This window comes from Variovorax sp. Soil_C_19 (assembly GCF_057657255.1).
In genome coordinates this window covers 1-54,920 of sequence record NZ_JBDGIV010000002.1, presented here as the reverse complement: position 1 = coordinate 54,920, position 54,920 = coordinate 1, and the positions used below count along the sequence as shown (strand labels likewise).

General features: G+C 68.7%; 54 protein-coding genes and 1 pseudogene (1 of these 55 running past the window's edge). 40 read left to right on the top strand and 15 right to left on the bottom strand.

From position 1 onward, the window contains the following. A protein-coding gene (locus tag AC3A6R_RS04745) for a 3-hydroxybutyrate dehydrogenase (RefSeq protein ID WP_487857890.1) crosses the window boundary here: on the bottom strand, positions 1-746 show its 5' portion. Its footprint begins 43 nt before the window's first position; 746 of the gene's 789 nt are visible here — the first part of the coding sequence; it begins with the start codon at positions 744-746; the stop codon falls past the left edge of the window. 121 nt (positions 747-867) lie between these two features. On the opposite strand from AC3A6R_RS04745, the gene AC3A6R_RS04740 reads away from it, so the two are divergent. Further along, positions 868-1,740, top strand: a complete 873-nt coding sequence (locus tag AC3A6R_RS04740; RefSeq protein ID WP_487857889.1) for a LysR substrate-binding domain-containing protein — start codon at positions 868-870, stop codon at positions 1,738-1,740. Positions 1,741-1,773: 33 nt separating this feature from the next. Here the strand turns inward: AC3A6R_RS04740 and AC3A6R_RS04735 are convergent, their stop codons facing one another. Continuing rightward, entirely contained in the window at positions 1,774-2,238 is a 465-nt protein-coding gene (locus tag AC3A6R_RS04735; protein ID WP_487857888.1) for a hypothetical protein, read from the bottom strand. Between the two features lie 198 nt (positions 2,239-2,436). Between AC3A6R_RS04735 and AC3A6R_RS04730 the strand changes: the two genes are divergently transcribed. Further along, positions 2,437-2,892 carry an SH3 domain-containing protein gene (locus tag AC3A6R_RS04730; RefSeq protein WP_487857887.1) on the top strand — a complete coding sequence of 152 codons (456 nt, stop codon included), beginning with the start codon at positions 2,437-2,439 and terminating at the stop codon, positions 2,890-2,892. 24 nt (positions 2,893-2,916) lie between these two features. Here the strand turns inward: AC3A6R_RS04730 and glpK are convergent, their stop codons facing one another. Beyond that, positions 2,917-4,413: a glycerol kinase GlpK gene (gene glpK / locus AC3A6R_RS04725; RefSeq protein WP_487857886.1), complete on the bottom strand. Its 1,497-nt coding sequence runs from the start codon at positions 4,411-4,413 to the stop codon at positions 2,917-2,919. A 150-nt stretch (positions 4,414-4,563) separates the two neighbouring features. Further along, positions 4,564-5,331 (bottom strand): DeoR/GlpR family DNA-binding transcription regulator, encoded by a 768-nt coding sequence (locus tag AC3A6R_RS04720; RefSeq protein ID WP_487857885.1) that lies wholly within the window; start codon positions 5,329-5,331, stop codon positions 4,564-4,566. A 121-nt stretch (positions 5,332-5,452) separates the two neighbouring features. On the opposite strand from AC3A6R_RS04720, the gene glpD reads away from it, so the two are divergent. The 16 genes from glpD (at position 5,453) to AC3A6R_RS04640 (ending at position 21,061) form a co-directional block, all read left to right on the top strand. Next, positions 5,453-7,132 (top strand): glycerol-3-phosphate dehydrogenase, encoded by a 1,680-nt coding sequence (glpD, locus tag AC3A6R_RS04715; protein WP_487857884.1) that lies wholly within the window; start codon positions 5,453-5,455, stop codon positions 7,130-7,132. Then, the gene (locus AC3A6R_RS04710) at positions 7,132-8,205 is read left to right on the top strand and encodes an ABC transporter ATP-binding protein (RefSeq protein ID WP_487857883.1); all 1,074 of its coding nucleotides are present in this window, start codon (positions 7,132-7,134) and stop codon (positions 8,203-8,205) included. The genes glpD and AC3A6R_RS04710 overlap by 1 nt, the downstream gene beginning before the upstream one ends. A 2-nt stretch (positions 8,206-8,207) precedes the next feature. Then, entirely contained in the window at positions 8,208-9,299 is a 1,092-nt protein-coding gene (locus AC3A6R_RS04705; RefSeq protein ID WP_487857882.1) for an ABC transporter ATP-binding protein, read from the top strand. Next, a complete protein-coding gene (locus tag AC3A6R_RS04700; protein ID WP_487857881.1) occupies positions 9,296-10,186 on the top strand; it encodes a carbohydrate ABC transporter permease in 891 nt (296 codons plus the stop codon). Before AC3A6R_RS04705 ends, AC3A6R_RS04700 begins: the two co-directional genes overlap by 4 nt. After that, the gene (locus AC3A6R_RS04695) at positions 10,183-10,995 is read left to right on the top strand and encodes a carbohydrate ABC transporter permease (RefSeq protein WP_487857880.1); all 813 of its coding nucleotides are present in this window, start codon (positions 10,183-10,185) and stop codon (positions 10,993-10,995) included. The genes AC3A6R_RS04700 and AC3A6R_RS04695 overlap by 4 nt, the downstream gene beginning before the upstream one ends. Before the next feature lie 15 nt (positions 10,996-11,010). Next, positions 11,011-11,319 (top strand): DUF2160 domain-containing protein, encoded by a 309-nt coding sequence (locus tag AC3A6R_RS04690; protein ID WP_487857879.1) that lies wholly within the window; start codon positions 11,011-11,013, stop codon positions 11,317-11,319. Between the two features lie 90 nt (positions 11,320-11,409). Continuing rightward, positions 11,410-13,140 (top strand): ABC transporter substrate-binding protein, encoded by a 1,731-nt coding sequence (locus AC3A6R_RS04685; RefSeq protein ID WP_487857878.1) that lies wholly within the window; start codon positions 11,410-11,412, stop codon positions 13,138-13,140. A 234-nt stretch (positions 13,141-13,374) separates the two neighbouring features. After that, entirely contained in the window at positions 13,375-14,355 is a 981-nt protein-coding gene (locus AC3A6R_RS04680; protein ID WP_487857877.1) for a dialkylresorcinol condensing enzyme, read from the top strand. Continuing rightward, positions 14,345-15,481 (top strand): beta-ketoacyl-ACP synthase III, encoded by a 1,137-nt coding sequence (locus AC3A6R_RS04675; protein WP_487857876.1) that lies wholly within the window; start codon positions 14,345-14,347, stop codon positions 15,479-15,481. Before AC3A6R_RS04680 ends, AC3A6R_RS04675 begins: the two co-directional genes overlap by 11 nt. Before the next feature lie 11 nt (positions 15,482-15,492). After that, positions 15,493-15,888, top strand: coding sequence for a DarG family dialkylresorcinol biosynthesis protein (locus tag AC3A6R_RS04670; RefSeq protein ID WP_487857875.1), 396 nt, complete (start codon positions 15,493-15,495; stop codon positions 15,886-15,888). Next, entirely contained in the window at positions 15,885-16,874 is a 990-nt protein-coding gene (gene darH / locus AC3A6R_RS04665; protein WP_487857874.1) for a BtrH-related acyltransferase DarH, read from the top strand. The genes AC3A6R_RS04670 and darH overlap by 4 nt, the downstream gene beginning before the upstream one ends. A gap of 252 nt (positions 16,875-17,126) precedes the next feature. Then, positions 17,127-18,035 carry an ABC transporter ATP-binding protein gene (locus tag AC3A6R_RS04660; RefSeq protein WP_487857873.1) on the top strand — a complete coding sequence of 303 codons (909 nt, stop codon included), beginning with the start codon at positions 17,127-17,129 and terminating at the stop codon, positions 18,033-18,035. Positions 18,036-18,043: 8 nt separating this feature from the next. Further along, complete coding sequence (locus AC3A6R_RS04655; protein ID WP_487857872.1) at positions 18,044-19,201, top strand: ABC transporter permease; 1,158 nt, start codon at positions 18,044-18,046, stop codon at positions 19,199-19,201. Then, positions 19,198-19,473: an acyl carrier protein gene (locus tag AC3A6R_RS04650; RefSeq protein ID WP_487857871.1), complete on the top strand. Its 276-nt coding sequence runs from the start codon at positions 19,198-19,200 to the stop codon at positions 19,471-19,473. Before AC3A6R_RS04655 ends, AC3A6R_RS04650 begins: the two co-directional genes overlap by 4 nt. Beyond that, entirely contained in the window at positions 19,470-20,570 is a 1,101-nt protein-coding gene (locus AC3A6R_RS04645; RefSeq protein ID WP_487857870.1) for a beta-ketoacyl synthase N-terminal-like domain-containing protein, read from the top strand. Before AC3A6R_RS04650 ends, AC3A6R_RS04645 begins: the two co-directional genes overlap by 4 nt. Continuing rightward, complete coding sequence (locus AC3A6R_RS04640; protein WP_487857869.1) at positions 20,567-21,061, top strand: hypothetical protein; 495 nt, start codon at positions 20,567-20,569, stop codon at positions 21,059-21,061. The genes AC3A6R_RS04645 and AC3A6R_RS04640 overlap by 4 nt, the downstream gene beginning before the upstream one ends. Here AC3A6R_RS04640 and AC3A6R_RS04635 read toward each other — a convergent pair. The 5 genes from AC3A6R_RS04635 to AC3A6R_RS04615 are packed head-to-tail and all read right to left on the bottom strand — an operon-like array spanning position 21,054 to position 26,768. After that, positions 21,054-21,698, bottom strand: a complete 645-nt coding sequence (locus AC3A6R_RS04635; protein WP_487857868.1) for an HD domain-containing protein — start codon at positions 21,696-21,698, stop codon at positions 21,054-21,056. The genes AC3A6R_RS04640 and AC3A6R_RS04635 overlap by 8 nt on opposite strands. A 4-nt stretch (positions 21,699-21,702) precedes the next feature. After that, a complete protein-coding gene (mltB, locus tag AC3A6R_RS04630; protein ID WP_487857867.1) occupies positions 21,703-22,794 on the bottom strand; it encodes a lytic murein transglycosylase B in 1,092 nt (363 codons plus the stop codon). Between the two features lie 45 nt (positions 22,795-22,839). Further along, positions 22,840-24,870, bottom strand: a complete 2,031-nt coding sequence (locus tag AC3A6R_RS04625; protein ID WP_487857866.1) for a transglutaminase TgpA family protein — start codon at positions 24,868-24,870, stop codon at positions 22,840-22,842. Continuing rightward, positions 24,864-25,835: a DUF58 domain-containing protein gene (locus AC3A6R_RS04620; protein ID WP_487857865.1), complete on the bottom strand. Its 972-nt coding sequence runs from the start codon at positions 25,833-25,835 to the stop codon at positions 24,864-24,866. The genes AC3A6R_RS04625 and AC3A6R_RS04620 overlap by 7 nt, the downstream gene beginning before the upstream one ends. Positions 25,836-25,847: 12 nt before the next feature. Next, a complete protein-coding gene (locus AC3A6R_RS04615) occupies positions 25,848-26,768 on the bottom strand; it encodes an AAA family ATPase (protein WP_487857864.1) in 921 nt (306 codons plus the stop codon). 87 nt (positions 26,769-26,855) lie between these two features. Between AC3A6R_RS04615 and AC3A6R_RS04610 the strand changes: the two genes are divergently transcribed. The 14 genes and pseudogenes from AC3A6R_RS04610 to AC3A6R_RS04545 all read left to right on the top strand — a co-directional run bounded on the left by AC3A6R_RS04610 (position 26,856) and on the right by AC3A6R_RS04545 (position 41,353). Then, positions 26,856-27,809: a histone deacetylase family protein gene (locus AC3A6R_RS04610; RefSeq protein ID WP_487857863.1), complete on the top strand. Its 954-nt coding sequence runs from the start codon at positions 26,856-26,858 to the stop codon at positions 27,807-27,809. Positions 27,810-27,851: 42 nt separating this feature from the next. Then, complete coding sequence (locus AC3A6R_RS04605; protein WP_487857862.1) at positions 27,852-29,132, top strand: mechanosensitive ion channel family protein; 1,281 nt, start codon at positions 27,852-27,854, stop codon at positions 29,130-29,132. 138 nt (positions 29,133-29,270) lie between these two features. Further along, positions 29,271-30,020 (top strand): electron transfer flavoprotein subunit beta/FixA family protein, encoded by a 750-nt coding sequence (locus tag AC3A6R_RS04600; RefSeq protein ID WP_487857861.1) that lies wholly within the window; start codon positions 29,271-29,273, stop codon positions 30,018-30,020. A gap of 13 nt (positions 30,021-30,033) precedes the next feature. After that, positions 30,034-30,966 (top strand): electron transfer flavoprotein subunit alpha/FixB family protein, encoded by a 933-nt coding sequence (locus tag AC3A6R_RS04595; protein ID WP_487857860.1) that lies wholly within the window; start codon positions 30,034-30,036, stop codon positions 30,964-30,966. Between the two features lie 84 nt (positions 30,967-31,050). Continuing rightward, the gene (locus AC3A6R_RS04590) at positions 31,051-32,841 is read left to right on the top strand and encodes an acyl-CoA dehydrogenase (RefSeq protein WP_487857859.1); all 1,791 of its coding nucleotides are present in this window, start codon (positions 31,051-31,053) and stop codon (positions 32,839-32,841) included. Positions 32,842-32,921: 80 nt separating this feature from the next. Then, the gene (locus AC3A6R_RS04585) at positions 32,922-33,884 is read left to right on the top strand and encodes an NAD(P)H-dependent flavin oxidoreductase (protein ID WP_487857858.1); all 963 of its coding nucleotides are present in this window, start codon (positions 32,922-32,924) and stop codon (positions 33,882-33,884) included. Positions 33,885-33,922: 38 nt separating this feature from the next. Further along, positions 33,923-35,041, top strand: a complete 1,119-nt coding sequence (locus AC3A6R_RS04580; RefSeq protein ID WP_487858613.1) for an acyltransferase family protein — start codon at positions 33,923-33,925, stop codon at positions 35,039-35,041. A gap of 55 nt (positions 35,042-35,096) precedes the next feature. After that, a pseudogene (locus AC3A6R_RS04575) lies at positions 35,097-35,336 on the top strand (ArsR/SmtB family transcription factor); the annotation flags it as partial. A gap of 98 nt (positions 35,337-35,434) precedes the next feature. After that, positions 35,435-35,905 (top strand): SRPBCC family protein, encoded by a 471-nt coding sequence (locus AC3A6R_RS04570; protein ID WP_487857857.1) that lies wholly within the window; start codon positions 35,435-35,437, stop codon positions 35,903-35,905. Beyond that, complete coding sequence (locus AC3A6R_RS04565; RefSeq protein WP_487857856.1) at positions 35,902-37,476, top strand: MFS transporter; 1,575 nt, start codon at positions 35,902-35,904, stop codon at positions 37,474-37,476. The genes AC3A6R_RS04570 and AC3A6R_RS04565 overlap by 4 nt, the downstream gene beginning before the upstream one ends. A gap of 48 nt (positions 37,477-37,524) precedes the next feature. Continuing rightward, complete coding sequence (locus AC3A6R_RS04560) at positions 37,525-37,710, top strand: hypothetical protein (protein ID WP_487857855.1); 186 nt, start codon at positions 37,525-37,527, stop codon at positions 37,708-37,710. A 46-nt stretch (positions 37,711-37,756) separates the two neighbouring features. After that, positions 37,757-38,881, top strand: a complete 1,125-nt coding sequence (aroC, locus tag AC3A6R_RS04555) for a chorismate synthase (protein ID WP_487857854.1) — start codon at positions 37,757-37,759, stop codon at positions 38,879-38,881. Further along, positions 38,881-40,071 (top strand): MFS transporter, encoded by a 1,191-nt coding sequence (locus tag AC3A6R_RS04550; RefSeq protein WP_487857853.1) that lies wholly within the window; start codon positions 38,881-38,883, stop codon positions 40,069-40,071. Before aroC ends, AC3A6R_RS04550 begins: the two co-directional genes overlap by 1 nt. Positions 40,072-40,297: 226 nt before the next feature. Then, the gene (locus AC3A6R_RS04545) at positions 40,298-41,353 is read left to right on the top strand and encodes a hypothetical protein (RefSeq protein WP_487863912.1); all 1,056 of its coding nucleotides are present in this window, start codon (positions 40,298-40,300) and stop codon (positions 41,351-41,353) included. Positions 41,354-41,377: 24 nt separating this feature from the next. On the opposite strand, the gene AC3A6R_RS04540 is transcribed toward AC3A6R_RS04545, so the two are convergent. Continuing rightward, complete coding sequence (locus tag AC3A6R_RS04540; RefSeq protein WP_487857851.1) at positions 41,378-42,187, bottom strand: IclR family transcriptional regulator domain-containing protein; 810 nt, start codon at positions 42,185-42,187, stop codon at positions 41,378-41,380. Between the two features lie 197 nt (positions 42,188-42,384). Between AC3A6R_RS04540 and AC3A6R_RS04535 the strand changes: the two genes are divergently transcribed. From AC3A6R_RS04535 to AC3A6R_RS04500, 8 genes are all read left to right on the top strand, one after another. After that, the gene (locus AC3A6R_RS04535) at positions 42,385-43,308 is read left to right on the top strand and encodes a shikimate dehydrogenase family protein (protein WP_487857850.1); all 924 of its coding nucleotides are present in this window, start codon (positions 42,385-42,387) and stop codon (positions 43,306-43,308) included. A 34-nt stretch (positions 43,309-43,342) separates the two neighbouring features. Then, positions 43,343-44,176, top strand: a complete 834-nt coding sequence (locus AC3A6R_RS04530) for a shikimate dehydrogenase family protein (protein WP_487857849.1) — start codon at positions 43,343-43,345, stop codon at positions 44,174-44,176. 9 nt (positions 44,177-44,185) lie between these two features. Then, positions 44,186-45,397, top strand: a complete 1,212-nt coding sequence (pcaB, locus tag AC3A6R_RS04525) for a 3-carboxy-cis,cis-muconate cycloisomerase (protein ID WP_487857848.1) — start codon at positions 44,186-44,188, stop codon at positions 45,395-45,397. Then, positions 45,394-45,828 (top strand): carboxymuconolactone decarboxylase family protein, encoded by a 435-nt coding sequence (locus tag AC3A6R_RS04520; RefSeq protein WP_487857847.1) that lies wholly within the window; start codon positions 45,394-45,396, stop codon positions 45,826-45,828. The genes pcaB and AC3A6R_RS04520 overlap by 4 nt, the downstream gene beginning before the upstream one ends. A 46-nt stretch (positions 45,829-45,874) precedes the next feature. Further along, entirely contained in the window at positions 45,875-46,639 is a 765-nt protein-coding gene (locus AC3A6R_RS04515; RefSeq protein ID WP_487863911.1) for an alpha/beta fold hydrolase, read from the top strand. A gap of 140 nt (positions 46,640-46,779) precedes the next feature. Next, positions 46,780-48,678: a bifunctional sugar phosphate isomerase/epimerase/4-hydroxyphenylpyruvate dioxygenase family protein gene (locus tag AC3A6R_RS04510; protein WP_487857845.1), complete on the top strand. Its 1,899-nt coding sequence runs from the start codon at positions 46,780-46,782 to the stop codon at positions 48,676-48,678. Positions 48,679-48,716: 38 nt separating this feature from the next. Further along, entirely contained in the window at positions 48,717-50,126 is a 1,410-nt protein-coding gene (locus tag AC3A6R_RS04505) for an MFS transporter (RefSeq protein WP_487857844.1), read from the top strand. A gap of 46 nt (positions 50,127-50,172) precedes the next feature. After that, complete coding sequence (locus AC3A6R_RS04500; protein WP_487857843.1) at positions 50,173-50,859, top strand: DsbA family oxidoreductase; 687 nt, start codon at positions 50,173-50,175, stop codon at positions 50,857-50,859. Between the two features lie 7 nt (positions 50,860-50,866). Here AC3A6R_RS04500 and AC3A6R_RS04495 read toward each other — a convergent pair whose 3' ends face one another. The 5 genes from AC3A6R_RS04495 to AC3A6R_RS04475 form a co-directional block, all read right to left on the bottom strand. Next, complete coding sequence (locus AC3A6R_RS04495) at positions 50,867-51,073, bottom strand: hypothetical protein (protein WP_487857842.1); 207 nt, start codon at positions 51,071-51,073, stop codon at positions 50,867-50,869. Continuing rightward, a complete protein-coding gene (locus AC3A6R_RS04490; protein WP_487857841.1) occupies positions 51,070-52,254 on the bottom strand; it encodes a hypothetical protein in 1,185 nt (394 codons plus the stop codon). The genes AC3A6R_RS04495 and AC3A6R_RS04490 overlap by 4 nt, the downstream gene beginning before the upstream one ends. A 76-nt stretch (positions 52,255-52,330) precedes the next feature. Next, positions 52,331-52,678, bottom strand: coding sequence for a PAAR-like domain-containing protein (locus AC3A6R_RS04485; protein WP_487857840.1), 348 nt, complete (start codon positions 52,676-52,678; stop codon positions 52,331-52,333). Then, complete coding sequence (locus tag AC3A6R_RS04480; RefSeq protein ID WP_487857839.1) at positions 52,675-53,814, bottom strand: DUF2169 family type VI secretion system accessory protein; 1,140 nt, start codon at positions 53,812-53,814, stop codon at positions 52,675-52,677. Before AC3A6R_RS04480 ends, AC3A6R_RS04485 begins: the two co-directional genes overlap by 4 nt. Continuing rightward, a partial coding sequence (locus AC3A6R_RS04475) for a type VI secretion system Vgr family protein (RefSeq protein ID WP_487857838.1) occupies positions 53,811-54,920 on the bottom strand: 1,110 nt, incomplete at its 5' end. The genes AC3A6R_RS04480 and AC3A6R_RS04475, both read right to left, overlap by 4 nt.

Here is a 54,920-nt window from a genome sequence, read left to right as displayed (position 1 = left end):
CGCACTTCCTGTGCATCGTCCGAGCACAAGTAGGCGGCGAGCGAGGCGATCTGGTCGATGGTCACGAAACGACCCGAGGGCTGGCGCAGCCCGAGCAGCTTGCGTGCGGCGGTCTCGTCGTCGAGGTGCTCGCGCTCGGCCAGTGCATCGACCTGGCGCTGCACCAGCGCGGTGAGCGCCCAGCCCGGGCAGATCGCGTTGCAGGTGATCGGCGTGTCGGCGGCCTCCAATGCCACTGCCTTGCTCAGCCCGATGAGGCCGTGCTTGGTGGCGTTGTAGGCCGACTTGCCGGCCCGGCCGCGCAGACCGCTGATCGACGCGATGTTCACGATGCGGCCCCAGCCGCGCTCGCGCATGCCGGGCAGCGCCAGTCGGATGGTGTGGAAACTGGCCGACAGGTTGATGGCCAGCATGTCGTTCCAGGCCGAGACCGGAAACTGCTCGATCGGCGACACATGCTGCATGCCGGCGTTGTTGACCAGGATGTCGATCGCGCCGCCGCCGAGTTCGCTGGCGGCCGCCATCAGCCGTTCGATCTGCGCCGCGTCGCGCAGGTCGGCATGCAGGTAGTCGGCGCGCACGCCGAATTCCGCCGCGAGTGCCTTGCAGATGTCCTGCCCTTCGGCCTCGGGCGCGATGCCGTTCACGACCAGGTGCGCACCGCCGCGCGCCAGGCGCCGTGCGATGCCGAGGCCGATGCCGCTGTTGCCGCCGGTCACCAGTGCGGTGCGTTGTTCGAGTTCCACGTGCTGATCCTTTTGCTCGTCTGTAGTACTTTCATGCTAGGAATTCGCCATTCAGATGTCCAATACCGAATACACCGGCTATTGATATCGTGTCAGTCTGAATACGGAGAAGGGCTTCTCGATGGAACTTCGGCATCTGCGCGGCTTCATGGCCGTGGCACAGGAACAGAGCTTCACGCGCGCGGCCGAGCGACTGCACATGGCGCAGCCGCCACTGAGCCAGCGCATCCTCGAACTCGAGCGCGAACTGGGCGTGCGGCTGTTCGACCGCCACACGCGGCAGGTGTCGCTGAGCGCCGCCGGCCGCGCATTCCTCGAGGGCATCGAGCCCGTGTTCGCGCAGCTCGAGCAGGCCGCCGAGGCCAGCCGCCGGGCGCACCGCGGCGAAACCGGGCGCCTGCGCCTGGGCTTCACCGGCCGCGCCAGCCACCATCTGCTGCCCCGGCTGGTGCAGGCCTTCCATGCACGCCATCCCGGCGTGGCGCTGGATATCGAGGGCCCGCTCGCCACCGGCCCACTCAAGGCGGCGCTGCTGAACGGATCACTGGATGCGGCGCTGTGCTTTCTGCCGCTCGGCGGCGACGGGATCGCGACGCGCGCCTTCGCGCGCAGCGAACTCGCCCTGTTCCTGCCCGCAGCGCATCCGCTGGCCGGGCGCCGCAGTGTCTCGCTCGCGGCATTGGCCGGCGAGCCCTTCGTGGGCTATCCGGCCAACCGCGGCTTCCACCTGCGCGAAGCCATGGACGCGGAATGCCTGCGTGCCGGCTTCACGCCGCGCGTGGTGCGCGAATCCGAGGCGTCGCAGGTACTGCTGTGCCTGATCGCGGCGGGCGCGGGCGTGTCGGTGCTTCCGCGCGAACTGGAAGCGCTGGAGGAGTTCGGCGGCGTGGTGCTCAGGCCGCTGCGGCCGAAGGTGCGTGCCTTGCAGCACGGGCTGGCGTGGATGGCGGGCAACCGGAATCCGGCGTTGGCGAACCTGCTGGCGATCGCTTGAGGTCCGCGGTCCGATGCGGCGCGGCGGCCGATGTCAGTGGGACTCCGCATTCCCCAGCACGTCCCGGCAATGCAACTGCAACTGCTGGAAATGCGAACGCCAAGCGACTGCATCGACCCAGTGCTCCAGGTCCAGCCGCAACCACACCTGGCGCTGGCCTTCGGCCTGCTGCGTGAGCTTGACGCGCAGCCCCTGGCCGCTCGGGCGGGTGGCGAGCTCGACGCTGGTCTCGAGCAGCGGGATGACGATGCGCTGCATTGCCGCGGCGCTGTCGAGCGTCTTCTTGAGTACGAGGTGGCATTCGTCGCGGCTCGCGAGCCGGCGTGGCCTGCCGCCGTGTGCGAGATAGCCGTTGAGCACGTTCAGGTGCTCGGCCATTGTCATCTGGCGCACGCTGGGCGCGTCCTGGTTCGGATAACGACTGCAGCCGGCCGCGAAGGCCACGGCCAGCACCAGCGCGGAGGCGGCCGGCAGCGATGGCGTGCGGATGCGGTTCATGGGCGAGACAATCGTCGAATGCGGGGTAGCTGCCGAAGGCCGCGCCATGATAGCGGCACCCCGCGCGTCCCTGATGAAGTCCGGCGGCGTGGCCACTCAGGGATATCCCCGCGGAACTTATTCGGCTTGGCGCGCCCAGACGGGCTCGCCCGGCATCCGCCGGACATTTCAACCCCATAGAAAAGGAACCCGTTCTCCATGAGATTCACCCGACTTCCCGCCTTGCTGCTGGCCTTCGCACTGTCGTGCATGTTGCTGCCGGCCGCGTTCGCCGCCCCGCAGATGGTCAGCGTCGCGGTCAAGACGCTGAACATGCGCACCGGCCCCGGCCAGCGCCACGAGGCCCACTGGACCGTCGGCAAAGGCTATCCGTTCCGGGTGATCGGCAGGAAGGGGTCGTGGCTCCATGTGCGCGACTTCGAGGGCGACAAAGCCTGGGTATTCCGCTCGATGACCAACAAGACGCCGCACCACGTGGTTAAGGTCGCGATCGCGAACCTGCGCCGCTCGCCCAGCACCACGAGCGCGATCAAGATGAAGGCCGCCTACGGCGACGTGCTGCGCACGCTGGCGCGGCGCGGCAACTGGATCAAGGTGAAGCACGAAAGCGGCGCCACCGGGTGGATCTCGCGCAAGCTGCTCTGGGGCTGGTAGCCGCCGCGCCGCGACGCGCAGCGGCTACGCCTGCGTGGCCTGCCGTACGGCGCGCTCCCAGCGCGCCATCGACTCCTCGGCCTGGGCACGGCCCATGGTCGGCATGAAGCGCCGTTCGATCTTCCAGAGCTTCGACAGCGCGCGCACGTCGCTGTAGAAGCCGGTCGACAGGCCGGCCAGGTACGCCGCGCCGAGCGCGGTGGTTTCGATCACTTCGGGCCGCACCACCGGAATGCCCAGCAGGTCGGCCTGGAACTGCATCAGCAGGTCGTTCACGCTGGCGCCGCCGTCGACGCGCAGTTCGGCCACCGGCGTGCCGCCGGCTGCCACCGCATCGCGGCTCATGGCCTGCAACAGTGCGGCGCTCTGGTAGGCGATGCTCTCGAGCGCGGCGCGTGCGATGTGCGCCACGGTGGTGCCGCGCGTGAGGCCGGTGATGGTGCCGCGCGCCTCGGCATTCCAGTAGGGCGCGCCGAGCCCGGTGAAGGCCGGCACCATCATCACGCCGCCCGCATCGGGCACGCTCTCCGCGAGCGACTGCACCTCGGCGCTGCCCTTGATGGCCTTCAGCCCGTCGCGCAGCCACTGCACCACGGCGCCGCCGACAAAGACGCTGCCTTCCATGGCGTATTGGGGCATGGCATTTGTTTGCGCGGCGCTGGTCACGAGCAGGCCGTTGTGCGAGGGCTGGAATTCGCCGCCCGTGTGCATCAGCAGGAAGCAGCCGGTGCCGTAGGTGTTCTTGGCCATGCCGGGCCCGAAGCAGGCCTGGCCGAAGAGGGCGCTCTGCTGGTCGCCCGCAACGCCGCCGATCGGCAGCGCGCGGCCGAGCAGCGCGGCATCGGTGTCGGCGAAGTGCGAGCTCGAGGGCTGCACCGCGGGCATCAGCGCGGCCGGGATGCGCAGCGCATCGAGCAGCTCCGCGTCCCATTCGTTGCGATGCACGTCGAACAGCATGGTGCGCGAGGCGTTGGTCACGTCGGTCACGTGCACCTTGCCGCCGGTGAGCTGCCAGATGAGCCAGCTGTCGACGGTGCCGAAGGCGAGCTCGCCGCGCTCGGCCTGCGCGCGCGCGCCGGGCACGTTGTCGAGCAGCCAGCGCAGCTTGGTGCCCGAGAAGTAGGCGTCGATCACGAGGCCAGTCTTCTGCTGGATGGTGTCGGCCATGCCTTCGTCGCGCAGCTGCGCGCACAGCGGCTCGGCGCGGCGGTCCTGCCAGACGATCGCATGGTGCACCGGCTGGCCGGTCTTGCGGTTCCACAGCAGGGTGGTCTCGCGCTGGTTGGTGATGCCTATCGCATGGATGTCGGCGGGCTGCAGCTTCGCCTTGGCGAGCACCTCGCGCGCGGTGGCGAGCTGGCTGCGCCAGATCTCCATGGGATCGTGCTCGACCCAGCCCGGCTGCGGATAGATCTGCGTGAGCTCCTTCTGCGCGATCGCGACGATGCGGCCTTCGCGGTCGAACACGATGCTGCGGGAGCTGGAGGTGCCCTGGTCGAGGGCGAGCAGGTAGGTGGTCATGGATTCATCTTCCTCTGTCTTGCTCCTTCCCCTCCCGGGGGAAGGTTGGGATGGGGGCCGGCGTTCGTTCGGGCGCCGCGCTTGTCCGGGTGCTGTCGTGCCCCCACCCCGGCCCTCCCCCGAAAGGGGAGGGAGGCAGACGGGGAGGCCTCATGATTTTGCGATCTCCAGGCGCACCTGCGCGGCCTGCAGCAGGTCGGCGAAGGGCGGCGGCGGCTCGGCGTCGGTGATCAGGCGGTCGATCTGCGACAGGGTGCCGAGCTGGATCATTGCGGGCCGGTTGAACTTGCTCGCGTCGGCCGCGAGCCAGACCTCGCGCGCCTGCGCGATGATGGTCTGCGCCACCTTCACCTCGCGCAGGTCGAAGTCGCGCAGCGAACCGTCCGACTCGATGCTCGACACGCCGATCAGCGCGATGTCGACCTTGAACTGGCGGATGAAATCGATGGTGGCCTCGCCCACGACCGCGCGGTCGCGCGGGCGCACCGAGCCGCCTGCCACGATCACCTCGCACGACGCATTGCCGCTCAGGATCGTCGCGACGTTGAGGTTGTTGGTGATCACGCGCAGCCCCGTGTGGCGCAGCAGCGCCTTGGCAATGGCCTCGGTGGTGGTGCCGATGTTGAGGATCAGCGAGCAGTCATTGGGCACCAGCTCGGCCACGCGGCGCGCGATGCGCGCCTTGCCTTCGGCATTCAGCGTTTCGCGCTGCTGGTAGCCGATGTTCTCGGTGGTGGAGCTCGGCACCCGAACGCCGCCGTGAAAGCGTGTGAGCAGCCCCTGGTCGGCGAGGCGCTGCACGTCGCGGCGCACCGTCTGCAACGTGACGCCGAGCATGTCGGCGAGCTGCTCGACGGTGACGGACCCGCGCGTGCGCACGGTGTCGAGGAGGTTGATCTGGCGTGGGTTGGAATTCACGGAACGGTCGCGGAAAGCAGTGAGACTGCCGCCGAGGGTACAGGCGGGCTACTTTAAAACGAAAGAAAACGAATACCTGTAAGGGAAAACTCGGAGGAAAATCGCGTCGAAAGGAATCCAAATGAAAAGATGCGAAAATACAATGGCGCCCTTCCGTGAACAAAGTCACGATTCGAACGGGCCATTTTCAGTGAGCGATTTGTCCTCCGACCCGAAGGCGCCGGCCACCACCGAATGCGACGTGCTGATCGTCGGCGGTGGCATCAACGGCTGCGGCATCGCGCGCGACCTCGCGGGCCGCGGCTGGCGCGTGGTGCTGTGCGAGAAGGACGATCTCGCGGCGCACACCTCGTCCTCGTCGACCAAGCTGATCCACGGCGGCCTGCGCTACCTCGAGTACTACGAGTTCTCGCTGGTGCGCAAGGCGCTGCAGGAGCGCGAGGTGCTGCTCAAGAGCGCGCCTCACATCATGTGGCCGCTGCGCTTCGTGATGCCGCACGATCCCTCGATGCGGCCCGGCTGGATGATCCGCATCGGCCTGTTCATGTACGACCACCTCGCCAAGCGCGAGGTGCTGCCGGCCTCGCGCGGCATCGACCTGCGCCGCCACGTGGCGGGCGAGCCGCTCAAGCGGCAGTTCGAGCGCGGCTACGTCTACTCGGACGGCTGGGTCGACGACGCGCGGCTGGTGGTGCTCAATGCGGTGGACGCGCGGGCGCACGGCGCCGAGGTGCTCACGCGCACGCGCTGCACGCACGCGCAGCGCGACGCCGAAGGCTGGACCGCGACGCTTGAGGTGGCGGGCGGCGCCACCCGCGTGGTCCGCGCGCGCGCCGTGGTCAACGCGGCGGGGCCGTGGGCCGAATCGTTCCTGCGCGGCGTGGCGCAGTCGGCCAAGGGCGAGGCCCTGGCCACGCGCCACCTGCGGCTCGTCAAGGGCAGCCACATCGTGGTGAAGCGCCTGTTCGCGCACGACCATGCCTACATCTTCCAGAACCCCGACAAGCGGATCATCTTCGCGATCCCCTACCAGGACGACTTCACGCTGATCGGCACCACCGACATCGAGCTGAACGCCGACGATCCCGGCGCGGCGCGCATCTCGCAGGACGAGATCGACTACCTCTGCACGCAGGCGAGCCGGTATTTCGAGCGGCCGGTGGTGCCGGCCGACGTGGTCTGGACCTATTCGGGCGTGCGGCCGCTGCTCGACGATGCCTCGGGCGACCCGTCGGCCGTCACGCGCGACTACATGCTCGAATCGAACACCGCCGCGGCGCCGCTGCTATCTGTGTGGGGCGGCAAGATCACCACCTTCCGCAAGCTGGCCGAGGACGCGGCCGACGAGGTCGGCCGGATGCTCGGCGAGCCGGGCCCGAAGCGCGCGGCCTGGACCGAAGGCGCTTTCCTCGCCGGCGGCGACCTCTCGGCATGGATCGGCGCCGCGACCCGGCCCGACGACGACTTCGAGCGCTTCGTGGCCGCGGTGCAGGCCCGCCATGCCTGGCTCGACAAAGCGCTCGCGCGGCGCCTGGCGCGTGCCTACGGCGCGCGCGTGGCCGACCTGCTGGGCGATGCGCAGTCGATGGCCGACATGGGCGAGGCCGTGGCCCCGGGGCTCCATGCGCGCGAACTGCATTTTCTTCAGCAGAACGAGTGGGCCACCAGCGCGGACGACGTGCTCTGGCGCCGCTCCAAGCTCGGCTTGCGCTACACCGCCGCCGAGCGCGCGCAAGTGGCCGCGTGGATGCAGGCGCACGCCGCCCACCCCAGCGACAACATCATCAACCAGGAGCGCTGATGCAATTGACTCTGGAGCGCGTCACCCAGAAGGTCGGCGCGCAGACCTGGCTCTACGAGCAGAGCATCGCGCCGAAGAGCGGCGCGGTCACCGTGCTGCTGGGCGCGACGCAAGCCGGCAAGACCAGCCTGATGCGGCTGATGGCCGGGCTCGATGCGCCGAGCACCGGCCGGGTGCTGGTGGACGGCAAGGACGTGACCGGCATGCCGGTGCGCGAGCGCAACGTGGCCATGGTCTACCAGCAGTTCATCAACTATCCCTCGCTCACGGTCGCCGACAACATCGCTTCGCCGCTGAAGCTGCGCGGCGAGCCGGACATCGATGCGCGCGTGAAGGCGCTGGCCGACAGGCTGTCGATCGGCATGTTCCTCGACCGCTATCCGTCCGAGCTCTCGGGCGGGCAACAGCAGCGCGTGGCGCTGGCGCGCGCGCTGGCCAAGAACGCGCCGCTGATGCTGCTCGACGAGCCGCTGGTGAACCTCGACTACAAGCTGCGCGAAGGCCTGCGCGAAGAGCTCACGCAGCTCTTTGCGAGCGGTGATTCGACGGTGGTCTACGCCACCACCGAGCCCGGCGAGGCACTGCTGCTGGGCGGCTACACCGCGGTGATGGATGCCGGCGAGCTGCTGCAGTACGGCCCCACGGCCGAGGTATTCCATGCGCCGCAGTCGCTGCGCGTGGCGCGGGCCTTCAGCGATCCGCCGATGAACCTGCTGCGCGCCACGGCATCGGCCGGGCGGGTGCAGCTCGAAGGCGGACCGGCGCTCGCGCTGGCGCTGCCCGGTGACACGGGTGGCGCGGTCACGGTGGGCCTGCGTGCGAGCGCGCTGAACGTCGATGCGGGGGAGGGCGACATCGCCTTGCCCGGCAAGGTGGAACTGGCCGAGATCTCGGGCTCGGACACCTTCGTGCACGTCGAGACGCCTGTGGGCGAACTGGTGGCGCAGCTCACGGGCGTGCACCGCTTCGAGCTCGGCACGTCGATCACGCTGTACTTCAGCGCATCGCAAGCCTATGTGTTCGATGCCAGCGAGATGCTGGCGCTGGCGCCGGCCTGGCGCAGGGGAAACTAGTCATGGCACGCATCGACCTCGACCTGGCGCACGCCTACCGTCCGAGCCCCACGCAGGACAGCGACTATGCGCTGCTGCCGCTCAAGATGAGCTTTCGCGACGGCGGCGCCTACGCCTTGCTCGGCCCCTCGGGTTGCGGCAAGACCACCATGCTCAACATCATCTCGGGCCTGCTGGCGCCGTCGCAGGGCACGGTGCAGTTCGACGGGCGCGACATGACCCGTGCCACGCCGCAGGAGCGCAACATCGCGCAGGTGTTCCAGTTCCCGGTGATCTACGACACGATGACCGTGGCCGAGAACCTGGCGTTTCCGCTGCGCAACCGCAAGGTGCCCGAAGACCAGATCCGGAAGCGCGTCGGCGAGATCGCCGAGATGCTCGACATGAGCGGCCAGCTCAACCAGCGCGCGGCGGGTCTCGCGGCCGATGCCAAGCAGAAGATCTCGCTCGGGCGCGGCCTGGTGCGCAGCGACGTATCGGCGGTGCTGTTCGACGAGCCGCTCACGGTGATCGACCCGCACCTCAAGTGGCAGCTGCGGCGCAAGCTCAAGCAGATCCATCGCGAGCTCAAGCTCACGCTGATCTACGTGACGCACGACCAGGTCGAGGCGCTCACCTTCGCCGAGGAGGTGGTGGTCATGACGCGCGGCAAGGCCGTGCAGGTGGGCAGCGCCGAGGCACTGTTCGAACGGCCGGCGCACACCTTCGTGGGCCACTTCATCGGATCGCCGGGCATGAACTTCCTGGCGGCGCGCTGCGAGGACGGCACGCTCGAAGTGGGCCGCACCCGGCTTACGCCGGCGCGCGCGCTGCCGCAGGGCATGCTCAAGATCGGCATCCGGCCCGAATACCTTCGCCTCGCGAGTGCGGGCGCGCCGGGTGCGGTGCCGGCGGTGGTGACGCAGGCGCAGGACGTCGGCACGCACACCATGCTGAGCGCGGAGGTCGACGGCAGCCTGGTCAGGGTGCGGCTGCATGCCGACGAGGTGCCGCCCGCGGTCGGCGAGACAGTGTGGCTGCGGGTGCTCGATGCGCACACCTGTTTCTACAAGGACGAGGAGCTGGTGGTGGCCGGCGCAGGGGGCACGGCATGAACGCCACCAACAAGCCCGTGAACCAGAAGGCCTGGTGGCTCGTGCTCCCGGTGCTGCTGTGCGTGGCCTTCTCCGCCATCGTGCCGCTGATGACGGTGGTCAACTACTCGGTGCAGGACATCATCTCGCCCGACCGGCGCGTGTTCGTCGGCACCGAGTGGTTCGCCTCGGTGATGCGCGACGACGAGCTGCACCAGGCGCTCTGGCGCCAGCTGGGCTTCTCGCTGTCGGTGCTGCTGGTCGAGATTCCGCTGGGCATCTGCCTGGCGCTGTCGATGCCGGCCAAGGGCTGGAAGTCGTCGGCGGTGCTGGTGGTGGTGGCGCTGTCGCTATTGATCCCTTGGAACGTGGTCGGCACGATCTGGCAGATCTACGGCCGCGCCGACATCGGCCTGCTGGGCCACGCGTTGCAGAAGCTGGGCGTGGACTACAACTACACCGGCAGTGCGACCGACGCCTGGCTCACGGTGCTGGTGATGGACGTGTGGCACTGGACGCCGCTGGTGGCGCTGCTGTGCTTTGCGGGCCTGCGCTCGATCCCCGATGCCTACTACCAGGCGGCGCGCATCGACGGCGCGAGCAAGTTCGCGGTGTTCCGCTACATCCAGCTGCCGAAGATGCGCGGGGTGCTGATGATCGCGGTGCTGCTTCGCTTCATGGACAGCTTCATGATCTACACGGAGCCCTTCGTGCTGACGGGCGGCGGACCGGGCAATGCGACGACCTTCCTGAGCCAGTACCTCACGCAGAAGGCGGTGGGGCAGTTCGACCTCGGGCCGGCGGCGGCGTTCTCGCTGATCTACTTTCTGATCATCCTGCTGTTCTGCTTCGTGCTCTACAACTGGATGCAGCGCGTGGGTACGCAGACGGTGGAGGTGGAGAAATGAACGAGCGTCGGTTCCGCAAGCGCAGCATCTTCCTGGTGCTGTACATCCTGTTCGCGCTGCTGCCCATCTACTGGATGGTCAACATGAGCTTCAAGACGAACGAGGAGATCGTCTCGAGCTTCTCGTTCTTTCCGCAGGAGCTCACCTGGGCCAACTACGCGCGCATCTTCACCGACGAGTCGTGGTACTCGGGCTACATCAACAGCCTGATCTACGTCGCGATCAACACCGTCATCTCGCTCACGGTGGCGCTGCCCGCGGCCTATGCGTTCTCGCGCTATTCGTTCCTCGGCGACAAGCACGTTTTCTTCTGGCTGCTGACCAACCGCATGACGCCGCCCGCGGTGTTCCTGCTGCCGTTCTTCCAGCTCTATAGCACCGTCGGCCTCATGGACACGCACCTCGGCGTGGCGCTCGCGCACCTGCTGTTCAACGTGCCGCTCGCCGTGTGGATCCTCGAAGGCTTCATGAGCGGCATTCCGCGCGAAATCGACGAGACCGCCTACATCGACGGCTACTCGTTCCCGCGCTTCTTCATCAAGATCTTCTTGCCGCTCATCAAGGCCGGCGTCGGCGTGGCGGCGTTCTTCTGCTTCATGTTCAGCTGGGTCGAGCTGCTGCTCGCGCGCACGCTCACGAGCGTGGATGCCAAGCCGATCGTCGCGACGATGACGCGCACGGTGAGCGCCTCGGGCATGGACTGGGCCACGCTGGCGGCGGCTGGCGTTCTGACGATCGTGCCGGGCGCCATCGTGATCTGGTTCGTGCGCCACTACATCGCAAAAGGCTTTGCGATGGGCAGGGTCTGAGAGGAGGGCGGCAACATGTTTGACTGGATGGTCTGGACCACCCCGGTGGCCGTTTTCTTCACCTGCATCGTGCTGATGCTGATCGGCATGACCGTGTGGGAGCTCAAGTCGCCCACCACCATGCGCCGTGGCTGGCTGCCGATTGCCACCACGCGCGGCGACCGCTTCTTCATCGGCCTGCTTTCGGCCGCCTACCTCAACCTGATCTTCATCGGCCTCGCGGGCAAGTTCCAGGAATGGCTGAGCCTCGAGGCCGAGCCGTCGATCTGGATCAGCTTCGTGCTGTCGATGTTTCTCCTCGCGCTGGTGATGCGCAAGGGCTAGTTTCTTCAAGGAAAGACGCGACCGGCTCTCCGCCTCCCCGGAGCCGCGATCGAAACACCCGGGGAAGCCTTCAACCGAGGAGACACATTCATGAAGATGCGCTATACGGCATTGGCAATGGCAGCGGCGCTATGCGCCGCGCACGGTGCAGGGGCCGCAGAGCCCGAGGCGAAGAAGTGGATCGACAGCGAGTTCCAGCCTTCCACGCTCAGCAAGGAGCAGCAGACCGCCGAGATGAAGTGGTTCATCGATGCGGCCAAGAAGCTGCAGGCGAAGGGCGTGAAGGAGATCTCGGTCGTGTCGGAGACCATCACCACGCACGAATACGAATCGAAGACGCTCGCCAAGGCCTTCGAGGAGATCACTGGCATCAAGGTGAAGCACGACTTGATCCAGGAAGGCGACGTGGTCGAGAAGCTGCAGACCTCGATGCAGTCTGGCAGGTCGATCTACGACGGCTGGATCTCCGACTCCGACCTGATCGGCACGCACTACCGCTACGGCAAGATGATGAACCTGACCGACTACATGGCCGGCGCGGGCAAGGAGTTCACCAATCCGGGCCTGGACATCAAGGACTTCATCGGCACCAAGTTCACCACCGCGCCCGACGGCAAGCTCTACCAGCTGCCCGACCAGCAGTTCGCCAACCTCTACTGGTTCCGCGCCGACCTGTTCGACCGCAAGGACCTTAAGACCAAGTTCAAGGCCAAGTATGGCTACGACCTGGGCGTGCCGCTCAACTGGAGCGCCTACGAGGACATCGCCGAGTTCTTCAGCGTCGACGTGAAGACCATCGACGGCAAGCCGATCTACGGCCACATGGACTACGGCAAGAAGGACCCGTCGCTCGGCTGGCGCTTCACCGACGCCTGGCTCTCGATGGCCGGCACCGCCGACGTCGGCAACCCCAACGGCATGCCGATCGACGAGTGGGGCATCCGCGTGGCCGACGACAAGTGCACGCCGGTGGGTGCGGCCGTGTCGCGCGGCGGCGCCACCAATTCGCCGGCCGCCGTGTACGCGCTCACCAAGTACATCGACTGGATGAAGAAGTACGCGCCCAAGGAAGCCATGGGCATGACCTTCGGCGAGTCGGGCCCGGTGCCGGCGCAGGGCCAGATCGCGCAGCAGATCTTCTGGTACACGGCCTTCACCGCCGACATGACCAAGAAGGGCCTGCCCGTGGTCAACGAGGACGGCACGCCCAAGTGGCGCATGGCGCCCGGCCCGAACGGCCCGTACTGGAAGCAGGGCATGCAGAACGGCTACCAGGACGTGGGTTCGTGGTCGTTCTTCAACGGCCATGACGCCAACAAGACCGCCGCGGCCTGGCTCTATGCGCAGTTCGTCACGTCCAAGAGCGTCTCGCTCAAGAAGACCATCGTGGGCCTGACCCCGATCCGCGAATCGGACATCCAGTCGAAGGCCATGACCGACATGGCGCCCAAGCTTGGCGGCCTGGTCGAGTTCTACCGCAGCCCGGCGCGCGTGGCCTGGACGCCCACCGGCACCAACGTGCCCGACTATCCGAAGCTGGCGCAGCTCTGGTGGAAGAACGTGGCCGAGGCCGTCACGGGCGAGAAGACCCCGCAGAAGGCGATGGACAACCTGGCCGACGAGATGGACAACGTAATGGCCCGTCTGCAGCGTGCCGGCATGGCGCATTGCGCACCCAAGCTCAACGCCAAGGGCGATCCGAACAAGTGGCTCAGCGACAAGAATGCGCCCTGGAAGAAGCTGGCCAACGAGAAGCCCAAGGGCGAAACGATCGAATACAGCAAGCTGCTGACCGCCTGGAAGGAAGGCAAGGCCCGCTAGAAACAGGACGCCCCCCGAAGCGCCTGCGGCGCCTCCCCCCACTGGGGGGGCGCACCCGGTGGCCCGGCGAAGCCGGTTCCACGGGTGCTTCGCGTCGGGCCGCGCCGAAGGGCGCGGCCTTTTTTTTGCTTGGCGTAGCCTATCGCGTGGGGCATACGCGACGCCATGACCATTGGCAGATGCGTCGACTGCACTCTTTCGCTTACATTCGACGGCCCTCGTTTCGCCCAGCAAGTGACTTCAAGCCTCCCCATCCCCGCCGCGCGCCCGAAGCGCGTCCTGGTCGTCCAGTATTCGCAGACGGGTCAACTCGCGGCCGTTGCCGGGCAGATCGTGGCGCCGCTCGTGGCCGATCCCGGGATCTCGGTGCATGTCGAAGTGCTGCGGCCCGTGGCGGAATTTCCGTTCCCTTGGCCGTTCCTGCGCTTCTTCGATGCCTTTCCCGAATCGGCCCACCTGAAGCCGCAGCCGCTGGCGCCGCTGTCGCTCACGGGCGAGGAAGATTTCGACCTCGTCATCCTGCCGTACCAGGTGTGGTTCCTGGCGCCGTCGCAGCCCGTCGTCGCCTTTCTCCAGCATCCGGTCGCGGCCCGGCTGCTGAGCGGCAAGCCGGTGGTCACGGTGATCGCTTGCCGCAACATGTGGCTCATGGCGCACGAAAAGCTCAAGGGCCTGCTCGGCGCCGTCGGCGCGCGGCTGATCGACAACGTGGTTCTCACCGACCCCGGCCCGACGCTCGCCACCTTCTTCACCACGCCGGCCTGGCTGATCTGGGGCCGCAAGCGCGGCTTCTGGGGCATGCCCGACGCCGGCCTCTGCGATGCGCAGGTCCGTGGCGCGGCCCGTTTCGGCCGTGCGCTGCGTGATGCGCTCCTGCATGACCTCGAGCGCGGGGCCGAGCCGCTGCTCGCGGGCCTGGGCGCTGTCAAGGCCGATGCCCGGCTGCTCGCGAGCGAGAAGGCCGGCACGCGCAGCTTCTTTCTCTGGGGGCGGCTGATCATGGCAGCGGGCCGGCCGGGCGCCTGGCAGCGCAAGCCGCTGCTGCTGCTCTATGTGCTCTTCTTGCTGGCGCTGATCGTCACGGTGGTGCCGGTGAGCCTGGCGCTCCAGGCCCTGTTGCGGCCGCTGTTCGGGCGCTGGCTCACTAAAATGACGGCCCATTTCGAACACCCCTCGGGCTCGGGCATGGACCGTGTTCCGCTTTATGACGATTGAAGTCTTCCTGACCCGCACCGCCGCCTTCCTGCCTTTTTCCGCGGTCGGCAACGAAGACATCGAAGAGGTCCTCGGCCGCATCGGCGGCAAGGCATCGCGCGCACGGCGGCTCATTCTTCGCAGCAACGGCATCCAGTCGCGCCACTACGCGATCGACCGCGCCACCGGCCGGCTCGCCATGAGCAATGCGCAGCTCACGGCGGCCGCGATCCGGGCGCTCGGCGACGACATCGGTCCCGTGGACTGCCTTGCCACCGGCACCTCGCTGCCCGACCAGCTGATGCCCAACCATGCGGTGATGGTGCACGGCGAGCTCGGCTGGCCGCGGCTCGAGGTGGTGGCCTGCGCGGGCATCTGCCTGGCGGGTGCCGCGGCGTTCAAGCATGCCTGGCTCTCGGTGCGCGCGGGCGATGCGCGGCGTGCCGTGGCCACCGGTTCGGAGCTGGCCTCTGCCGTGATGCGCGGCGACCGCTTCGAGGCCGAGCTCGCGCACAAGCTCGCGGCGCTCGAGGAGCGGCCCGAGATCGCGTTCGAGAAAGACTTCCTGCGCTGGATGCTGTCCGACGGCGCGGGCGCGGTGCTGCTCGAACGCGAGCCGCGCGGGCCGCTGTCGCTGCGCGTGGACTGGATCGAGCTCTCTTCGGCCGCGCACGAACTGCCGGTCTGCATGTACGCGGGCGCCGAGAAGAACGCCGGCGGCGGGCTCGACGGCTGGGCGCACACCGCGCCGGGCGACTGGGCGCACGCATCCACCTTCGCGGTGAAGCAGGACGTGCGCCTGCTCAACGAGAACATCGTGCGCGCCACGCTCGGCGAGCCGCTCGCGGGCCTCATCGACAAGCGCAGCCTGAAGGCGGGCGAGATCGACTGGTTCCTGCCGCATCTCTCGTCGAGCTACTTCTTCGAGCCGGTGGCGCAGTGCCTCGATAACCTGGGTTTCGCGATCCCGCGCGAGCGCTGGTTCACCAACCTGGCGACCAAGGGCAACACCGGATCGGCATCGCCATACATCATGCTCGACGAGCTGTTCCGATCGGGCCGCATCCGGCCGGGGCAGAAGCTCCTGATGTTCGTGCCCGAGAGCGGCCGCTTCTCGAGCGGCTTCATCCACCTGACCGCCGTCTGACCGGAATCGCCATGGACCTCGACGCTGTTCCGCAAGAGGGCAATGCCACGCTCGACGGGCATTCCAAGCTCATGTACGCGCGTGATGCGCAGGGCCGCGTGGTCACCACGCGCTCACGCGGGTGGGAGGCGGAGGAGATCGTCACGAGCCATGCGGTCGACGTGCTGGTGGAGCAGGCCGAGGCCGCCAGGGTGCGCGTAGCGGCCGGGGTCGCGTCGCCGCTCGAATATTGGATGTACGCGCGCCGCATGGACGTGGCGCTGCTCTCGCAGACCAGCGGCTTCTGGCAGTGGCGCGTGCGCCGCCACCTGCAGCCGCGGCACTTCGCGGCGCTTTCCGGGCGGCAGCTGGCGCGCTACGCCGAGGCGCTGGGACTTTCCATCGCCACCTTGCGGAGCCTGCCATGACGACGACGAACTTCGCGCACCAGCAAGCGGCGCACTGCGAAAGCGGCGTCATCTCGAGCCTGATGCGCCACCACGGCGCGCCGATGACCGAGGCGATGGCGTTCGGCCTCTCGTCGGCGCTGTCGTTCGCATACCTGCCGTTCATCAAGCTGTCGGGCCTGCCGCTGATCTCGTACCGCATGCCGCCCAAGGCCATCATCAAGGGCCTGCTGGCGCCGATGGCCGCACGCTTTCGCTTCGAGACCTTCCGCAGCGCCGAGGCCGGCGAGCAGCGGCTCGACGCGCTGCTGGCCGGGGGCCAGCTGGTGGGCCTGCAGACCTCGGTCTACTGGCTGCCGTACTTTCCGCCCAACATGCGCTTCCACTTCAATGCGCACAACCTGCTGGTCTACGGCAAGGACGGCGACGACTACCTCATCAGCGACCCGGTGTTCGAAGAACCCGTGCGCTGCGCCAGCGCCGACCTTGCGCGTGCCCGCTTCGCCAAGGGCGTGCTCGCGCCCAAGGGGCTCATGTACTACCCGCAGGCGATCGAGCGCAAGGCGCCCGATGCGGCCTCGGTGACGAAGGCGATCCGAAAGACGGTGCGCACCATGCTCGCACCGATTCCGATCGTGGGCGTGCGCGGCATGCGCATGCTGGCCGCACGCCTGCAGAAGCTCGCCGCGACCGATCCGCGCAGCGTCGACTTCATCGGCCACGTGGTGCGCATGCAGGAAGAGATCGGCACGGGCGGTGCGGGCTTCCGGTTCATCTACGCGGCCTTTTTGCAGGAGGCTGCCGAACTGCTCGGCAAGCCGCAGCTCACGCAGATGTCGGAGCGGCTGATCGCCATCGGCGACAACTGGCGCGCGTTTGCGCTCAAGGCGGCGCGCATGGTGAAGGGGCGCGAGGCGGTCGATCCGGGGCGGCTCGCTTCGATGTTGCGTGCGCTGTCGCAGGAGGAAGAAGCGTTCTTTCGCGACCTCAAGGCGGCGGTGGCCTGAGATGGGGTTTCTTCCTTCCTTTCGACGCGGGCCTTGTCTTGGGCGCTGCCGTCCAGGGCGCGTGCCCAGGGCACCGGGACACGCTCGCTGTGCATCGCCGATCAACGACCGCTCTGCGCAGCGATCACGTCGATGGGGTGCCTTGCGCAGCGAAATAGAGGAGGAGGCCGCAGGCCGGGGGACATTCGCGGAGGGGAGCCCACCGTCGGCGGGATCGCCCCCCGAACAACAGCGTCAAAAACGACCCCCGACATGCTCGAACTGAAGCACCTCGGCCACCGCTATCCGCACAGCGATGCGGCGGCGCTGGCGGACGTCTCGCTCACGGTGCCGCGGGGCTCGGTCATGGGCCTGCTCGGCCCCAACGGCGCCGGCAAGACCACGCTGATCTCCCACCTCTCGGGCGCGCTCGAGGTGCAGACCGGCGAGATCCACATCGATGGCCAGCCGCTGGCACAGGTTCGTGCGAACGCGCCCACGCGCATCGCGGTAGCGCCGCAGGAGCATGCCTTCTATCCGATGCTCACTGTGGCCGAGAACCTGGCCTGTTTTGCCGCGGCCGGCGGGCTGTCGGGCGGCCGGCGCAAGACGCGCATTGGCGAGTGCATCGGCTTTGCGCAGCTCGAACAGTTTGCCGGCGTGCGCGCCGAGCGCCTGTCGGGCGGGCTCAAGCGCCGGCTCAATCTCGCGATCGCGCTCTTGCCCGAGCCCGAGCTGATGCTGTTCGACGAGCCCACCGTGGGCGTCGATCCGCAGTCGCGCGCCTTCATTCTCGATGCCATCAAGAGCCTGGCGCAGCAGGGCGCGGCCGTGATCTACGCCTCGCACTACATGGAAGAGATCGAGGCCATCGCCGACCGCGTCGCGATCCTCGACCACGGCCGCGTGCTGCGCGAAGGTTCGCTCGACGCACTGCTTTCCAAAAGCGCGATGCTGCTCACGCTCGCCGCCGACGGGCTCGATGCCGCGATGCTCTCGCGCTTCGGCACGGTGGAAGAGGGCGGCGTGCACTGGCGCGTGCACCTGAACGAAGGTGTCGGCCCGGCCCCGGTGCTCGCGGCGCTCGAGGCTGAAGGCATCGCGGTGCGCCATGCCGAGTTCGGCCGCCACGACCTCGAACAGCTCTTCATGGCGCTCACGCATCGCTCGTTGCGCGATTGAAGGATTCGATGCTGATCGCACTCATCAAAAAGGAACTGCTCGCACTCGTGCGCGACGTGCACGGGCTGGCGGCGCTGTTCCTGCTTCCGATGGTGTTCATCGTGCTGATGTCGCTCACGCTCAAAGACATCTACCGCGCGCCGCTGGCCGAGCTGAGCTACGCGGTCGACCTGCGCGACAGCGGCACGCCCGCGCAGTGGCTGCGGCAGATCTGGGCCCGCAGCCACGGCGAACCGCGTGCGCTCGACGCCGACTGGCAGGCGCAGCTCAAGAGCGGCGCGCTCAAGTACGTGATCGTGCTGGAGCCTGGCCTCTCGGACGAGCTCGAATCGGCCGCGCTGCCGCGCCGCGCGCACATCCGCCTGCTCGCGGAGCCGGGCATCGACGCCAACCTGTTCAATGCGCTGCGTGCCGAACTCGTGGGCGCCTCGGGCGAGCTCAAGGCGCGGCTCGCGCTCGCGGTGCCCGGCACCGCCAGCCCGCCGGCCGGCGCATCGATCCAGGCGCTGGTGCATGCCGAGCGCCATGCCACCAGCGGGCCGCGGCCCACGTCGGTGCAGCAGAACGTGCCGGCCTGGCTGGTGTTCGGCATGTTCTTCGTGGTGGCCTCGCTCTCGAGCCTGTTCGTGCAGGAGCGCAGTTCCGGCGCGCTCGGGCGGCTGCGCAGCCTCGGGGTTTCGCGCGCCATGCTGCTGGCGTCGAAGGCTCTGCCCTACCTCGGCGTGAATGCGCTGCAGGCGCTCTTGATGCTCGCAGCCGGCATCTGGCTGATGCCGCTGATCGGCGGCGATGCGCTGTCGCTCGCGGGCATCCACTGGGGCGCGCTGGCGGTGGCGCTCGCGGCGGTGAGCCTGGCCGCGGTCAGCCTGTCGCTCGCGATCGCCTGCGCGGTGCGCAGCCATGCGCAGGCCGCGACCGTCGGGCCGATGGTCAATGTGCTGATGGCGGCCGCGGGCGGCATCATGGTGCCGAAGTTCGTGATGCCCGGCTTCATGCAGCGGCTGGTCGAGGTGTCGCCGATGAACTGGGGCCTCGAGGCGCTGCTCACCGTGCTGCTGCGCGGCGGCGGCGTGGTCGACACGCTGCCGCAGGTCGGCCGGCTGGTGCTTTTCGCGGCCGCCATGTTCGTGCTCGCCGTCTTCCTCTTTCGCAGACCCGCAACGTGACCGACACCATCTCCCCCGAATTCATCGCAACCCTCAAGGCCATGGTGCTCGAGGCCGTCGAGAAGGAAGCGCCGCCGGGCGGGCTCGGCAACGACGAACCGCTGTTCGGCCCCGACGCGCGCCTCGACCTCGACTCGCTCGACGCGCTGCAGGTCTCGATGACGGTGCAGCAGCGCTTTGGCCTGCGCATGCCCGACAGCAAGGAAACGCGCCGCGCGCTGGCGTCGATCGCGCACCTTGCCGACCACCTCGTGCGGGCCGGCAAGGCATGAGCGTCGGTGCGGGCGCAGGCGTGTACCTCGCGGGCACGGGGCTCGCATGCGCGCTCGGGCCCGACTTGCGGTCGGCTGTCGCAGCGATCGGACGCGGTGCCGCCATGGCGCCCGAACCGGTCGCGGTGTCACCGGGCGTGCAATGGCCGGTCTACCGCCTGCCGCGCGGCGAGGGCGACTGGCAGCAGCGTCTGGTGCACACGGTGCGCAGCGTGGCGGCCGAAGCGGGCCTGGGTGCCGCGCGCGGCGGTCCGCTCTTCGTCGCCTCGTCGTCGCTCGACATCGGCGCGATGGAGCAGGCGCCGCAGGACCTGCGCCTGGGCGGCGACCTGCAGGACTTCGCGGGCATCGTCGCCGGCGCGCTCGATTGGCAGGGGCCGGTCTTCACCGTGTCCACCGCCTGCACCTCGTCCTTCAATGCCGTGCTCGCGGCATGCGACCTGGTCCGCAGCGGCGAGGCGCACGAGGCGCTCGTCGTCGGCGCCGAGCTCGGCAACCGCTTCACGCTGGCGGGCTTTGGCGCGATGCAGCTGCTGTCGCCCGACGGTGCGGCGCGGCCTTTCGGCGCCGGGCGCAACGGGCTGGTGCTCGGCGAGGCGGTGGCCGCGCTGCGCCTCACGGCGTCGCGCGCGGGCCGTTGGCGCATCGCCGGCGGCGCCAACGTGGTGGACGGGCGCAATCCCTCGGGCACCGAAGCGGGCGCGGTGCTCGCCATGTGCGAGGGCGCGCTGGCGCAGGCCGGGCTTCGGCCAGCGGACATCGACCTGGTCAAGGTGCAGGCCGCGGGCAGCCCCGTCAACGACGCCATCGAGGCCGAGGCGCTGAAGCAGGTGTTCGGCGCGGCGCCGCTGCCGCCGCTGGTGTCGCTCAAGGCGTGGATCGGCCACACGCTCGGCGCCTCGGGCGCGGCCGAACTGGCGCTGCTGGCGGCCTGCATCGAAGCCGGCTGCTGGCCCGCGGCGGCCCACGCGATCGACGATCGGCTCGGTGTCGCGCTGGCCGGGCAGGCACCAGCGCGGCTGCGCCACATGCTGCTCAACGTGGTCGGCTTCGGTGGCGGGCATGCCGCGCTGGTGCTGTCGGACGCTGCCGCATGAAGCCGGCCTGGCGCACCGTCGCGCACGTGGGTGCCGATGCGCCCCCCGAGGACTGGCGCGACCGGCTCGCCGAGCGGCTCGGTTACCGGCCGCGGCGCGTCGGCCTCTGGACCGAGCTGGCGATGTACGGTGCGCGCCGCTGCCTCGATGAAGCCGGCGAGGCCGTGCTGCCGGCCGGCACACGCCTGCGCGTGGCCAGCCTGCGCGGTGCCTGGAGCGCCACGCATGCGGGGCTGGCGCAGCACGATGCCGGCATGCTGATGCCTTTCACCTTCATGCAGGGGCAGCCGGCGCTGATGCTCGCGGAGGTCGGGCGTTGCCTCGGCTGGCAGGGCGATGCGAGCTTTGCGCTGTGCCGCGATCCGCAGCGCGCGCTGCAGCTTGCGCAGTGCGGCGCGGGAAGCGCCGGCTTGCTCGTCGGCGTGGTGGAGGAGGGGCGCAACGGCGAGGCCGCACGCTCCGAATGGTGGCGGCTGGTGCCGATCAGCTGAGCGCGGCGATCGAGCGCGTCAGGTTGGCACGCGCCTGCGCCTCGAGCAGCGCGTGCATGCGGGGCGTGGCGTAGATCGCTTCGCGGTCGAGGAAGCGCTGCAGGATCGCGCGGCGCCGCGGCAGCCGCGTCGCGTCGGGCACGAACGCGTATTCGGCGTGTACCTGGCGCTCGTACTCGGCGAAGCGCACCGGATCGGCACCGAGGATCGACAGGTCGATGTCGATCAGCAATTCAGCGTCGCGGCCCTCGGGCACCGCGTCGTGGCAGGTGGCCATGACGAGCGCGTGCACACGCTCGGCGGCCGGCGCCGGAACGCCGGCGTCCCGCATCGCACGGCGTGCCCAGTCGGCGCTCCGGGCTTCGTTGTCGTGCGCATGCACGTCGTAGACTGCGTCGTGGAACCAGAGCGCCAGCGCGACTTCGCCCGGATGTTCGGCCAGCTGCTTCTCGCGGTCGAACCAGGCCAGGCATTCGCCCAAGTGCTGCAGGGTGTGGTAGTGGCGCTGTGGCTCGGCGTAGCAGCGCTGCAGTGCAAGGCACAGCGCGTCGTCGGTGGCGGCCGCACCCACGTCGTGCCACGCTGCGCGCCAGTTGTCGCAGAGCGCATCGGGCCCGAGCGGCGTCGCCGTCGACATGGTTCTATTGCGCCATCGCGGCCTTGATCTCCTGGCCGAGATCGAGCACCGACATCGCGTAGTAGCTGCTCCAGTTGTAGCGCGTGATCACGTAGAAGTTCTGCGTGCCGGCCACGTAGGTCGGTTCGGCATTGGCGCCGTTCTGCAGTTCGATCAGCGCGAGCAGCCCCTGGTGCCGGAGGCCCTCGCTCTCGGGCACGGCGCCGGCAGCCACGAAGCTGTCGGCGCTGAAGGTCGGCTTGATGTCGGGCGCCAGCAGCAGCGCCTTCTTGAGGCGCGCTTCATCGAAGCGCACCGCATAGGTCGACGGCATGCCGGGTGTCCAGCCGAAGGCCTTGAAGTAGTTGGCCACCGAGCCGATCACGTCGACCGGGTTGTCGACCAGGTCGATGCGGCCGTCGGCGTCGAAGTCGACCGCGTACTTCGCGATGCTGCTCGGCATGAACTGCGGCATGCCCATGGCGCCCGCGTAGCTGCCGACGGGCAGCAGCGGATTGCGCGAGGTGCGGCCGTTGTCGCCGAGAAAGGCCTCGAGCTCGCCGCGGAAGAAGGCCTCGCGCTCGGCCGCGCGCGGATGGCCCTGCGGAAAATCGAAGGACAGCGTCGCGAGCGCATCGATCACGCGGAAGTTACCCATGTTGCGGCCGTAGATCGTCTCGACGCCGACGATGCCCACGATGATCTCGGGCGGCACGCCGTACATCGCCTCGGCCCGCGCGAGCGTCTCGGCATTGGCCTGCCAGAAGCGCACGCCCGCGGCAATACGGGTGGCATCGATGAAGCGGCTGCGATAGGCCTGCCAGTTCTTCACCGTGCCCGGCGGGCCCGGCAGCATCAGACGCGGCACGTTCGGCAAGAAGCGCGCGCTGCCGATGGTGGCGCGCACCCAGTCGCGGTCGAGGCCGCGGCGCTCGGCCACCTGGTCGGCGAACTGCATCGCGTCGTCGCGCGTGGCATAGGGCGTGCTGCCGGTCACGGTCTTGACCGCACGTTGGGACGAGGCCTTCTGGGCCGCTGCGCCCAGGGGCCAGACGCAGCAGGCGGCAAACAGGGCGAGGGTGGCGGCGCGCGACGGCGCAGAAAGAACAGATCGCATGGAAGCGATTGTGCCGTCCGCGCGGGCGCGGCTGCCGCGGGCGCTTCAGCGGCGGTTCTGGGCTGACGGCCAGTCGAGGCGGCGGAACTCGGCGCGCAGCGCCGCGAGCGAGGCAGCCGACGTGGCCGATGCCTTGGCATAGCGCTGCGCCTCGAGCTTCAGCAGCCAGTCGCGCACGGCTGTTGCGGCCGGGCCGAAGCGCGCCTCCGCCTGCTGAGCGATCTGCCGGGGCGGTGCGGTCTCGAGCACCTTCAGGCCCGCCTTGGCGAGCCGCGCGCGCGCCTGCCCGAGAAGCCGCAGCCACGGGTCGTGCCGGCTGCGCTCCCACAGCGTCCATGCCGCGCCGGCCAGGCTCGCGCCCACCAGCAGGCAGAGCAGCACGTAGGCCAGGTCCGCGAGGCTCGGCGCGTCGAAACCGAGGTTCTTCAGCAGATTGAGCTGCCGGCTCTGGCTGTAGTTGAGTACCCACTGGTTCCAGCCGTTGTTGACCGCCTCCCAGGCGGCGCGCACGGTCTGGGCGAGCGTCGGGCTCATGGCGCCGATCGCGCCCTCGAACAGCCCTGGCTGCGGCACCAGCCGCTGCAGCTGTCCGACCCGGCCCGGCGCCACCGACGCCGTGGGGTCGACGCGCACCCAGCCCGTGCCTTCCTGCCAGACCTCGGCCCAGGCATGCGCATCGCTCTGGCGCACCATCCAGTAGCCGTCGATGCGGTTGAAGTCGCCGCCCTGGTAGCCGGTCACGATGCGTGCGGGAATGCCGAGGCCGCGCATCAGCACCACGAATGCCGAGGCGATGTGCTCGCAGAAGCCCTGCTTGCGGTCGAACCAGAACTCGTCGGCCGTCTCGCTGCCGTAGACGCCGGGCTCCAGGGTGTAGGTGTAGCCGCCCGTGCGCAGCCGCTGCAGCGCGGCGCGCACGAATGCCGGCGTGTCGGCGGCGGCCAGGGCCGGGTCGGCGCGCATCTGGGCGGCCAGTTCGGCGGTGCGCGGATTGGTTCCGGGCGGCAGCGCCAGATAGGCCTGCAGCAGGCCGCTTTGCCGCGTCGGGCCGCTTTCGAACTGAGTGTGGCTTTCGGCGCGGTAGCGCACCAGGTCGGAAACCGGGCGATTCGCGAGCCATTGCAGGTCGCTCGTGCCGGTCACGCCGAAGCCGGGCAGTTCCGGCGCGGTGGCTGCCGCATCCAGCGTGAGCAGCCACGGCCGGTGGTTGGGCTCGAGCGTGACTTCGTAGCGCACCGGCGCTCCGCGGGTGCGCAGGTTCGAAGGCGACGGCGCGCCGCGCAGCCAGGCCGGCAGCGAGGTCCATTCGCGGCCGTCGAAGCGCGCCAGCACCGGGCCGCGGAAATAGAGCTGGCTCTGCGGCGGGATGCGGCCATCGTCGAAGCGAATGCGCGCCGCGATGCCGTCGTCGAGCGCGAGCTGCGCGATGGTGCCCACACGCATGGTGTTCGACAGGCCGGTGCGGCCGACCATGGCATCGCCCGGCGTGCCCCAGAGCGGCGCGAAGCGCGGGAACAGCATGAACAGCGCGAGCATGATCGGCGCGCCGGCCAGCGCCATCCAGCCCGCGGTGCGCGCCGCCTGCATCAACGGCGGACGACCCACGGGCATGTGCGCGTTGACCAGCGCCGTCAGCAGGCCGAGCAGCGCGAGCAGCATCAGGAACGCGGTCACGAGCGACTGCGAATAGAAGAAGTTCGTGAGCATCGCGAAGAAGCCCAGGAAGAACAGCACGAAGGCGTCGCGGCGCGCGCGCAGCTCCAGCGTCTTGAGCGCGAGCAGCACCACGACCAGCGTGACGCCGGCATCGCGCCCGAGCAGCGTGCGGTGGGTCGCGAAGGTGGCCGCGAGCGTGAGCACCAGCAGGCCCACGCGCCACCATCTGCCGGGCAACGGCTTGGCCTCGACCGCGAGCATGCCGCGCCACACCAGCACCATCGCGGTGATGGCGCTGCACCACCACGGCAGATTGGAGGCCTGCGGCAGGACGATCAGCGCGATCACCGCAAGCAGGAACAGCGTGTCGCGGGCATCCCGCGGCAGGGCTGCCAGTTCGCGTGCGAGTTTCTTCAACATAGCGCCAGTGCCTCCAGGCAGGCACGGCGGTGGGCTTCGCCCTGCGAGGGCTGCACCACGCGGCCCGCCACGCGCACGCCATAGTCCACGCCCAGCCGCTCGGCCATCAGCACCCAGGCGCACAGCCGCGAGAGTCGGGCCTCGGTGTCGGCCAGACCAGCAGCCTGCGCGTCGAGCCACAGTTCTTCGCGTTGCGTCTGCTGCAGGTCGCGGCTCACGAGCTCTTCGGAGCCGGTGGCCTGTGCGCGGGCAGCCCTTTTCCAGACCACCAGCTTGAGCGGATCGCCGCGCTGGTAGGCCCGCAGGCCGTCGTACTCGCCGGCTGCCTGCGCGCGCAGCGCCGACGACACCGCGGCCGCGCCGGTGAGCGGCTCGGCGGGCGGCAGCGGCGGCGGATGCGCCTCGGGCGCCGGATAGACCAGCATCTGCGCCGCCGGCCGCCACACCGTCCAGACGCGGAAGGTGCCGAGCGGAAAGCGCGTTTCGGCCGTGAGCGGCGGCACCGGATGCAGGCCGCGCCGCTCGGGCAGGAACGCGATCTCGACCGTGGCGCTGCCTTCGGCCGGCACGTCGGTCCAGGCCCAGTGGCCGCTGCCGCGCACCGCCATGCCGATGCCGTAGCGCACGCTGCGCCGCGTGTTGTGCAGCACCACGCGGAAGACGGCGGCCGCGCCCGCATAGTGCGGCTCCGGCGGCGCCAGGTGCAGCGCCAGCCCGCGCAGCGTGGCGTGGCAGACATGCATGCCCACGGCCACGCTGCCCGCAAGCAGGAAGGTCAGCAGGTAGCCGAGGTTGAGCTGGTAGTTGATCGAGGCCACGAGCAGCACCAGCAGCGTGGCGGCCAGCGTCCAGCCGGCGCGCGTGGGCACGATGTAGACGTTGCGCTGTGTGAGTTCGAGCGTGTCCGAGGGCGGCCGGCGCGACAGGAACCAGCCGTCGATGCGCGAACGGAGCGACGCGATCATGAGGGCGCCAGCCTAGGGCAGCGGCACGTCGGCGATCATCGCGCGCACCTGCTCGACCGCGCCGCGGCCCGCGTCGCCGACGGGCGTGAGGCGGTGCGCAATGGTCTGCGGCAGCACCGACTGCACATCGTCGGGCGCCACGTAGTCGCGGTTGGCCAGAAGCGCCTGCGCCTTGGCGGCGCGCAGCACCGCGATGCCGGCGCGCGGCGACAGGCCCTGCAGGAACCAGCGGCCCGACCGCGTGGCGGCGATCAGGTCCTGCACGTAGTTCAGCAGCGGCTCGGCCGCATGCACCTGCTGCACGCGCTGCTGCAGGGCCGTGAGTTCGCCGGCCGTGAGCAGCGCCGGCAGCGTGGCGAGCATCTCGCGACGGTCGGCGCCCGCGAGCAGTTCGCGCTCCGCGGCGCGGTCGGGATAGCCGAGCGAGATGCGCATCAGGAAGCGGTCGAGCTGCGATTCGGGCAGGGCAAAGGTGCCGAGCTGGTCCTGCGGGTTCTGCGTGGCGATCACGAAGAACGGCGTGGGCAGCGGTCGGGTCTCGCCCTCGATCGTGACCTGCTTCTCTTCCATGGCCTCGAGCAGCGCGCTCTGGGTCTTGGGACTGGCGCGGTTGATCTCGTCGGCCAGCAGCACCTGCGCGAAGATCGGGCCCGGATGGAACACGAACGATTGCTGGCCGCGGTCGTAGATCGCGACGCCCGACAGGTCGCCCGGCATCAGGTCGGCGGTGAACTGCACGCGCGAGAACTGCAGCCCGAAGGTGTGCGACAGCGCATGGGCGAGGGTGGTCTTTCCGACCCCGGGCACGTCCTCGATCAGCAGGTGGCCGCCCGCCAGCAGGCACGCCACGCAGTCGCGCACCTGGGTCTCCTTGCCGACAATCACCGTGTTAAGCTGATTTAGCAAAGTGGAAAGTTTGGCGGCAACGTCCATATTTGTATCCATATGCAAACGATACCCGAAGACCGCGCGGCCCCATGCCGTGTGAGGTCTAGACAAGTCCAGCAACAAAAGAGTCACATGGGCACGACCGGCTACTTCACACATCGCGATTGCTGGAAGCACGACATGGGCCGGGGCCATCCCGAATGTCCCGAGCGTCTCGATGCCATCGAGGACCGGCTGCTCGCTACCGGCGTGGGCGATGCCCTCGAGCGCCGCGAGGTGCCGCTCGCCACGCTGTCGCAGATCACGCGGGCGCACAGCGAAGCGCACCTCGAATACCTTGAGTCGCTGCACCAGCGTCTCGTGGCCGACGAGCCAGCCGGCGGACCCAGCCACGCACAGCTCGACCCCGACACCATCCTGAACCGCTACACGCTGCTGGCTGCGCGCCGCGCTGCGGGCGCTGCCATTGCCGCCACCGACGCGGTGATCGCGGGCGAGATCGAGAACGCCTTCTGCTCGGTGCGCCCGCCGGGCCACCACGCCTGCCGCGAGCAGGCGATGGGCTTCTGCTTCCTGAACAACGTGGCCATCGCGGCGCGGCATGCGCTCGAGGTGCACGGGCTCGAGCGCGTGGCGATCGTCGACTTCGACGTGCACCACGGCAACGGCACCGAGAACATCCTTTCGGACGATGAGCGCGTGCTGATGGTGGGCTTCTTCCAGCATCCGTTCTACCCCTACAGCGGCACCAATCAACCGGCCGCGAACATGCTGAACCTGCCGGTTCCGGCCTACACCAAGGGCATGGACGTGCGCGAGCTGATCGAGGCGCTCTGGATGCCGCGGCTCGAGGAGTTCGCGCCGCAGATGGTGTTCGTGAGCGCGGGCTTCGACGCCCACCGCGAGGACGACCTGGGCCAGCTCGGGCTCACCGAGAGCGACTTCAGCTGGATCACGAGGCGCATCCAGGACGTGGCCCGGCGCCATGCGCAGGGCCGCGTCGTCTCGATGCTCGAAGGTGGCTACAACCTCGATGCGCTGGCGCGCAGCGTCGAAGCCCACATCCGAGTGCTTGCGGGTCTCTGAGCGCCCGCACGGCGTGGGCGCGAAGCCCTTTTGCCTCGGTCCATGAACTTCCACGACTTCACACAACGGCTGAACCTGGTCGACGCGCGCGGCATCGGCATCGAACTCGCGGCGCTCGTGGCCTGCGTGGCGCTCGCCTGGCTGGTGAGCCGCTGGTTCGGCCGCGACCAGCCCAAGGACTCGATCTGGTTCGGCGAGCGCATCTTCGACGGCGTGCTGTTCCCGCTGCTCGCGCTGGTGTTCGCCGAGCTCGCTCGGCGCACCGTGGCCGAGTACCAGACGGTCCTGATGCTGCGCATTGGCGTGTCGGTGTTCCTGTCGCTCGCGGTGATCCGCCTGTGCGCGCGCGTGATGCGGGCGGTGTTTCCCACCTCGCACCTGGTGCGGCTCGTCGAGCGCACGATCTCGTGGCTGGCCTGGATCGCCGCGATCCTCTGGATCGTCGGGCTGCTGCCGCCGCTTCTGGCCGAACTCGACGAGATCACGCTGGCCTTCGGCAAGACGCGCGTGAGCCTGCAGACCATCGTGCAGGGCGTGCTCTCGGCGGGGTTGGTGATGGTGATCGCGCTCTGGATCGCCGCCACCATCGAGAAGCGCATCCTGCGCGAGGCCGTGACCGACCTGTCGATGCGCAAGGTGGCTTCGAACGCGGTGCGCGCCTTCCTGCTGCTGGTGGGCCTGCTGTTCGCGCTATCGGCGGTGGGTGTCGACCTCACGGCGCTGTCGGTGCTCGGCGGCGCATTCGGCGTGGGCCTGGGCTTCGGCCTGCAGAAGCTCGCGGCCAACTACGTGAGCGGCTTCGTGATCCTGCTCGAGCGTTCGATCCGCATCGGCGATAACGTCAAGGTCGACACCTTCGAGGGCCGCATCACCGACATCAAGACGCGCTACACGCTGATCCGGGCGGGCAACGGCCGCGAAGCCATCGTGCCGAACGAATCGCTCATCACGAGCCGGGTCGAGAACCTCTCGATGGCCGACCTCAAGTTCAACATCACCACGCGCATCGTGGTGGGCTACGAGAGCGACGTGGCGCAGGTGCAATCGATCTTGACCGGCGCGGCCAGGGCCCAGCCGCGCGTCATGACCGATCCCGAGCCGGTCAGCTACCTGGTCAGCTTCGCGCCCGACGGGCTCGAGTTCGTGCTGAACTTCTGGGTCACCGACCCCGACAAGGGCAAGGACAACGTGCGCTCGGAGATCAACATCGCGATCCTCGAAGGGCTGCGTGCCGCGGGCATCGACATTCCGTACCCGCAGCGCGTGCTGCGCGTGGAATCGATGCCGGCGGGCCTTTCGGCACCCGCCGACCCTGCCGTATAATCACCGAAAAGCACGACCGTTCTTTTTTGCTGCAGTGCAGTACTGATCGCGACGAATGCGGAGCCGGCCGGGGCCGGACTCTAGAATGACCGGTTGCTCTCGCAGCCCCCTTTTTGCAATCCCAATGGAGTCAAGTCAATGAAGGTTCTAGTGCCTGTCAAACGGGTCGTCGATTACAACGTCAAGGTGCGCGTGAAGAGCGACGGCACCGGTGTCGATATTGCCAATGTCAAGATGAGCATGAACCCCTTCGACGAGATCGCGGTCGAAGAGGCCGTGCGGCTCAAGGAGAAGGGCGTGGTCACCGAAGTGATCGCCGTCTCCTGCGGCGATGCCAAATGCCAGGAAACGCTGCGCACCGCGATGGCCATCGGCGCCGACCGCGGCATCCTGGTCGAGACCTCCGAAGAACTCCAGCCGCTGGCCGTGGCCAAGCTGCTCAAGGCGCTGATCGACAAGGAACAGCCGCAGCTCGTCATCCTCGGCAAGCAGGCCATCGACGACGACGCCAACCAGACCGGCCAGATGCTCGCCGCACTCGCCGACCTGCCGCAAGCCACCTTCGCCTCGAAGGTCGAAGTGGCCGACGGCAAGGCCACCGTGACGCGCGAGGTCGACGGCGGCCTGGAAACCATCCAGCTCAGCCTGCCGGCGGTCATCACCACCGACCTGCGCCTGAACGAGCCGCGCTACGTCACGCTGCCCAACATCATGAAGGCCAAGAAGAAGCAACTCGACACCTTCAAGCCCGAAGACCTGGGCGTCGACGTCAAGCCGCGCCTGAAGACCCTCAAGGTCAGCGAGCCGCCCAAGCGCGGCGCCGGCATCAAGGTGCCCGACGTCGCCACGCTGGTGGACAAGCTCAAGAACGAAGCCAAAGTGATCTGAGGAGGAACAAAAAATGACCGCACTTGTTATTGCCGAACACGACCACGCGACCGTCAAGCCCGCGACCCTCAACACCGTGACCGCAGCCCTCGCCTGCGGCGGCGACGTGCACGTGCTCGTCGCCGGTGCCAATGCCGCCGAAGCCGGCAAGGCCGCCGCCCAGATCGCGGGCGTGGCCAAGGTCATCGTGGCCGACAGCCCGTCGCTCGCCGAGAACCTGGCCGAGAACGTGGCCGCGCAGGTGCTCGCCATCGCGGGCAACTACAGCCACATCCTGTTCCCCTCGACCGCCAACGGCAAGAACGTCGCACCGCGCGTGGCCGCCAAGCTCGACGTGGCACAGATCTCCGACATCACCAAGGTCGAGAGCCCCGACACCTTCGAGCGCCCGATCTATGCCGGCAATGCCATCGCCACCGTGCAGAGCAGCGATGCCACCAAGGTGATCACCGTGCGTACGACCGGCTTCGATGCCGCCGCAGCAACCGGCGGCAGCGCGACGGTCGAAACCGCCGAAGGCGTGGCCGACAGCGGCAAGTCGAGCTTCGTGGGCCGCGAGGTCACCAAGAGCGACCGCCCCGAACTCACGGCCGCCAAGATCATCGTCTCGGGTGGCCGGGCACTGGGCAGCGCCGAGAAGTTCACCGAAGTCATGACGCCGCTGGCCGACAAGCTCAACGCGGGCCTGGGCGCGAGCCGCGCCGCGGTCGATGCGGGCTACGCACCGAACGACTGGCAGGTGGGCCAGACCGGCAAGATCGTCGCACCGCAGCTCTACATCGCCGCGGGCATCTCGGGCGCGATCCAGCACCTGGCCGGCATGAAGGACTCGAAGGTGATCGTCGCGATCAACAAGGACGAAGAGGCGCCGATCTTCTCGGTGGCCGATTACGGCCTCGTGGCCGACCTGTTCACGGCCGTGCCGGAACTGACCAAGGCGCTCTGATCGCCTTGCCGCACTGAGCCGAAGGGCATCGTTCGCGATGCCCTTTTCGTATCCGCCGTATCCGCCGCATCTGGAGACAAGACCATGAGCTACATCGCCCCCCTCAAGGACATGCTGTTCGACATCGAGCACCTTGCCGACATCGGCGAGATCGCCAGGCTGCCGGGCTTCGAGGATGCCGGCCTCGAAACCGCGCAGGCCGTGCTCGAGGAATGCGCGCGCTTCAACCAGGACGTGGTCGCGCCGCTGAACGTGGTGGGCGACCGCGAACCCTCGTCGTTCAAGGACGGTGACGTGACGACCACGAAGGGCTTCAAGGAAGCATTCGCGCAGTACGCCTCGGGTGGCTGGCAGGGGCTGCAGCATCCGGCCGACTTCGGCGGGCAAGGCCTGCCGAAGACCATCGGTGCAGCCTGCGGCGAGATGCTCAACTCGGCCAACATGAGCTTCGCGCTGTGCCCGCTGCTGAGCGACGGCGCCATCGAGGCGCTGCTGACCGCGGGCTCGGACGAACTCAAGGCGGTGTACCTCGAGAAGCTCGTGAGCGGCCAGTGGACCGGCACGATGAACCTGACCGAGCCGCAGGCCGGCAGCGACCTCGCGCTGGTGCGCAGCCGCGCCGAGCCGCAGCCCGATGGCAGCTACAAGGTCTTCGGCACCAAGATCTTCATCACCTACGGCGAGCACGACATGGCCGAGAACATCGTGCACCTCGTGCTCGCGCGCGTGACCGGCGCGCCCGAGGGCGTGAAGGGCATCAGCCTGTTCGTGGTGCCGAAGTTCCTGGTCGAAAAGGACGGCTCGCTCGGGGCGCGCAACGACGTGCACTGCGTGAGCATCGAGCACAAGATGGGCATCAAGGCCTCGCCAACGGCCGTGCTGCAGTACGGCGACAACGGGGGGGCCGTCGGGTATCTCGTCGGCCAGGAGAACCGCGGCCTCGAGTACATGTTCATCATGATGAACTCCGCCCGCTATGCGGTCGGCATGCAGGGCATCGCCATCGCAGAGCGCGCCTACCAGCATGCCGTGGCCTACGCGAAAGACCGCGTGCAGAGCCGCCCGGTCGATGGTTCGATGAACGCCAGCGCGCCGATCATCCACCACCCCGACGTGAAGCGCATGCTCATGACGATGCGCGCCTACACCGAAGGCTGCCGCGCGATGGCCGCGGTGGCTGCAGCTGCCTACGACGCCGCGCACCATCACCCCGATGCCGAGGCGCGCAAGCAGAACCAGGCCTTCTACGAATTCATGGTGCCGCTCGTGAAAGGCTACAGCACCGAGATGAGCCTCGAGGTCACTTCGCTCGGCGTGCAGGTGCATGGCGGCATGGGCTTCATCGAGGAGACCGGCGCCGCGCAGTACTACCGCGACGCGAAGATCCTCACGATCTACGAAGGCACCACCGCGATCCAGGCCAACGACCTCGTGGGCCGCAAGACCGCGCGCGACGGCGGCCAGACCGCCCGTGCCATCGCCGCGCAGATCGAGAAGACCGAGGCCGAGCTCGCCAAGCGCGAGAGCGCCGCGGCGGCGGCCGTGCACAAGCGCCTGAAGGCCGCGCGCGAAGCCTTCGTCGAGGTGGTCGACTTCGTCGCCGGCCACACCAAGGCATCGCCCAACGCGGTGTTCGCGGGCAGCGTGCCGTACCTGATGCTCGCGGGCAATCTCGTGGCCGGCTGGCAGCTCGCGCGCTCGCTGGTCATTGCCGAGGAGCAGGCCTCGCGCAACGTCGACGTCGACTTCATGCAGGCCAAGATCGTGACCGCGCGCTTCTATGCCGAGCACATCCTCGCCAAGGCGCCCGGCCTGCGCGACAGCATCGTCGAGGGCGCCGAGAGCGTGACGGCGCTGGCGCTCGAAGCCTTCTGAATCCCGGCTCCGTGTCGCCTGGCTGACGGGCGATCGAGGCCTTCCTCTTATATAAAGCCGAACCCCATTCCGGAGAAGACATGTCGAAGCTGCCCCCCGTCCTTGCGAACCTTCCGCTGCCCATCATCGGCTCGCCGCTGTTCATCATCAGCAACCCCAAGCTCGTGATCGCGCAATGCAAGGCCGGCGTGGTCGGCGCGATGCCGGCGCTCAATGCGCGTCCCGCGGCGCAACTCGAAGACTGGCTGGCCGAGATCACCGAGGAACTCGCGGCCTACAACAAGGCCAACCCCGACAAGCCCGCCGCGCCGTTCGCCATCAACCAGATCGTGCACAAGAGCAATGACCGGCTCGAGCACGACATGGAGATGGTCGTGAAGTACAAGGTGCCGATCGTCATCACCTCGCTCGGCGCGCGCACCGACGTGAACGACGCGGTGCACAGCTACGGTGGCGTCACGCTGCACGACATCATCAACAACAAGTTCGCGCAGAAGGCGATCGAGAAGGGCGCCGACGGCATCATCGCCGTGGCGGCCGGCGCCGGCGGCCATGCGGGCGTGAAGAGCCCGTTCGCGCTGGTGCAGGAGATCCGCCAGTGGTTCGACGGCCCCATCGCGCTGTCGGGCTCGATCGCCACCGGCGGCGCCGTGCTCGCGGCGCAGGCCATGGGCGCCGACTTCGCCTACATCGGCACCGCCTTCATCGCCACCGAGGAAGCGCGCGCGAGCGACGACTACAAGCAGGCCATCGTCGACGGAAACTCGGACGACATCGTCTATTCGAACCTCTTCACCGGCGTGCACGGCAACTACCTGGCGCCGAGCATCGTGAAGGCCGGCATGGACCCGACCAACCTGCCCGAAGGCGACGTGAAGACCATGAATTTCGGCGGCGGCGAGGGCAGCAAGGCCAAGGCCTGGAAAGATATCTGGGGCTCGGGCCAGGGCATCGGCGCCGTCACCGAGGTGTCGAGCGCCGCCGCCTACATCGAGAAGCTCAAGCGCGAATACCAAGAGGCAAGGCAGCGGCTCGCGCTTTGAGCCCAGGGCCCGCCGCGGCGCCCGCCGAGCGCGGGCGCATGCCGCTGCTCGACATCGCCAAGGGCATCGCCTGTGCGGTGATCGTCGGCCACCACCTGTCGCGCTACGGCGCGATGCCCGACGGCGCTCTTGCCGTTGCGCCGGCCTTCTTCGGCTGGCTGGCCGAAGAAGGACGGCTCGCGGTGCAGGTCTTCCTCGTGATTGCGGGCTTTCTCGCGGCGGCCAGCCTCGCGCCCGACGGCGTGCTGCGCGCCGACCGCTCGCCGGCCGCGCGGATATGGCAGCGCTACGGGCGCCTCGCCATGCCTTACCTGGCCGCGCTCACTGCCTGCGTGCTCGTGGCGGCGCTCGTGCGGCCCCTGCTCGGCGACGAGGACGTGCCGGCCGCGCCGAGCCTCGGCCAACTGCTCGCGCACGGGCTCCTGCTGCAGGACCTGCTCGACTACGAGTCGCTGTCGACCGGCGTCTGGTATGTGGCGATCGACTTCCAGCTGTTCGTGCTGGCGCTCGCGCTCATGGGCCTGCCCGCGGCATGGCGGCGGCGCGCACCCGCGGACGCGCCGGTGTCGGCGCGCGAGCGCTGGACGCCGGTCGCGTTGGTGCTCGCCGCCGCCGTGGCATCGCTGGCGCTCTTCAACTGCGACGCCGACCTCGACGACACGGCCTTCTATTTCTTCGGCGCGTACGGGCTCGGCATGCTGGTGTTCTGGATCGGCCGCGCCACGCGTGCGAGCACCTGGCAGGGCGCCGTGGCGCTGCTCATGCTGACCGGCGCCGCCGCGCTCGCGATCGACTGGCGCAGTCGCATCGCGCTGGCGCTCGCGAGCGCGATGCTGATCGCCATCGCGCAGCGCCGTGGCTGGCTCGCGCTTGCAGGGCGGCCCGGCTTCGCCATGCCATTGCAGCGCCTGGGCCGCATTTCGTACTCGCTGTTCCTGATCCACTTTCCGGTGCTGCTGGCAACCAATGCCCTGGTGGCGCGGATGGAGCCGCACGCGGGTTGGATCGATGCGCTCGGCCTCGCCGCGACCTTCGCGCTGTCGGTGGCCGCCGCGCATCTGCTGTACCGCTGGGTGGAGGCGCGCCCGGTCTCATGGCGGGCGGTGGCCGCATTGTTCACGGTGCTGCTCGTGAGCGGCGTGCTGGTGTCCGCCTGAGCGCGCTGCGCCCACCGGCTTGACGCAGCCGGCCGCTGCCGCGATACTTAACCTCATGGTTCACTCAGAAGATCAGGCGACGCTCGATGCAGTGTTCGCCGCACTGTCCGACCCGACACGGCGTGCCGTGCTCGAGACCCTGGGCGAGTGCAGCCTCAGCGTGACCCAACTCGCCGAGCCGCATGGCATGTCGCTGACCGGCTTCATGAAGCACCTTCGCGTGCTCGAGGAGGCCGGCCTCATCTCGCGCACGAAGGCGGGCCGGATCGTGCGCTGCGAACTGTCGCCGCAGCCCATGCAGGAGGCCGCCATGTGGTTGTCGCGCTACGAGAAATTCTGGACCGGGCGACTCGATGCACTGGCGCGCTTTCTCTACCAGCAAGAGGAGATCGAATGGAAAAACCTGCCACCCCCAACACCGCCTCCGGCACCGAGCGCCCCTCGCTTACGCTCCGCCGCCACTACCCTGTCGCCTGCGAAAAAGTCTGGCGCGCGTGGACCGAGCCGCAAGCGCTGAAGGCCTGGTTCGGGCCTGAAGAAATCGTCGAGGTCCCGGTGGCCGAGATCGACCTGCGTGTCGGCGGAGGGTTTCGCGTGCGCATGCATGCGGCCGATGGCGAGACACACGAGGTGAGCGGCACTTACCTGGAGATCGTGCCGAACCGCAAGCTGGTCTTCAGCTGGGCCTGGCGCAGCACGCCCGAGCGTGCGTCGCGCGTGACGGTGCGCATCGAGCCCGTTGGCGCGGGCTGCGAACTCGTGCTGCTGCACGAGCAGTTCTTCGACGAGGCCGCGCGCGACGGACACAGCCATGGCTGGACTGGCGCGCTCGTCAAGCTCGAGGGATGGCTGGGCCGCGAATGACTGCAGCCATCGTCCCGCCACGTGCCACGGCGCGCGAATGGACCGGCCTGGCCGTCATCGCGCTGCCGTGCATGCTCTATTCGATGGACCTCACGGTGCTGAACCTCGCGATCCCCGCGATCAGCGAGGAACTCAAGCCGACCGCGGCGCAATTGCTGTGGATCGTCGACATCTACGGCTTCTTCGTGGCGGGGCTGCTGGTCACCATGGGCACGCTGGGCGACCGCATCGGCCGCCGGCGGCTGCTCCTGATCGGCGCGGCGGCGTTCGGCATCGCGTCGGTGCTGGCGGCATTCTCCACCAGTGCCAACATGCTCATCGCAACCCGGGCGCTGCTCGGCGTGGCGGGCGCGACGCTCGCGCCGTCCACGCTCTCGCTGATCCGCAACATGTTCCTCGACCCGGCGCAGCGCACTGTGGCCATCGGCGTGTGGATATCGAGCTTCTCGGCCGGTGCCGTGCTCGGGCCGGTGCTGGGCGGCGTGCTGCTGCAGTTCTTCCCTTGGGGCTCGGTGTTCCTCATCGGCGTGCCCGTGATGGCTCTGCTGCTGGTACTCGGCCCGATCCTGCTGCCCGAGTACCGCGACCCCGATGCAGGGCGGCTCGATCTGGCCAGCGCGGCGCTGTCGCTCGGTGCGGTGCTGGCGGCCATCTACGGCATCAAGCAGACCGCGGAGCACGGGCCCGATGCGGTGTCGGTTTCGGCGATCGCGGTGGGCGCGCTGCTCGGCTGGGTCTTCGCGCGCAGGCAGAAGCGGCTCGAGAACCCGATGATCGACCTGCAGCTCTTTCGGCTGCCGGCCTTCGCGGTCTCGCTCGCGGCCTACATGCTGGCCTGCTTCGTGATGTTCGGGCTGTTCCTCTACAACGCCCAGTACCTGCAGTTGGTTCTGGGCCTGCCGCCGTTGCAGGCGGGCTTGTGGAGCGTGCCGGGCGCGGGCGCCTTCATCGTCGGTTCGATGGTGGTGCCGGCGCTCGTGCGGCGCATGCGCCCGGCCTATGTGATGGGTGGCGGACTGGCCGTGGCTGCGCTGGGTTTCGCGATGCTGGTGGTGCTGCCGATGCAGGGCGGGCTGGCCTGGCTGGTGGCAAGCGCCGTCGTTTCCTCGCTCGGCCTCGCGCCGGTGTTCACGTTGGCCACCGACCTGGTCGTGGGCAGCGCGCCGCCCGAGCGCGCGGGCGTGGCCTCGGCCATTTCGGAGACCAGTTCCGAATTCGGCGGGGCGCTGGGCATTGCCATCCTGGGCAGCATCGGCGCGGCCATCTACCGCGGCACCATGGCCGATGCAGTGCCTGCGGGCCTGGCGGGCGCAGCCGAGGTCGAGGCCGCGCGCAGCACCCTTGGCGGCACGGTGGCGCTCGCGGCCCAGCTCACGGGCAGTGCGGGCGCCGAGCTGCTCGACGCGGGCCGCGCTGCGCTGGTGCACGGGCTGCGGCTCACGGCCGGCATCTGCGCCGCCGTGCTGCTGGTGGTGTCAGGGCTGGTGGCATTCAGGCTGCGCGGCGCGGGGCCGGCGAGCGAGGCTGCAGCGTCCGAGCCCCCGGGCGCCGCCGCATTGCCGGAGCGCTGAGGACGCCCCATACTGGAACCTCCACGACGCAACGACCGGAGTCCCACCATGAGCAACGAACTGCGCAAGAAGCTGCACGACCTGGCGGAACTCGCCGAGAACACCACCGACCCGCAGGCCCGGGCCATCGTCGAGGCGATACGCCTGCAGACGGCCGTGCTCAACGAGCGGCTCTTCGCCATCGAGCTGCAACTGGGCGCACTCGAGCGGCGCGCCGAGGACACGCCGGGCTGACCCCGCCCCGGCATTGACCGTTGCTTTGTGGGGATAATCGTTCCCCATGAGCGGCAATACCTTCGGAACACTCTTCGCGGTCACCAATTTCGGCGAGTCGCACGGCCCGGCCATCGGCTGCGTGATCGACGGCTGCCCGCCGGGCATGGCGCTCAGCGAGGCCGACATCCAGGGTGATCTCGACCGCCGCCGCCCCGGCACCAGCCGCCACGTCACGCAGCGCAACGAGCCCGACGCGGTGCAGATCCTGTCCGGCGTCTACGAAGGCAAGACCACCGGCACGCCGATCGCGCTGCTGATCCAGAACACCGACCAGCGCAGCAAGGACTACGGCCAGATCGCGCAGCAGTTTCGTCCCGGCCATGCCGACTACACCTACTGGAAGAAATACGGCATCCGCGATCCGCGCGGCGGCGGGCGTTCGTCGGCGCGGCTCACTGCGCCCATGGTCGCGGCCGGCGCGGTCGCCAAGAAGTGGCTGGCCGAGAGGCACGGCATCGCGTTTCGCGGCTGCATGACACAGATCGGCGAGATCGAGATTCCGTTCGAGAGCTGGGACCATGTGCCGAACAACCCGTTCTTCGCGCCCATCGCCGATGTGAGTGCGCTCGAGGCCTACATGGACCGCCTGCGAAAGGCCGGCGACTCCTGCGGCGCGCGGCTGCGTGTCACGGCGACGGGCGTGCCCGTCGGGCTGGGCGAGCCGCTGTTCGACAAGCTCGACGCCGAGATCGCCTACGCGATGATGGGCATCAACGCGGTCAAGGCGGTGGAGATCGGCGCCGGTTTCGACAGCGTCACGCAGCGCGGCACCGCGCACGGCGACTCGATCACCCCAACCGGCTTCGTCACCAACAATGCGGGCGGCATCCTTGGCGGCATCAGCTCGGGGCAAGACCTCGAGGTGAGCATCGCGATCAAGCCCACGAGCTCGATCATCAGCCCGCGCCAGTCGATCGACATCCACAACAATCCGGTCGAGGTGGTCACCAAGGGCCGCCACGATCCCTGCGTGGGCATCCGGGCCACGCCGATCGCCGAAGCGATGCTCGCGCTGGTGGTCATCGAGCATGTGCTGCGCCATCGCGCGCAGTGCGGCGACCTGCAGCAGGCTCAGGCCGACGCCGCCGAAGCCGCGGCGGCCGCATCACCCAAGGCCTCGTTCCTCTAGTGTCCACGCCGGCGTCAGCGGCCGCCGGGCGCGGCCACCTGCTGGCGTTCGCTGGCCTGTCGGCCAGCTATTTCGCGCACATCGGATTCTTCAATCCGTACTTGCCGCTGTGGCTCCAGGACCTGGGGCTGCCGATCTTCACGATCAGCCTGCTGGCGTCGGTGCAGTCGATCACGCGCGTGTTCGCACCCTATGCCTGGGGCGCGCTCAGCGACCACACCGGGCATCGCGTGATGCTGCTGCGCTTCAGCGCAGCGGTGGCGCTCGCCAGTTCGTTCGGTCTCTGGTGGAACGGCGGTGCGTGGTGGTTGGCGCTGGTGCTGCTCGTGATGTTCACGCACACCAGCTCGATGATGTCGCTCACCGAAGCGGCGATGGCGCAGTTGGTGGCGGGCGACTGGGGGCGCTATGGCCGCATCCGGCTGTGCGGGTCGGCGGGTTTCCTGGTGACGGTGTTCGTCGCGGGCGAGTGGTTCGAGCGCTTCGGCATGAAGCATTTCCCGGCCTGGGCCGCCGGCACGCTGGCCGTGGTGCTGCTCGCGACGCTCAAGCTGCCCGACGTGCGCGAGCCCGTGGCGGCCCACGATGCGCCCAAGGAGCCCATCGGGCCGGTGCTGCGCATTCCCGCGGTGCGCTGGTTCTTCGCATCGCTCTTCTTCCAGGTGATGTCGCATTTCTCGGTGTATGCGTTCCTCTCGCTCTACCTTGATTCGCTCGGCTACGGCAAGGGCACCATTGGCCTGCTGTGGGCACTGTCGGTGGTGGCCGAGATCGTCTGGTTCTTCTTGCAGGGACGCCTTATCGGCCTGCTGCCAATGTCGCGCTGGATGCTCGTGTGCGGCATCGCGGCGGTCGCGCGGCTGGGCCTCACCGCCGGGCTCGGCGGATCGATTGCGGCGCTGGTGGTGGCCCAGTGGCTGCATGCACTGAGCTTCGCGGCGCACCACACCACCTGCATCGCGGTCGTGTCGCGCCGCTTCCCGGGGCGGCTGCGCGGACGCGGGCAGGCGCTTTTCACGGTGATCGGCTACGGCTTCGGCGGCGTCCTTGGCGTGCTGCTGGGCGGTGCGGTGGCGCAGGAATTCGGCTATCGCGCGATGTTCGCGGCTGCGGCTGTGCTGGCAATGGTGGGCAGCCTTTGCGCATGGCGGGCGATGCGGCTGGAGCAGGCCGTGTTGGCGCAAGCGTGAGATAGCCGGCTCCACCGTTACGCCCAAGACCGTAACGCCGGCCGGTAACGCGCGGGAACCCCGTGGAGGCCTCCAGGACTGCCGGCGCGCCCGATGGTTCAAAGACCGGTTGTTTTGAAAACCAAATTACTCATTTCTGGCGCTTGAACCTGCGCTGGGGACTTCGGCACGCATGTTGCCCTGTAGATGGCTGTATCCCGTGGACCACCGAGGGGGAGAAAACAACATGAACGACAGCGCGCGACATTTCCTGGACTGCTATGCGCTGGGCATCGAGCCCGGCGGCGGCTGGGTGTTTCCGAACGCGCTGCAGCAGGCGCGACTGGACTACACGCCGGCAAGCCTCGAGCGCATGGACCTGCTGCTCGACGAGGTCAAGGCCCGGCTGAACCCCCGCCGCGGGTCGTTCCTGGAACTGCCAGGCGGCCACAATTTCTGCGCGCTGCTCGCGTTCTACCTCGTCGCGTACATCGCGCGGCAGACCGGGGCGCGGATCGCCTGGCACGAGGACAACCCCAACACGGTCTACCCCGTGCAGCACACGCCCGGCGCGCGCGCGCCTGTGCCGCGACACGCAGTCTTGCCCACCGTGGCCATGGCCGAGGATGCGGGCGTCGTGCTGCTGCCGTTCGGCTGGATCGAGGCCAAGCTGTTCGGCGCGACCCGGGCGCCCACCTGCGCCGAGTACGTGGCCGACAGTGTGGCGCAGCTCGACCATGCGGGCCCGATAGCCTGGATCACGGCCGCGCGGTGTCTCGGCATGCTGGCGTCCTATGCGATGTACACGGTCTCGGAAGGCAGACACCTGATGCCCACACTGTTCCAGCCGGGCGTCGACGGCGCGCGCCCGTACTTCGAGGCGATCACCGCCGGTGCCGACGGCAGCGCACTTGGGCGGGGCAGGGCCGCGCTCGAGGCGCCGATCGACGGTGCACTCGTCGCCGCCTTCGCGCGCGAGGCCCTCGTCACGCTGCCGGACGGTCGCGACAGCGAGGCCATCGTGATCGAACTGCGCTGCCACGGCGCCGCGCCGCTGGCCGTGACGGTCGCATTTCCGTTTCGCGCTGCGAGCGATCTGCACGGCTTTGCCATCTTCGGTGCGCAGATCCTCGAAGGCACGATCGACGATAGCGCGCAGGCGCTGTTCAGCCAGGCGACCGATGCCGGCGTGCAGGAGTTCGAGTGGCCCTCGGGCTCGTGGGCGAAGTACCGGGCCGCGGACGATGACGCGCAGGCGCGCCAGGGCCGGTCGACGGACCACGGATTGTTGGAGCCCGCCTGAGGCGCATGCCTCGTTCGCATCTGCCTAGATCAGGTTGCGCATCGCCTGCGCCGTCTCGCGCAACACCGGCAGCACGCGCGCCACGGCGTCTTCGGAGCTTTCGTGCCCCATCGGCATCGTGATGTTGAGCGCACCGACCAGCATGCCGTGCCGGTCGCGCAGGGGCACGGCGATCCCGCGCGAGTTGAGGTCGAGCTGCTGCTCCGAGATCGCCCAGCCCTGGGCCCGGATGCGCGCGAGCTCCAGCTTCATGCGCTCCATGCTGGCGATGGTGTGTGACGTGAACACGGTGAGCCGGTGGGTCGCCAGCCATTCGTCGAGCTCGGCGTCGCTGCGCAGCGCCAGCATCAGCATGCCCGAGGCCGTGACCTGCGCCGGCACGCGCGCGCCGAGCACGTAGCCGGTGCTCATGCTGCGGTTGGGCCCGTTGCGCGCGATGTAGACGACCTCGTCGCCGTCCATCACGCTGAGGTACGCGATCTCGTGGGTGCCGGCCGCGACCCGCTGGAGAAACGGCTGCACCACGCGCGGCAGCCGCGCCGATTCGAGGTACGACTGGCCGAGCCGCAGCACGCGCGGCGTGAGCCAGAACAGCTTGCCGTCGCTCGCCACGTAGCCCATGTGCTGCAGCGTCAGCAGGTAGCGCCGGGCCGCGGTGCGCGTCATGCCGGTGCGTTCGCCGGCCTGGCTGGCGGTCAGGCGCGGATGCGCGTCGTCGAAGGCCTCGATGATGCTCACGCCGCGCTCGAGCCCGGCGATCCAGTCGCGCTTGTCGAGGCCGGCGGGAGGCGCCGCGTCGTCGTGCTTGTGGCCGATGCTGTTGCTGCTGCTCATCGCGGGAGTTTGCCTTGCGCACGACCGATGCAACCTACCTTCCGATCTAGTGAAAACCCTTGATTTGATCGATCATCGATCATTTGAATTCGACAATCGTACGATTCGGCCCGCTCCAACCTGCAAGGACAACTCGATCGGGCTATAAACCCTTCGATCCGCTCTTCGCAGGGCGATTGACGAACGAAAGCTTGCCCATGAGCCAATCCATCAACGGTGCGACCCAGGCCTACCTGATCCCGGGCGACCCGGTGCGCAACGTGCGGCTGCCGCGCATGTTCAATGCGGCCTTCGAGCGCTTCGGCATCGACGCGGTGATGCTGCCCGTGCAGGTGCCGCTTCGCGACTTCGCGGTGTTCTTCAAGTCGGCGTTCCTGGCGCGCAACGTGCTGGGCATGGTGCTTGCGCCGCCGCACAAGCCGCTGGCGGTCGACCTGCTCGACGGCTGCGGGCTGTTCGGCCGGGTGGCGGGCTCGGTGAACGTGGTGCGCCGCATCGAGAACAACGAACTCGAGGGCGACCTGTTCGACGGCGAGGGTCTGCTCGGCGCGCTCGATCACTTCAACATCCCGTTTCGCGGCAAGCGCGTTTTGATCCTCGGCGCGGGCGTGAGCGCGGCGGCCATCGGCGTCGCGCTGGCCGAGGGAGGCACGGTCGACGGGGCCGAGCACATCGCCTTTCACGACACCTCGGCCGGCAAGGCCGCCGGCGTGGCGGCCAAGCTCGATGCCTTCTTCGATGCGCGCGTGACGGTGGTCGACAGCAATGCGCCCGAGGGCTACGACCTTGTCATCAACGCCACGCCGCTCGGGCTGGTGGAAGGCGATGCGCTGCCGGTCGACGTGTCGCGCATGGCGCCGCATGCGGCGCTGTTCGACATCCTGCTGCGCAACCAGCCCACGCCGCTGGTGCAGGCGGCCCGCGCGCGCGGGCTCAATGCGCAGGCCGGCTTCGAGATGCTGATCCAGCAGATGCCGCATTACTTTCGCTACTTCGGGCACCTCGATGCGGCCGAGGCGATGCAGGCCGACGCCAGCTTCCTGCGCGAAATCATCTATCCGCCCGCGATGCACGGCGAGATCGCCAACCCCCTGCGCTATCACTCGGCCAGCGTCGCCTGACGTCCGCGCAACGCTCCAACAAACACGACACCGAATGATTTCCGGCAAGACCACGCTCATCGCCCACCTGGGCTATCCCACCGAGGCCTTCAAGGCGCCGATGATCTACAACCCCTGGTTCGAGCGGCAGGGCATCGACGCGGTGGTGGTGCCAATGGGCGTCAAGCCCGAGGACTACGCTGCCACGCTGGCGCAGGTCTTCAAGTTCAGCAATCTCCGCGGCGCGCTGGTCACCATGCCGCACAAGGTCACGACCATGGGGCTGGTCGACGAGGCCACGCCCACGGCGCGCGTGGCCGGCGCCTGCAACGCGATCCTCAAGCGGCCCGACGGCAGCCTGCTCGGCGACCAGTTCGACGGCGCGGGTTTCGTGCGCGGCGTCGAGCGCAAGGGCCGGCGCTTCAAGGGCACGCGCGTGCTGGTGTCGGGCGCGGGCGGCGTGGGTTCGGCCATTGCGGCCTCGATCGCCGCGGCCGGCGCGGCCGAACTGATGCTGTTCGACATGAACGATGCCGCGGCCCAGGCGCTGGCCGCCCGGCTGCACGCGCACTACCCGCAGATGAAGGTGGCGACCGGCTCGAAGGACCCGGCGGGCTTCGACGTGATCGTCAATGCCACGCCGCTCGGGATGAACGAGGGCGACCCGTTGCCCTTCGATGTCGAGCGCATCGCGCCCGGCACCTTCGTCGGCGAGGTTGTCATGAAGACCGAATACACGCCGCTGCTGCAGGCCGCCCAGGCCAAGGGCTGCGCGGTGCAGGTCGGCACCGACATGCTGTTCGAGATGATCCCGGCCTACCTCGAGTTCTTCGGCTTCGGCACTGCGTCGCCCGACGACCTGCGCGCCGTGGCCCAATTGAAATACTGAGCGATCGACATGAGTATCTTCGAAGGTTTTCTTTCCACATCCGAAACGCTCGGTGCGTTCAGCGACCGCGCCTTCGTCGACGCGATGCTGCGCTTCGAGGCCGCGCTCGCGCGCGCCCAGGCTGCCGAAGGGCTGATTCCCGAGAGCGCGGCGCACTCCATCGTGGGCAGTTGCAAGGTCGAGCTGTTCGACGTGGCCAAGATCGTGCGCGAGAGCGGCCGGGCGGGCAGCGTGGCGATCCCGCTGGTGAAGGCGCTGCGCGAGGCGGTGGGCCTGTTCAATGCAGAGGCCGCGCCGTTCGTGCATTTCGGCAGCACCAGCCAGGATGTGATCGACAGCGCGATGGCGCTGGTCACGCGCGAATCCGTGGCGCTGGTCGAGGCCGACCTGGCCAAGGCGGCTGACGCGCTGCTCGGCCTGGCCGTGGTGCATGCCGAGACGCCGATGCTCGCGCGCACGCTGATGCAGCCGGCCTCGGTCACGAGCTTCGGCTTCAAGTGCGCGGGCTGGGCGGCGCCGCTGGTGCGCAGCCGCATCCGCCTGCGCGCGGCCGCGAAGCACGCGCTGCAGGTGCAGCTCGGCGGTGCGGTCGGCACGCTGGCGCAGATGAAGGGGCAGGGTGCCGCGGTGCGCGCGCGCATGGCCAAGGAACTCGGCCTCGGCGACCCCGGCGCGACCTGGCACACGCAGCGCGACGAATGGGTGGCGCTGGGCTGCGAGCTCGGCCTCGTCACCGGCAGCCTCGGCAAGATCGCGGTCGACATCGCGCTGCTCGGCCAGTACGAGGTCGGCGAAGTCACCGAGCCGAGCGAGCCCGGCCGCGGCGGCTCGTCGGCCATGCCGCACAAGCGCAATCCCGTGGCATCGATGGTGGCCATCGCCGCCGCGCACCGGGCGCCGCAGCGCGTGGCCGCCTTGCTCGGCGCCATGCCGCAGCAGCACGAGCGCGCGCTCGGCGCCTGGCAGGCCGAACTGGCCGAATGGCCGCAGCTGCTGATGTCGGCGCATGGCAGCGTGCGCGCCATGGCCGGCGCGCTGCCGGGCCTGCAGGTCGATGCCGCGCGCATGCGCGCCAACATCGACCGCCTGCGCGCCGAGCTGCCGCGCAACGCCGCCGACGAATGGTTCGATCCCGCGCTTGCAGTCCAAGCCGGGCAAGTCGCAATGGCCGAGGCCAAGGCGCTCCGGGCCAAACTCTCAGACAAGGAACTCTCCGCATGACCGCACCCGAAACACCGAGCACCGGCCACGACGACTACGAAGCCGGCCTCGTCAACCGCCGCCGCGTGCTGGGCGATGCCTGGGTCGACCGATCGCTCGCCAACCGCAACGAATTCAACGCCGAGTTCCAGGCGCTCATCACGCGCCATGCATGGAACGACATCTGGGGCCGGCCCGCGCTGGGCGACAAGACGCGCCGCTTCATGGTGCTGTCGATGATGCTCGGCATCCATGCCTACGAAGAGTTCGCGATGCATGTGCGCGCCGCGCTCGACGGACCCGAAGAATCGCGCCTCACGCCCGACGACATCAAGGAAGTCATCATGATGGCTGCCATCTACTGCGGCGTGCCGGTGGCCAACCATGCATTCGGCATCGCGACCGGCATCCTGCGCGAGAAGGGCCTGCTGCCGCCAGCGGCGGCGAAGTGAACGATCGGGCCGCGCCCTCCACAGCATTCATCGAGAAGGAAACACCATGACCCGTCTGAACGTGCGCCGAGAAGGCAGCGGCCCCTTCGTCGTGCTGAGCCACGCGCTCGGCTGCGACCTGCACATGTGGGACGGCGTGGCCGAGCAGCTCGCGCGCGGCCATACCGTGATCCGCTACGACCACCGCAACCACGGCGGCTCCGAGGTGGTGCCGGGCGCGCTCGGCATCGAGACCCTGGCGCAGGATGCCGCCGAGCTCATCCAGCGCGAGACCGGCGGCGAGCCCGTGCATTTCGTCGGCCTCTCGATGGGCGGCATGGCCGCGCAGGCGCTCGCAGTGCGGCACCCCGAACTGCTGCGCAGTGTGGTGATCGCCAACTCGTCGGCCTACTATGCAGACCAGAGCCCGTGGCGCGCGCGCGTCGAAACCGTGGCCGCCAAGGGCGTCGCGGCGATCGCGCAGGGCGCGGTGTCGCGCTGGCTCACGCCGGGCTATGTCACCACGGCCGAAGGCAAGGCCGCGTCGCAGGCGCTCCACGACGTACTGGTGCGCACCGACGCGCAGGGCTACATCGAGAGCTGCAATGCCGTGGCCGCGATCGACTTCCGCGAGAGCAACCGCCGCATCGCCGTGCCCACGCTGGTGATCGCGGGCGTGCAGGACGAGGCCACGCCGCTCGCGATGTCGGAGGCCATGGTGGCGGCGATCCCGGGTGCGCGGCTCGCGACCATCGACGCGGCGCACCTGAGTGCGGTCGAGCGCCCGGTCGAGTTCAGCCAGTTGCTGATCGATTACTGGCGCAGCCTCTGATCTACCGGGTTGCTGGCGGGGCGTGGCTCCTAGGTGTAACCCCTATTTCGCGCGAAGAATGAACGTTCGCGTTCGATGATCGAACATTTCTGGTGCGCCAAGCATTGTGGGCGGCGGCTGGGGTTCCTACAGTCAGGCCCATGCACCGCGCCATCGCCACCGTGTCCCTCAGCGGCACCCTTCGCCAGAAGCTCGAAGCCGTTGCGGCCGCCGGCTTCGACGGCATCGAGCTGTTCGAGAGCGACTTCGTCAATTTCAGGGGCTCGGCCGCCGAATTGCGCCGCATCGCCGCGGACCTCGGCCTGTCGATCGACCTGTACCAGCCGTTCCGCGACTTCGAGGCCATGCCCGAGGCCCAGTTTCGGCGCAACCTCGAACGCGCCGAGCGCAAGTTCGACCTGATGCAGGCGATGGGCGCGCCGCTGATGCTGTGCTGCTCCAACACCTCGCCGCTCGCCGTCGACGATCCTGCGCTGGCCGCGGCCCAGTTGCATGAACTGGCCGAACGCGCCGCCCGCCGCGGGCTGCGGGTGGGCTTCGAGGCGCTGGCCTGGGGCCGTTTCACCTCGCGCTATGGCCAGGCCTGGAACATCGTGCGGCAAGCCGGCCATCCGAACCTGGGCCTGATCCTCGACAGCTTCCATACGCTGTCGCTCAAGGACGATTTCAACGGCATCGCCGACATCCCGGGCGACCGGATCTTCTTTCTGCAGATGGCCGATGCGCCGCTGCTGTCGATGGACGTGCTGCAGTGGGCGCGCCACCACCGCGCGTTTCCGGGGCAGGGCGAGCTCGACGTGATCGGCTTCTTCGAACAGGTGCTGCGCGCCGGCTATGCCGGGCCGCTGTCGCTCGAGATCTTCAACGACCTGTTCCGCGAGACGCCGAACCGCCGCACCGCGGTGGACGCGATGCGCTCGCTGCTCTACCTCGAGAGCGAAGCGCGGCGGCGGCTCGCCGCGGACGCGCCTGCCACGGCCGCCGCGCCGGCGGTTGCGCCCGCCGTGGTGCTCTTCAGCCCGCCGCCGGCGCCCGCGCTGTCGGGCTTCTCGTTCATCGAGTTCGCGACCGACGAGAACGGCGCGCCCGCGCTCGGCGCGATGCTCGAGCAGCTCGGCTTTCGCCGCATCGGCCGCCACCGTTCGAAGGCCGTGGCGCTGTACCGCCAGGGCGAGATCAACCTGCTGGTCAATGGCGAGCCGGCGTCGTTTGCGCGCAGCCGCTTCGAGGCGCACGGCACCTCGGTGTGCGCGCTCGGCATCCGCTGTGCCGATCCGCAAGCGGCGGTCGAGCGTGCCACCGCCATGTGCTCGCAGCGCCACGACAGCCCCGTGGGCCCGGGCGAACTGCGCGTGCCGGCGATCGTTGCGCCAGGCGGCAACCTGCTGCACTTCGTGGCCGAATCGCTCGGCGCCAACGGGCTCTACGAGGCCGATTTCGTCCTCGATGCCAATGCCGACGTGCACGGTGCCGGCCTGCTTCGGATCGACCATGCGGCGCTTGGCCTGGCGCTCGACCAGCTCGACACCTGGGTGCTGTTCACGCGCGCCGTGCTGGGCCTGGCGCCTGGCGAGAGCCTCGAACTCGCCGACCCGTTTGGGCTCATCCGCAGCCGTGGCGTGGCCAATGCCGAGCGCAGCGTTCGGCTGGTGCTCAACGTGTCGCTGAGCCAGCGCACCCGCACCGCGCGCACGCTGAGCGTGACCGGCGGCGGTGCGGTGCACCACATCGCGCTGGCCTGCACCGACATCTTCGAGAGCGTGGCGCGGCTGCGCGAGATCGGCACGCGCTTCGTGCCGATCTCGGACAACTACTACGACGACCTGGCGACGCGCGTCGAGCTGGACCCCGCGCTGCTCGCGCGCATGCGTGCCGCCGGCGTGATGTTCGACCGCTCGCCGGCCGGCGACTACCTGCACATCTACACCGAAGGCCTCGAAGGCGGGCTCTTCTTCGAGCTTGCACAGCGCACCGCGGGCTACGACGCCTATGGCGCGCTCAATGCGCCCGCGCGCATGGCCTCGCAGGCGCAGGACTGACAGCAACTTTTCCCATTGTTCAACCGGAGACAAACAGCATGGCAAATCCGATGGCCCATGAACCCAAAGGCCGGCACCAGTCGAAGAAGGCCGCCGCCAGCGGCTGGATTGGCTCGGCGCTGGAGTACTACGACTTCTTCATCTACGCCACCGCGGCGGCGCTGATCTTTCCGCAGATCTTCTTCCCCAAGGGCGACCCCAAGACCGCGATCATCGCGTCGCTCGCGACCTATGGCGTCGGCTACATCGCCCGGCCCATCGGCGCCTTCGTGCTCGGCCACTGGGGCGACACCCACGGGCGCAAGCAGGTGCTGGTGCTATGCATGTTCCTGATGGGTTTCTCGACCGTCGCCGTGGGCCTGCTGCCGACCTACGACCAGGTTGGCCTGCTCGCACCGGCACTGCTGGTGCTCATGCGCCTCATCCAGGGCTTTGCCGTGGCCGGCGAGATCTCGGGCGCCAGCTCGATGATCCTGGAGCATGCGCCGTTCGGCCGGCGCGGCTTCTTCGCGAGCTTCACGCTGCAGGGCGTGCAGGCTGGCCAGATCATGGCCGCCGCCGTGTTCCTGCCGCTCGCGCACTACATGCCCGAGGAAGCCTTCAACTCGTGGGGCTGGCGGATTCCGTTCCTGCTGAGCTTCCTGGTCATCGTCGCGGGCTACATCATCCGCCGCGAGGTCGACGAGACACCGGCCTTCGCCGAGGTCGACAAGAAGGGCGAAGTGCCCAAGGCGCCGATCGTGCAGGCCATCACCGACAGCTGGCGCGACATGCTGCGCGTGATCTGCATGGCGCTGATGAACGTGATTCCGGTGGTGGCGACCGTGTTCGGCGGCGCCTACGCGGTGCAGGCCGCCTACGGCATCGGCTTCGAGAAGGACGTGTACCTGTGGATTCCGGTGCTCGGCAACATCGTCGCCGTGGTGGTCATTCCGTTCGTGGGCAACCTGTCCGACCGCATCGGCCGCAAGCCGCCGATCATCTTCGGCGCGCTCGCCTCGGGCCTGCTCTCGTTCGCATACCTGTACGCCATCAGCATCAGGAACGTGCCGCTCGCCGTGTGCATGTCGCTGCTGATGTGGGGCGTGGTCTACCAGGGCTACAACGCCACCTTCCCGAGCTTCTATCCGGAGCTGTTCCGTACGCGCAGCCGCGTGTCGGCGATGGCGATCTCGCAGAACCTGGGCACCACCTTCACCGCCTTGCTGCCGGCGCTGTTCGCGACCGTGGCGCCGCCCGGCGCGGCCAACATCTGGCTCACCGTGGGCGCCATCACCTTCGCGATCACCGTGCTCGCCGCGCTGGCCGCGATGAGCGCACGCGAGACCTACCGCGTGCAGATGAACGACCTCGGCAAGCCCGATGCGGTGCCGGTCGACAAGGCCGAGTACGACCGGCTGCGCGAGCAGACGCTGGCCGATTCGCGCCTGGCGCGGGCCGTGGCCTGAAGTCCCTGTCTGCACCAAGGACGCCGGCGTGGGGAAGAATGCCGGCATGACTTCTTCCTCCCCCTCCCATCTCAAGATCGACTTCGTCTCCGACGTGGCCTGCCCCTGGTGCGCGGTGGGCCTCGGCGCGCTCGAGGCCGCGCTCGGCCGCGTGGCTCCGGACGTCACGGCCGAGCTGCACTTTCAGCCCTTCGAGCTCAACCCGCAGATGCCGCCCGAGGGGCAGGACACCTTCGAGCACCTGAACGAGAAATACGGCGCCACGCGCGAGCAGCAGGCCCAGACGCGCGAGGCCATCCGTGCGCGCGGCGCTGAGGTGGGCTTCGCGTTCCACCCTGAGGGCCGCCCCCGCGTCTACAACACCTTCGACGCGCACCGCCTGCTGCATTGGGCGGGGCTCGAGGACGCGGCCCGGCAGCTCGCGCTCAAGAAACGGCTGCTGAAGGCCTTCTTCACCGACCGCGAGAACACGTCGGACCACGAGGTGCTGGTGCGCGCAGCCGGAGACGCGGGGCTCGACCCGGCGCGGGCGCGCGAGATCCTGTCCGGCGACGAATTCGCGCGCGAGACCCGCGATCGCGAGCGCATGTACACCGATGCGGGCATCCACTCGGTGCCCGCGATCATCATCAACGACCACCACCTGATCTCGGGCGGGCAGCCGGTCGAGGTGTTCGAGCGGGCGCTGCGGCAGATTGCGGGCGCGGCGCCGAATGCGGTGGCTGCGGCGTGACGGGATCTCAGGCTTCGATGCGCCAGGCCGCCGGCCAGTCGTCGAAGCTCTCGAGCGGAACCCCGCCGCGCAACAGCGTGTACATCGGCTCCTCGGGAAAATCGTTCATCCGGACGACGAGCTTCTGTCCGTCCGCGTCGGTCGCCTCGTAGGGAAATTCCGCATCGCCGGTCTTCGACCACGACATCGGCGTTTCAAGATGGGGTGAACTCATTTCGTGATTCCGAACTTGCTGTTGTATTCCGCGCTGGTCCTGGACGCGCCATCGATGATCGATTGGTAGATGTCGTCGCCTTGCAGGCCACGCGCCTGGTACTTCTGTACTTCCTGCTGAAAGGTCGGCCCGTCCGGTGAGCCGTACTTCTGCAGGTCTCGCTGGCGCAGCCCCTCGACTTCGACCGGGTCCTGCATGTAGGAGCGGGCAGTCATCCGCGCGTCGTGCCGTTCGTTGAAGGCCAGTTCGGCGCGTTCCTGGGGACTCTTGCCTTCCGCCTTCCATTGTTCATCGAGCGCCTTCATCCTTTCGGGCGAGGTGTGCTTGTTGTACCACTCGCGGATCGACTTGTTGTCGGTGGCCTTCATGCCGGGCGGCAAGGGCCGCACGACCACGGTACCGTCGCGGCCCACCTCGACACGCGGGGATGGGCGAGTGTGTCCCTGTTCCGTTGGCCTGCTCACCGGCTCGAGCGGTGCGCCGCGCGCCGTCTCGCCCGGGCGCGCGATGGGCTGGGTCGGGCGCCGCCCTCCGAACCCGGTACGGATCGTCGCGGCGTCGAGCAGCCCGGCACCGAATTGATTGGCCGCGGCCACCTGCTGTTCGGTGCCTCCGAGCACGCGCGTCGCGGCGCCGGGGCCGCCGAACACCGGTCCGAGGAAGCTGATGGCCATCGTGTTGCCGAAACGCAGGTTGCGTTCGTCCAGCCAGGCCTGCTCGGCATTCGAGAGGCTGCCCGAGACGCGAGGCCCGGGGTTGTAGACGTCGTCGAGAAAGTCGAGATCGCGCCGCAGCTTCAACGATTGCTCGGGCGGCAGCGGCGACTGGCCGGTCAGATGGTCGCTGAGCTGCTGGCGCTTGTCGTCGATCACCGATTGCGGGATCTCGTCGGGCCACCGCTCGCATTCTTCCTTGAACTGCCGGGCGTACATCAGCGCATCGGTGGGTTCCACCCCGGCGGGGCGGTCGAGGCCCGACGTCCAGCGCACATAGAACGGCTGGCTGTCGAATTCGGCCTGGGCCCGCTCGTAGCGCTCGCTGCAGATGCCGGGGCGGCGGCGCAGCATCGGGCCGCTCGGCACCTGGACGGTCAGCAGTCGGCCGATGGTCCCGTTGCCGTTGAACGGCGTTGTCTGCACCGCCTGGGCCAGCGTGTCCCGGCTGTCGGGCGCGGCGCTCACTGGTGCACCCTTGGCGCTGCGCGCCTTCCCGCCAAGCGGGAGCGAGCTTGCTTGGGGCGGCCCGGCGCGGCGCTCATCAGGCCGCTCCGTTCATCTCGCAAAGATCGCCGTGGCGCGCGACGGCGCGGCTTTCGACAAACACGGTCTGGGACCCGGAGACGACCTTGACGTTGCCCGACCCGAGGGACACGCCCGAGCGCACGCCGCTGCCGGCATTGCCTGCCACGCCCCGGATCACGCTCTCGATCATCAACACCTTCTCGCCGCGCGCGAACACGGTTCCCGCGTACGCCGCCTTCTCGGGCGGCAGGATGGAGACGATGTCGAACGGAACGACCCGATCGCCGACCACGCAGAAGTCGGGCGTCACGTTGACCACCATGAAGCGGGTCTCGGCATCCGCGATGTGCCGCTCCGAGCTCATGCGTACGTCCTTCTGTCGTGAACCGGATTGACGTGGCCGCTGTCCGCGTTGTCGATCGCCTCGAGATGCAGGTCGACGGCGTCGATCTCGCGGGCCTGGTCGAGGCTGAGGCGCCAGGTCAGGTGGACCAGCATGTCGTCTAGGTCGACGTGCACGGTATCGAGCGTCATGGCTTCGCTGCCTTGCGACCCGTCGCCGCTGCGCCAGCGTGCACCGATACGCCAGGCGGGCAATGCCGTCTCGATCGCATCGGCCGACGCGAAGAAGCCGGCCAGGCGCAGCCGCTCATCGCCTGCGAGCCCCCCGGCAATTCGCTGGTCAGCCGGTGCGTACTGGAAGAAGCGCGGATCGAAGTCGTCGGCGTAGTCCATGAACGGCGCTTGCGCATTGCGCTGCAGCCATGCTTCGTCGTAGGTGCCGGCAAGCTGTACCCGCGGCGCCCAGTGGCGCGCGACCGGACCGAACCCCGCGGGAGCGAGGCCCTCCTGGTTGGCATGCATGACTGGCGCCTCGGCGGCCTCGATCCGCGGTGCGGGCGAACGCGCGTCGCGGCCGGCCGTGCCGAAGCAGCCGAGGCCCGAGGGATTGGCGGCGTTCATGCGTGGCGGCGAACCCGGCGCATCGCCTTCATCGTGCCAGCATCCCCCGAAAGCGAGTTCCCAGCGCAGCGGCACTTCGAGCGTGGGCTCGGGATCGGTGGGCGTGCACTGCGTCGGATCGTCATGCCAGTGCCACCCGCGAGGCCCGGTCAGGCGCAGCGATTTCTGCAGCAACCGGATGTCGCCTCGCAAGACCTCGAGGGTCGCGCGCCATTCGCGCTGCGGTGTCCAGTTGCGCGCCCTGGCGCTGCCCGTGATGAATACATCGGCTTCGGGCTTCACCAGCACGAGATCGGTCGCGGCGCGCAGGCTCGAAAGGGCAGGGTGGGCTACGTCCCACGCCACGTCGGCAAAGACCGGGCCGCGATGAACCGGCGAAGCTTGCAGTCGCCCGGGGGCCAGCACGAAGCTCGCGCAGACGATCACCACGTCGCTGAAGCGCCTGCCGGGCCCCATCTTGTCGTACTGGAGGTGTCCGAAGGGCGTGAGATTGCGCACCTGCTGCAATCGCGGCGACGGAACGGTTGGCGCAGTCACTGGCGCATCGCCTTTGCGCCGACGGGATCGATGCCGCCGTCCGTAGCGGCAGCGCGGCCCAACACGTCCGAGGCCGCAGCGGCGGACGCCACGCCCAACACCTGCGCCGCGAGTCCGGCGCCACCGTCGGCGGCGCCGGCGACCTGCTTGGCGATCGAGGCCAGCTGCGAGGCCTGGCCCAGCAGCGAGCCGGGATTCCCACCCATCAACGCACCCAGGCTCGCCATCGGACTGCCGGGCGGCTCGGGCGCCGGCGCGCGCGGCACCGCCGTGGGCTGCAACGCCGCCTGGCCGCCCGTCGGATTGAGCCAGATGTGCTCTCCGTTCAGCGTCACGTCGTCGCCCTGCGCGGTGATGTTGATCTTCTTGCCCGTCACCGCGATCGACCCGTCCGCCTTCAACTGAACCACCGATGCGCCCACGCGAAGCGAAATCGAGGTTCCGTCCATCTGGATATGGCTGCCCTTGTCGCCGCCGACCGATAGCGTGTATTGCTCGCCGACCTTCGTTGTCTTCGTCTTGCCGACCAGGGTGTTGTCGGTCATGCCGACCACGGCATTGCGCAGCATGCCCACGTTGAACGAATAGGCGAGGCCGATGTTCACCATCTTGGCGAGGCCCACGTTGTGCATGTAGGCCATGCCGATCGTCGAGATCTGATTGCGGTCGACCTTCTTGCTGCGGTCGTTCCCCACCCAGTGGGTCTCGTCGCGCTCGACCTCGATGTCCTGGTTGCGCTCGGCATGCAGCCACACCTGCTCCTGGCCCTTCCTGTCCTCGAAGCGCAGCGCGTTGGCGTTCTCGCCGCTGCCGCCTTCGGAACTGCGCGTGAGCATGCCGCTCTGCGTGGCGTTGTCCGGCAGCTTCCAGGGCGGCATGTTGTCGGCGTTGTAGACCCGCCCCGTCACGATCGGCCGGTCGGGGTCGCCGTTCTCGAAGTCGACGATCACCTCCTGGCCGATGCGCGGCACCTGGATGCCGCCGAACTGGGTGCCGGCCCATGGCGAGGACACGCGCACCCAGCACGAACTGTTCTCGTCCTTCGTGCAGTAGCGGTTCCAGTGGAAGCTCAGCTTCACGCGGCCGTACTCGTCGGTCCAGATCTC

What these genes read in the sequence shown, in the direction of transcription:
- AC3A6R_RS04740 (WP_487857889.1), top strand. Translation starts at nt 868, where the DNA reads ATGGAACTTCGGCATCTGCGCGGCTTCATGGCCGTGGCACAGGAACAG.
- AC3A6R_RS04735 (WP_487857888.1), bottom strand. Translation starts at nt 2,238, where the DNA reads ATGAACCGCATCCGCACGCCATCGCTGCCGGCCGCCTCCGCGCTGGTG.
- AC3A6R_RS04730 (WP_487857887.1), top strand. Translation starts at nt 2,437, where the DNA reads ATGAGATTCACCCGACTTCCCGCCTTGCTGCTGGCCTTCGCACTGTCG.
- glpK (WP_487857886.1), bottom strand. Translation starts at nt 4,413, where the DNA reads ATGACCACCTACCTGCTCGCCCTCGACCAGGGCACCTCCAGCTCCCGC.
- glpD (WP_487857884.1), top strand. Translation starts at nt 5,453, where the DNA reads ATGAAAAGATGCGAAAATACAATGGCGCCCTTCCGTGAACAAAGTCAC.
- AC3A6R_RS04710 (WP_487857883.1), top strand. Translation starts at nt 7,132, where the DNA reads ATGCAATTGACTCTGGAGCGCGTCACCCAGAAGGTCGGCGCGCAGACC.
- AC3A6R_RS04705 (WP_487857882.1), top strand. Translation starts at nt 8,208, where the DNA reads ATGGCACGCATCGACCTCGACCTGGCGCACGCCTACCGTCCGAGCCCC.
- AC3A6R_RS04700 (WP_487857881.1), top strand. Translation starts at nt 9,296, where the DNA reads ATGAACGCCACCAACAAGCCCGTGAACCAGAAGGCCTGGTGGCTCGTG.
- AC3A6R_RS04695 (WP_487857880.1), top strand. Translation starts at nt 10,183, where the DNA reads ATGAACGAGCGTCGGTTCCGCAAGCGCAGCATCTTCCTGGTGCTGTAC.
- AC3A6R_RS04690 (WP_487857879.1), top strand. Translation starts at nt 11,011, where the DNA reads ATGTTTGACTGGATGGTCTGGACCACCCCGGTGGCCGTTTTCTTCACC.
- AC3A6R_RS04685 (WP_487857878.1), top strand. Translation starts at nt 11,410, where the DNA reads ATGAAGATGCGCTATACGGCATTGGCAATGGCAGCGGCGCTATGCGCC.
- AC3A6R_RS04675 (WP_487857876.1), top strand. Translation starts at nt 14,345, where the DNA reads ATGACGATTGAAGTCTTCCTGACCCGCACCGCCGCCTTCCTGCCTTTT.
- AC3A6R_RS04670 (WP_487857875.1), top strand. Translation starts at nt 15,493, where the DNA reads ATGGACCTCGACGCTGTTCCGCAAGAGGGCAATGCCACGCTCGACGGG.
- darH (WP_487857874.1), top strand. Translation starts at nt 15,885, where the DNA reads ATGACGACGACGAACTTCGCGCACCAGCAAGCGGCGCACTGCGAAAGC.
- AC3A6R_RS04660 (WP_487857873.1), top strand. Translation starts at nt 17,127, where the DNA reads ATGCTCGAACTGAAGCACCTCGGCCACCGCTATCCGCACAGCGATGCG.
- AC3A6R_RS04655 (WP_487857872.1), top strand. Translation starts at nt 18,044, where the DNA reads ATGCTGATCGCACTCATCAAAAAGGAACTGCTCGCACTCGTGCGCGAC.
- AC3A6R_RS04645 (WP_487857870.1), top strand. Translation starts at nt 19,470, where the DNA reads ATGAGCGTCGGTGCGGGCGCAGGCGTGTACCTCGCGGGCACGGGGCTC.
- AC3A6R_RS04640 (WP_487857869.1), top strand. Translation starts at nt 20,567, where the DNA reads ATGAAGCCGGCCTGGCGCACCGTCGCGCACGTGGGTGCCGATGCGCCC.
- AC3A6R_RS04635 (WP_487857868.1), bottom strand. Translation starts at nt 21,698, where the DNA reads ATGTCGACGGCGACGCCGCTCGGGCCCGATGCGCTCTGCGACAACTGG.
- mltB (WP_487857867.1), bottom strand. Translation starts at nt 22,794, where the DNA reads ATGCGATCTGTTCTTTCTGCGCCGTCGCGCGCCGCCACCCTCGCCCTG.
- AC3A6R_RS04625 (WP_487857866.1), bottom strand. Translation starts at nt 24,870, where the DNA reads ATGTTGAAGAAACTCGCACGCGAACTGGCAGCCCTGCCGCGGGATGCC.
- AC3A6R_RS04620 (WP_487857865.1), bottom strand. Translation starts at nt 25,835, where the DNA reads ATGATCGCGTCGCTCCGTTCGCGCATCGACGGCTGGTTCCTGTCGCGC.
- AC3A6R_RS04615 (WP_487857864.1), bottom strand. Translation starts at nt 26,768, where the DNA reads ATGGACGTTGCCGCCAAACTTTCCACTTTGCTAAATCAGCTTAACACG.
- AC3A6R_RS04610 (WP_487857863.1), top strand. Translation starts at nt 26,856, where the DNA reads ATGGGCACGACCGGCTACTTCACACATCGCGATTGCTGGAAGCACGAC.
- AC3A6R_RS04605 (WP_487857862.1), top strand. Translation starts at nt 27,852, where the DNA reads ATGAACTTCCACGACTTCACACAACGGCTGAACCTGGTCGACGCGCGC.
- AC3A6R_RS04600 (WP_487857861.1), top strand. Translation starts at nt 29,271, where the DNA reads ATGAAGGTTCTAGTGCCTGTCAAACGGGTCGTCGATTACAACGTCAAG.
- AC3A6R_RS04595 (WP_487857860.1), top strand. Translation starts at nt 30,034, where the DNA reads ATGACCGCACTTGTTATTGCCGAACACGACCACGCGACCGTCAAGCCC.
- AC3A6R_RS04590 (WP_487857859.1), top strand. Translation starts at nt 31,051, where the DNA reads ATGAGCTACATCGCCCCCCTCAAGGACATGCTGTTCGACATCGAGCAC.
- AC3A6R_RS04585 (WP_487857858.1), top strand. Translation starts at nt 32,922, where the DNA reads ATGTCGAAGCTGCCCCCCGTCCTTGCGAACCTTCCGCTGCCCATCATC.
- AC3A6R_RS04580 (WP_487858613.1), top strand. Translation starts at nt 33,923, where the DNA reads ATGCCGCTGCTCGACATCGCCAAGGGCATCGCCTGTGCGGTGATCGTC.
- AC3A6R_RS04570 (WP_487857857.1), top strand. Translation starts at nt 35,435, where the DNA reads ATGGAAAAACCTGCCACCCCCAACACCGCCTCCGGCACCGAGCGCCCC.
- AC3A6R_RS04565 (WP_487857856.1), top strand. Translation starts at nt 35,902, where the DNA reads ATGACTGCAGCCATCGTCCCGCCACGTGCCACGGCGCGCGAATGGACC.
- AC3A6R_RS04560 (WP_487857855.1), top strand. Translation starts at nt 37,525, where the DNA reads ATGAGCAACGAACTGCGCAAGAAGCTGCACGACCTGGCGGAACTCGCC.
- aroC (WP_487857854.1), top strand. Translation starts at nt 37,757, where the DNA reads ATGAGCGGCAATACCTTCGGAACACTCTTCGCGGTCACCAATTTCGGC.
- AC3A6R_RS04545 (WP_487863912.1), top strand. Translation starts at nt 40,298, where the DNA reads ATGAACGACAGCGCGCGACATTTCCTGGACTGCTATGCGCTGGGCATC.
- AC3A6R_RS04540 (WP_487857851.1), bottom strand. Translation starts at nt 42,187, where the DNA reads ATGAGCAGCAGCAACAGCATCGGCCACAAGCACGACGACGCGGCGCCT.
- AC3A6R_RS04535 (WP_487857850.1), top strand. Translation starts at nt 42,385, where the DNA reads ATGAGCCAATCCATCAACGGTGCGACCCAGGCCTACCTGATCCCGGGC.
- AC3A6R_RS04530 (WP_487857849.1), top strand. Translation starts at nt 43,343, where the DNA reads ATGATTTCCGGCAAGACCACGCTCATCGCCCACCTGGGCTATCCCACC.
- pcaB (WP_487857848.1), top strand. Translation starts at nt 44,186, where the DNA reads ATGAGTATCTTCGAAGGTTTTCTTTCCACATCCGAAACGCTCGGTGCG.
- AC3A6R_RS04520 (WP_487857847.1), top strand. Translation starts at nt 45,394, where the DNA reads ATGACCGCACCCGAAACACCGAGCACCGGCCACGACGACTACGAAGCC.
- AC3A6R_RS04515 (WP_487863911.1), top strand. Translation starts at nt 45,875, where the DNA reads ATGACCCGTCTGAACGTGCGCCGAGAAGGCAGCGGCCCCTTCGTCGTG.
- AC3A6R_RS04510 (WP_487857845.1), top strand. Translation starts at nt 46,780, where the DNA reads ATGCACCGCGCCATCGCCACCGTGTCCCTCAGCGGCACCCTTCGCCAG.
- AC3A6R_RS04505 (WP_487857844.1), top strand. Translation starts at nt 48,717, where the DNA reads ATGGCAAATCCGATGGCCCATGAACCCAAAGGCCGGCACCAGTCGAAG.
- AC3A6R_RS04500 (WP_487857843.1), top strand. Translation starts at nt 50,173, where the DNA reads ATGACTTCTTCCTCCCCCTCCCATCTCAAGATCGACTTCGTCTCCGAC.
- AC3A6R_RS04495 (WP_487857842.1), bottom strand. Translation starts at nt 51,073, where the DNA reads ATGAGTTCACCCCATCTTGAAACGCCGATGTCGTGGTCGAAGACCGGC.
- AC3A6R_RS04485 (WP_487857840.1), bottom strand. Translation starts at nt 52,678, where the DNA reads ATGAGCTCGGAGCGGCACATCGCGGATGCCGAGACCCGCTTCATGGTG.